The following is a 54,803-nucleotide window of genomic DNA, read 5'->3' as shown; positions in this document are numbered from 1 at the left end:
AGACGGTCACGCTGGACGAGGTGCTGGCCGCGCCCATGATCTTCGATCCCCTGACGCGCCTGCAATGCTGCCCGCCCACTTGCGGTGCGGCCGCCGCCATCCTGTGCTCTGACGAATTCGCGCGCCGCCATGGCCTCTCGCCCGCCGTCAGCATCGTCGCTCAGGCCATGACCACGGATACCCCGTCCACCTTCGGCGCGGGCGACATGCGCAAGGTGGTGGGCTATGACATGACGCGGGCCGCGGCCGACCAGGTCTACGAGGCAGCGGGTATCGGCCCCGACGACGTGGACGTGGTGGAACTGCACGACTGCTTCACGGCCAACGAGCTGATCACCTACGAGGGCCTGCGCCTGACACCGGAAGGCAGTGCCGAGAAGTTCATCCTCGAAGGCGACAACACCTATGGCGGCAAGGTCGTGACCAATCCGTCCGGCGGCCTGCTGTCCAAGGGGCACCCCCTGGGCGCGACCGGCCTGGCCCAATGCACGGAACTGGTATGGCAGCTGCGCGGCCAGGCGGATCTGCGCCAGGTCGAGGGCGCGCGGCTGGCGCTGCAGCACAACCTGGGCCTGGGCGGCGCCTGCGTGGTGACGCTGTACCAGGCGGGCTGAGGAGAGCGCCATGCTGGATACACGCCATATCGGCGCCGCATTGCCGGCGTTCAACACCACGGTGGAAGCGGGCCGCCTGCGCTTTTTCGCCAAGGCCACCGGACAGGTCGATCCGGTCTACACCGACGAGACGGCGGCGCGCGCCGCCGGACACCCCGCGCTGCCGGTGCCGCCGACCTTCCTCTTCTGCCTGGAAATGGACAGCCCGCGGCCCGCGGCCATGCGCGAACTGCTGGGCATCGATATCGCCCGGGTGCTGCACGGCGAGCAGGGCTTCGTCTACCACGCCATGGCGCACGCGGGCGATGAACTGCGCTTCGAGCCGCGCATCGCCGACATCTATGCCAAGAAGGGCGGCGCGCTGGAATTCGTGCTGCGTGTAACCCGGGTGACGGATGCCGCGGGGCGGCTGATCGCCGAACTGCGCGCGACCACCGTCGTGCGCAACGCTTAGGGAGAACCGCATGAGCATGGAAATGCACCGCGATGCCCAGGCCGGAGACGAGTTGCCCGGCTTTGCCGCCGGCCCGGTCAGCCGGCTCGGGCTGGCGCTGTACTGCGGCGCCTCGGGCGATCACAACCCCATACACGTGGACCTGGATTTCGCGCGGGCCGCGGGCATGGACGACGTTTTCGCCCACGGCATGCTGTCGGCCGCCTATCTGGCGCGGCTGCTGACGAACTGGGCGCCGCAATCGGCGCTGCGCGAGTACGCCGTGCGTTTCGTGGCGATCACGCACGTAGGCGACGAGGTCCGCTGTTCCGGCCGCGTGCTGGAACGATTTGAAGCGCAGGGGGAAGCCCGGGCCCGGGTGGAACTGCAGGCGCGCAGCCAGACCGGTGAACTGCGCCTGAGCGGCGTGGCGGTGCTGGCTGTCCGGTAAACCAAGACGAGGAGCAGGCTATGGGTACGTTGGAAGGCAAGGTTGCGCTGGTTTCGGGCGCGGGGCGCGGCATCGGGCAGGAAATCGCGCTGAAGCTGGCGCGCGAAGGCGCCAGCGTGGTGGTGAACGACCTGGACGCGGGGCCGGCGGAGGAAACCGTGGCGCTGATCCGGCAGGCGGGCGGCCAGGCGCAGGCCTGCGCCGGCAGCGTCATCGAATCCGGCTTCGCCGAGCGGTTCGTCGGCGCCGCCGTGGACACGTTCGGCGGCCTGGACATCATCGTCAACAATGCCGGCTACACCTGGGACAACGTCATCCAGAAGATGACGGACGAGCAGTGGGACGCGATCCTGGCCGTGCACCTGTCCGCGCCGTTCCGCATCCTGCGCGCCGCGTCCGGCTTCATCCGCGAGGCGGCCAAGGCCGAAGCGGAACAGGGCAGGGAGGTGTTCCGCAAAGTGGTGAACATCTCGTCCACGTCCGGCGTGATGGGCAATGCGGGCCAGGCCAACTACTCGGCGGCCAAGGCCGGTATCAACGGCCTGACGCGCGCGCTGGCCAAGGAATGGGGCCGCTACAAGGTCAACGTCAACAGCGTGGCCTTCGGCCTGATCAAGACGCGCCTGACCGAAGCACCCGCGGACGGCGGCGCGACGCTGGATATCGAAGGCCGGCAGATCAAGGTCGGCGTCAACCCGCAAGTGCTGAAGAACGCCGAAAGCCTGATTCCCATAGGCCGCGCCGGCACGCCGGCGGAAGCGGCCGGGGCCGTGTATCTGTTCTGCCTGCCCGAATCGAACTACGTCAGCGGCCAGGTCCTGGTCGTGGGCGGCGGCCGTCCTTGAGCGGAGGGAGAGCGCAATGGATACGCCCCGGCAGGGCTGGATGGACGCGGACCTGACGCTGTTCCAGGATTCGACCCGGCGTCTCTTCGAAAAGGAGTTCGCGCCCGACGAAGAGCGCTGGCGCAAGCAGCAGCACGCGGACCGCGAGGTCTGGAACAAGGCGGGCCGCCTGGGCCTGCTGTGCGTGAGCATGCCCGAGGCCTATGGCGGCGGCGGGGGCAGCTTTGCCCACGAGGCCATCGTGGCAGCGGAGCAGGCGCGCGCCATGGTCCATGGCTTCAGCAACAACGTGCACAGCGCCATCCTGGCGCACTACATCCTGAACTACGGCACCAAGACGCAGAAGCAGCGCTGGCTGCCCAAGATGGCCAGCGGCGAACTGGTGGGCGCCATCGCCATGAGCGAGCCGGGCGCGGGATCGGACCTGAAGAGCGTGCGCACCACCGCCTCGAAGGAGGGCGGCGAGTACGTGCTCAACGGCTCCAAGACCTTCATCACCAACGGCCTGCACGCGGACCTGGTCTGCGTGGTGGCCAAGACCGATGCCAAGGCCGGCGCCAGGGGCGTGTCGCTGATCATGGTGGAAACGCGGGACCTGCCGGGCTTCAGGCGCGGACGGCTGCTGGAGAAGCTGGGCCAGAAAAGTCTGGACACGGCGGAACTGTTCTTCGACGGCGCGCGCGTGGGCGAAGACTGCCTGCTGGGCGGAGTCGAAGGCCGCGGCTTCGCCCAGCTGATGCAGCAGTTGCCGCGCGAACGGCTGTTGATCGCCGTGGGCGCCGTGGCCACCATGCGGCGCGCCATCGAAGAGACCGTGGCCTATGCCAGGACGCGCCAGGTCTTCGGACAGGCGCTCATCGATCTGCAGAACACGCGCTTCAAGCTGGCGGAATGCGAGACCGTCGCCACGATCGCGGCGCGCTTCGTGGACGATTGCATAGAACGGCAGCTGGCCGGCACGCTGGACCTGTCCACGGCCGCGATGGCCAAGTGGTGGACCACCCAGATGAATTGCCAGGTGATCGACGAGTGCCTGCAATTGCACGGCGGCTACGGCTACATGCTGGAATATCCGATAGCCAGGATGTACGCGGATGCGCGCGTGGGCAGGATCTATGGCGGTTCCAACGAGATCATGAAGGAAATCATCGCGCGTGCCATGACCGCCTGAGGCGGCACGAAAAAGCCGGAACAAGAACGAGGAGACAAGATGCAGCAAGCGCACTATCGGTATTGGCCCAAGGGGCTGCCCAGGGAGATCAGCCTGCCGCAGTCCAGCCTGTACTTCAACCTGGAGGCGTCCGCCACCCGCTATCCGGGCAAGCCGGCCATCGTGTTCTACGACATGGCGCTGGACTACGCGCGCCTGAAGCGCGAAGTCGATGCGATGGCCGGCTACCTGCAGCATAGCGCCGGCGTGCGGGCGGGCGACCGGGTGCTGCTGCTGAGCCAGAACTGTCCGCAATTCGTCATCGCCTACTACGCCATCCTGCGCGCCGATGCCGTGGTGGTGCCCGTGAACGCCATGAGCACCGTGCAAGAGCTGGCGCACTACCTGGAGGACAGCGGCGCCCGCGTGGCGTTCGCTGCCCAGGAACTGTGCGAGCGCCTGGCCGGCTTCACCGAGGATGGGCGGCTGGAGCGCGTCATCGTCCACACCTATTCGGATTACCTGGATGGCGCCGCCCCGGACGCGCCGGATTGGGTCACCGCGCCCCGGCGCGGGCCCGAGCTGCGCGGCGGCGTGCCCTGGTATGGCGCATTGGCGGTCAATGCGCAGCCGCTGCCGCATCGGGCCGGCGCGAAAGATCTCTGCCTGCTGCCGTACACATCCGGCACCACCGGCAGGCCCAAGGGTTGCCGCCATACCCACGGCACGATGGGCGCGTCGCTGGCCGGCTCGCAGCTGTGGCGCGGTTTGACGTCGGAGGCCGTCATCATGGGCGTGGCGCCCATGTTCCATCTGCTGGGCATGCAGAGCTGCATGAACACGCCCATCCTGCTGGGCGCGACGGTGGTGGTGCTGCCGCGCTGGGACCGTCAGGTGGCGGCCCGGCTGATGGCGCGGCACCGCGTCAGCGTCTGGGCCGCGCCGCCCGCAATGGTCGTGGATTTCTTCGCGCAGCCGGGCATCGAGGACCTGGACCTGTCCAGCCTGGCGCAGCTGTGCGGAGGCGGCGCGCCCATGCCCGAGGCGGTGGCGGCGATGCTGGCGAGCCGCTACGGCATCACCTACAACGAGGCCTACGGCCTGACGGAGACGGCTTCGTTCCTGCACTGCAATCCGCTGGACCGCAACAAGCGCCAGTGCATAGGCGTGCCCACCTTCGGCGTGGACACGCGGATAGTGGACCCGGCCACGCTGGCCGAGCTGCCGCAAGGCGAAACCGGAGAACTGGCGACCCGCGGCGCGCAGGTCATGCTGGGATACTGGAACAACCCCCAGGCCGACGCCGACGCTTTCTTCATGCTGGACGGCCAGCGTTATTTCCGCACCGGCGACCTGGGCCGGGTGGACGAGGACGGCTATTTCTACGTGACCGACCGCTTGAAGCGCATGATCAACGCGTCCGGCTACAAGGTCTGGCCGGCGGAAGTGGAGAACGCGCTGTACGAGCACCCGGCGGTGCACGAGGCCTGCGTGATCGGCGTGCCCGACGCCTGCCGCGGCGAAACCGTGAAGGCCCTGCTGGTGTTGCGTCCGCAGGCGCGCGGCAGCGTGCGCGAAGACGAGGTGATCGCCTGGGCGCGGACCCGCATGGCGGCCTACAAGGCGCCGCGCATCGTCGAGTTCGTGGACGCCCTGCCCAAGTCCAGCACCGGCAAGATCCTGTGGCGGCAATTGCAGGAGGCGGGCAAGGCCTTGGCCTAGCGGTTCTCAGGAGGCGTCTGGACGGGGCCGGGCGCGGGCGGCTCCTGGTCATTTCCCGCCAGCCCCTTGAACAGCCGGCCCAGCTCCACGGGGAAGGGGAAGACGATGGTCGAGCTGTTCTGCGCGCCTATCATGGCCAGCGTGCTCAGGTAGCGCAGCTGCATCGCCTCCGGCTGTCCCGACAGCGTGCGCGCCGCGTTCAGCAGCATCTGCGCGGCCTGCTGTTCGCCTTCGGCATGGATGATCTTGGCGCGCCGTTCGCGTTCGGCCTCGGCTTGGCGGGCGATGACGCGGACCATGCCTTCGTTCAGGTCGATGTGCTTGATCTCCACGTTCGCGACCTTGATGCCCCAGGCGTCGGTCTGCGCGTCCAGGATCTCCTGCACCGCGCTGTTGACCTTGTCGCGCTCCGACAGCAGCTCATCGAGGTCGTGCTTGCCCAGCACCGAGCGCAGCGTGGTCTGCGCCAGTTCGCTCGTCGCCTGGCGGAAGTTCTCGACCTGGATCACGGAACGCTCGGGGTCGATCACACGGAAGTAGATGACGGCATTGACCTTGACGGACACGTTGTCGCGGGAGATCGCGTCCTGGCTGGGCACGTCGAAGACCTCGGTGCGCTGGTCCACCCTTACCATCTGCTGGACCACGGGGATCAGCAGGATCAGGCCGGGGCCCTTGACGCCGGTGAAGCGGCCCAAGGTAAAGATCACGCCGCGCTCGTATTCGCGCAGGATGCGGACCGACAGGGCGAACAGCGCGACGGCCAGCGCCAGGATGGGGGCATAGAAGGCGAGGTTCAGCAACATGGCAGGCTCCGCAGTAAGGGGCGAGGACGCCGGGGGCTGGCGTCCTTATCCGGATGGGGGCGGGCCGGCGTCCGCCCGCACTTGCAAGGTCACGCCGCGGACGGCCGCGATCACCACGGTGTCGCCGGCGGCCAGGCCGGCCGGGCCGGTTGCCCGCCAGCGCTCGCCCGAGGCCGCCACATAGCCTTGTCCGCCGTTCCAGCTCAACACCTTGACGCGCTGGCCGAGCAGCGCCTCGGCGCCGCTGACCACGGGCGCCCGGCGCGAGCGCAGGGCCAGCCGGCCGATCAGGAAGGTCATGCCCAGGCTGGCCGCGGCGACGCCCGCCATCAGCGGAATGGAGACGCCGAAGGCCGGCGTATCGGTGTCGATGAGCAGGATGGCGCCGAGCACGAAGGACACCGCGCCTCCCACGCCCAGCACGCCCAGCGTGGGCGCGAAGATCTCCGCCACCATCAGCGAGGTTCCCAGCACTACCAGCCCGATACCGGCATAGGTCAGCGGCAGCGCCGACAAGGCGTAGAGGCCGACCAGCAGGCAGATGGCGCCGAAGATGCCGGGGAACAGGGCGCCGGGACTCATGAATTCGAAGATCAGCCCATACACGCCGGCCATCAGCAGCAACAGCGCCAGATTGGGATTGGTGATCACGCTGAGCGCCTGGGTGCGCCAGTCGGGATCGCGCGGCAACAGCCGCAGGTCTTTGGTGTGCAGAATGGCGTCGCTGTTGCCGATCCTGACGCTGCGCCCATCCGCCTTGGCCAGCAGGTCCGGCACGTCGTCCGCGACCAGGTCGATCACATTGCGCGCGCGGGCCTCGCCGGCCGTGAGGCTGGCGGCGGCGCGCACCGCCTGTTCCGCCCAGTCGGCATTGCGGCCGCGCAGCGCGGCGAGCGAACGGATGTAGGCCACGGCGTCATTGATCGCCTTGGCTTCGCCCGGATCCTGCGCCGTTGTTCCTGGCTCGTCCTTGCGCTCCGCAGCGGGCTTCTTGCCTGGCGCCTCGGCTGGCCGGGCAGGGCCGCCGCCCAGCGAGATCGGGGTGGCCGCGCCCAGGTTCGTGGCGGGCGCCATGGCCGCGATGTGGCTGGCATAGAGGATGTAGGTGCCGGCGCTGGCGGCGCGCGCGCCGTTGGGCGCCACGTAGGAAATCACCGGTATGGGCGAAGCCAGGATCGCGCGGATGATGTCGCGCATGGAAGTGTCGAGCCCGCCCGGGGTGTCGATCCGCAGGACCACTGCCGCCGCATTCTGTTCGCGCGCCGCGGCCAGGCCGCGCACCACATAGTCCGCCGTGGCGGGGCCGACGATGCCGTCCAGCGACAGCACGACGGCGATTTGCTGCGGGCCGCCGGCAGGCTGCGCGGATGCGCTGCCCGCACTGATCACGGCCGCCGCAAGCAGCGCCGCCACACGGCGCAGCTTGCGGAGCATTGAACAGATTCCGGACATCGGGCTCGGGATCGGGGCGGCCATGGACTGGTTTCCTCCGACGCGCGGCGCAAGGCGGCGAGCCGCCCGCGCTGCTATGTCCAGCGTACTACTTTTGCCTGTTGATTCAGAGATTTGCAGGCGCCGTGCAAGCGCTGGCGCCGGGCGGCTGGCGTCAACAATGTCTTTGAGCAGACTCGAATCTTCTGCAAAATGAGCCGTGACCGTGGACGACGAAATGCGAGGAGTTTGAATGTTTATCCGCCAGCTCTCCTACCTCTTGGCCCTGGATAAATACCGGCATTTCGGACGGGCTGCGGAGAGCTGCCATGTGTCGCAGCCGGCCTTGTCCAACGGGATCCGCGAACTGGAGCGGGAGCTCGGCATCACCATCGTCAAGCGCAACCGGACCTTCGAAGGCATCACGCCCGAAGGCGAGCGGGTGATCCAGTGGGTGCGGCAGGTGGTTGCCTCGCTGGAAGGGCTGCGGCAGGAGGCCGACCTGGTGCGTAGCGTGCCCCAGGGCCATTTGGCGATAGGCGCGATTCCCACCGCCAACCACGCCGCGACGCTGCTCAGCGCCGAGTACCGCGAGATACTTCCCCAGTTGACATTGGAGGTCACCTCCCTCAGCACCCCGGAAATACTGCGCCGGCTGAAGGCCCAGGAGATCCAGTTGGGAATTCTCTATGAACGCTCAGTGCTCAATAGCATGGACTATGACGCGATGTCCCTGTATTCGGAGCGCTACGTGCTGGTGGCGAGCGCGCAGGCTTCCCTGCCGCGCCAGCTGGATTGGTCGGAAGTCGGCGAGCTGCCGTTGTGCCTGCTCAGTCCTGACATGCAGAACCGCCAGACCTTGAACAAATGTTTCGAAGCCGTGGAAGCGAAGCCGCGAGTCGTGCTGCAGAGCAACGACATCCGCGTGCTGCTGGCCGAATGCCAGAGCGGGCGGGCGTTCTCCATCATGCCGCTGAGCGCGCTGCCCGCCCAGTACGAAGGGGCCGGATTGCTGGCTCACCCCATCACTCCAGAGCACGCCGAGGACGTCTGCCTGGTCCGGTTGCGGCGCGACAACCAACCGCCCCTGTCGCATGCCGCCTGGCAGATCGCAGGCCAGATGGACCTGGAAGCCGTCCTCAATCACTCCGTGCCGCCCAACCTTGATAACCATGGATTATCAAAAGGTTCATAAGAAAAACTAGATCAATTTTCCCGGTTGCCGCATTCTGGCGGAACGGATTGCGCGAGAGCTTCCGGCTCAATCTTTTGATTTCCTGCCGGACGGGCGGCCTGTCAGGCCAGGACCCGAGGCGGCGCCGTGCGGCGATGCCGCCAGGAGACCCATCATGCAGCAGACCCCGGACCAGCAGGAGTTCGACTTCTACATCAATCTCGGCAAGCCCACGCTCGGGCTGTATGTCCGCAAGGGAGCGGGCTTGCCCGATCTGGCGCATCCGCAGCAATGGCAGCTTTCCGGACACGTCTGGCAAAGCGAGCTGCCTCCCGGCATTTTCCAGGCGCTGACGGCCAATGGACATGCCTTCCAGGAACTGGGCGCTTGAAGGAGCAACAGCCATGACCAGGACACTCGTGAATCCCGACAGCGTGCTCGATACGGCGCAATACGGCTATAGCCAGGCCTGCATCGCCGCCGGCAGCCGCCGCGTGGTGATCTCCGGCCAGGCCGCCACCGACGTGCATGGCCGCGTGGTCGACATCGGCCTGCAAGGCCAGACCGCGGCGGCGCTGGCCAATGTGGAGCGCGTGCTGGCCGCCGCCGGCGGCAAGATGGAACAGCTCGTCATGTTGCGGGTATACGCCTGCGAAACCGTAAGGGAAGACCTGGGGCAGGTCTCCGAGGAATTGCGCCGGCGCTTTCCGTCTAATCCGCCGCCGTCGTCGTGGATCGTCGTCAACAGCCTGGCGTTGCCGGAGTGGCTGATCCTGATCGAAGCCGAAGCCGTGCTGGACTGAAGAGGTGACACCATGAGCAAACGACGTGAAGTGCCCGGCATCCGGCCCTACGATGGCCCGGCGGGCGGATGGGGGGCGTTGAAGGCGACGGCCCAGGCGGTGCGGCAACAGATGGAAGTCGTGGAGGCGCCCATCGTCCTGCTGCGCACCAACCAGCCCGCGGGCTTCGACTGCCCAGGCTGTGCGTGGCCGGACAAGGAGCATCGCTCCACCTTCCAGTTCTGCGAGAACGGCGCCAAGGCCGTCACCTGGGAAGCGACCAGCAAGCGCGTCACGCCGGAGTTCTTCGCCCAGCGCACCGTCGCTTCATTGCTGGAGCTGTCGGACTACGAACTGGAGGACTTCGGCCGCCTGACGCATCCCATGGCCTACGACGCGGCCACCGACAAGTTCGTTCCGGTGTCGTGGGACACGGCGTTCGAGCGCATCGGCGAGACGCTGCGCAGCCTGGATACGCCTGACCAGGCCGAGTTCTATACCTCGGGCCGGGCATCCAACGAGGCGGCCTATCTGTTCCAGCTGTTTGCGCGCGAGTTCGGCACCAACAACTTCCCGGACTGCTCGAACATGTGCCACGAGGCGACCAGCGTGGGCCTGCCGCAGTCCATCGGCATAGGCAAGGGCACGGTGTCGCTGGAGGACTTCGACCATGCCGAGCTCATTCTTTCGATAGGCCACAATCCCGGCACCAATCATCCGCGCATGATGGGCACGCTGCACGAACTGGCCCGCCGCAAGGTGCCCATCATTGTCTTCAACCCCTTGCGCGAACGCGCGCTGGAGCGTTTCGCCGATCCGCAGAGCATCGTGGAAATGGCGACCTTCAGCTCCACCGACATCGCTTCCACCTATTACCAGGTCAGGGCCGGCGGCGACGCGGCCGCGCTCAAGGGCATCATGAAGGCGGTGCTGGCGCTGGACGCGCAGCGCGGCAATGTCCTGGACCGCGAGTTCATCGCCGAGCACACGCTGGGCTTTGATGCGCTGGCCGCCGACCTGGAAGCGACGTCCTGGGACGACATCGAAACCGAAAGCGGCCTGCTGCGGGCGGAACTGGAGCATGTGGCCGAGGCCTACGCCAAGTCCAAGGCCACCATCGTGACCTACGGCATGGGGATCACCCAGCACAACACGGGCACGGCCAACGTGAAGCTGATCGCCGACCTGCTGCTGATGCGCGGCAATTTCGGCAAGCCGGGCGCCGGCATCTGCCCGCTGCGCGGCCACTCCAACGTGCAGGGCAACCGCACGGTCGGCATCACGGAAAAGCCTTCCCCTGAGTTCCTGGAGCGGCTGGAGGCGGTATTCGGTTTCACGCCGCCGCAGGGGCACGGCCACGACGCGGTGCAGGCCATGCAAGCCATGGTCGACGGCACGGCCAAGGCGCTCATCTGCCTGGGCGGCAACCTCGCCGTGGCCTTGCCCGATCCCGAGCTCTGCTTTGCGGCGATGAAGGAACTGACGCTCAGCGTGCACCTGGGAACCAAGCTCAACCGCTCGCATCTGCTGGTGGCCGGGGAAACCTTCCTGCTGCCCGTGCTGGGACGCACCGAGCTCGACGTCCAGGCGGACGGCCCGCAATCGGTAACCGTGGAGGACTCGATGTCCATGGTCCATGCCTCGGCCGGCAAGCTCAAGCCCGCGTCCGCCGAACTGCGCTCCGAGCCCGCCATCGTCGCCGCCATGGCGCGGGCGACCTTGCCGCACAGCAAGGTGGACTGGCTGGGGCTGGTGCAAAACTATGACCGTATCCGGGATCTGATCGAGCGCACGATTCCCGGCTTCGACGACTACAACGCGCGCATCCGCGTTCCGGGCGGCTTCCGCATGCCTTTGCCGCCGACCGAGCGCAAATGGCACACGCCCACGGGCAAGGCCATGTTTTCCGTGTTCCCCGGCGTGCGCGAGCGTTATGAGCCCTGGCCCGACGAGGTGCTGCGGCTGGTGACCATACGCAGCCATGACCAGTACAACACCACGATCTACGGACTGGACGACCGCTACCGGGGCGTCTTCGGCCGCCGCGACGTGCTGTTCATGAACCCGGAGGACCTGGCCGAGCAGGGCCTGGAGCATGGCGATCTGGTGGACATCGAAACCGTGTCGCCGTCGCGCACGCTGCGCTTGAATGGCATTACCGCCATCGAATACAGCATCGCGCGCGGCTCCGTCGCCGCCTACTATCCCGAGGCCAACGTCCTGGTTCCGCTGGACTACATCGACAAGGAGTGCGGCACGCCTTCCTACAAATCGATTCCGGTGCGCATCAGGAAGGCCGCGCTGGGAGGCGTTCAGGCGTAATTCGTCATGATCGTCCGTCCTCCCTCGCGCTCGCCCTGGCTGCTGCTTTTCACCTTGAAGGGCTCCATCGTTTCCGTCATCTGGAAACGCGTGGTGGCAATGATGCTGCTGGCGGCGGCCGTCGTGCTGGCGGAGCACCGCCTGCCACTGAGCGGAGTCGGGCTGGGCGCCGTTCCCTTGACCCTGGTGGGCCTGACCCTGGCCATCTTTCTGGGGTTTCGCAACAGCGTTGCCTACGAGCGCTGGTGGGAGGCGCGCAAGCTTTGGGGCGAGTTGCTCATCGTCATCCGCAACCTGACGCGGCAGACGCTGAGCTTTCCCGACGGCCTGCCGGCCGCGCGCCAGCGCGAACTGGCGCATGCCCTGGTGGCCTATGCTCACGCGCTGCGGCACATGCTGCGCAAGAGCGATCCCAAGGAAGACCTGGAACGATGGCTGCCCGCGGATATGGCAGCCCGTCTCATGCGGGCGGCGAATCCGCCCAGCGTCCTGCTGGGCGATCTGAGCCAGGCCTATGCCCAGCTCAGGCGCGTCGGGCAGCTGGACAGCATTCTCCTGGCGGACATCGACGGCCAGATCTCGCGGCTTTCATACATAGGCGGAGGCTGCGAGCGTATACGCAGCACGCCGATACCGTTTGCCTACATCCTGCTGCTGCACCGGACCGTCTACGCCTATTGCTTCCTGCTGCCGTTCTGCCTGGTCGGCAGCATAGGCTGGGTGACGCCCTTCATGGTGGGCGTGCTGTCCTACACCTTCTTCGGCCTGGACGCCCTGGGCGAGCAGATCGAGGAACCCTTCGACCGCCTGCCCAATAACCTGCCCCTGGATGCGCTTTGCCGCAGCATCGAGATCAACGTGGGCGAACTGCTGGGCGATGAAAGCCTGCCGCCGCCTTTATCGCCCGAGGACGGGGTGCTGTTGTAGGCGGGAGTCCGCCGTCCTCGGCGCAGTTTTCAGCGCAGTTCTCAGTTGAACCGGCCGTAGATATGGGTGCAGTGCGTAAACGGATCGTTAGGCGTGCGCCGGTCCTTGGTGAAATAGTCGACGATCATGCCGCCCTGCAGTTCGAAGCTGACGGTGCACTCATAGGTGTACTGGTAGCTTTGGCCTGAGCTGCCGGAAGGGGCGCAGCGCGGAGGGGAGTTGGGGCCGTGCGTCAGCTGCATGGACTGTCCTGGCGGGCAGCCGCCGGAGCCGGAAGCCTGGGTCGAACGCGCTTCCTGGCGGTAGTACTGCAGCATGCGGTTGCCGTCCTGGTCGCCGGTGGCGGTGGGCGGGCCCCAGACGCGCAGCAATTCCGCCTCGGGCTGGCCGATCCAGGCGTCCATCGTGCGCCGCACTTCGGTTCTTTCGCGCTTGCGGCGCGCGTCGGCTCGCGCCTGCGGTTCCTGCGCCTTGGCGGTCTGGCGGCTCGACGCCTTGTCCTGCTGGACCGTCTTGCCGGCAAGGGCGTCGGCCTCCGCCAGCGCCTTCTTGCGGCGCGCGTCCAGATCCTTCATCTCGCGGTCCAGCTCGGCGTCCGAGCGCGGCTTGCTGGCGGGCCGGGCGCCGTCGGTCCACATGGTGTTCCAGGCCAGGTCGCCGATCGCCCCGGTGTCCAGCGGCCCGAGGTACAGCCAGCCGCGAGCCCGGTTGTCGGCCTTGCGCGCCGCGGTCCGCTGGGCGCTGCTCTTGGGGCCCATGTCGCAGGCGAAGTCGATCAAGGCCTGGCCGACCGCGTTCTTGGGCGGACGCGCCGGCTGGTCGGGGGCGGTCGCCAGCTTGCCGCCGCGCGGCGACAGCTGGATCAGTTTTTCCTCCAGCGTCTGCCGCGCGCAATCGATGATCATGTTGGAGGACACCCAGTCCGGCGCCTTGGCGTTCTCCAGGATCGTCAGTGTTTCGAGCTTGTAGGTCTTCTCCGCCATGGGCACGGCGTCGAGATAGGTTTCGTCGACGGTGACGACGATGCGGCTGGGCTTTTCGCCGCCGGCATAGACCATCCAGCGTTCTCCCGCTAGGGCGGGCGAGGCAACGACCGTGGCGGCGAGGCCGGCGATGATGAGTAGTCGGGTCAAGAGCGGCTCCTGTCCAGGCGGGCGTGAGAGTCGGTCATATTAATGGAAGCTGAATGCGTAGCGCAGTTCCATGTCCCTGCGCGTCCAATCCTGGATGCGCCAGGTGTTATCCAGTGTCGTCATGCTACTTGAATCGATACGCATGGCGCCACGCGCCGAGGTTGACAAAGATCATCGTTGAACTGGCGCAGCCGCGCAAGATTGGATGGAAGCGCTCTTTCCCGGAACGCGCGCCGGCGTGGGCTTGAGATCCGGCGCGTCGCGTGCGGGGTTTTGTTGCTCAACATCCAAGTCTCGGGAGAAGCCATGTACTCACGAATCATTGTCGCGGTCGACGGCAGCCATGCATCCAACAGGGCGCTGGAAGAAGCCATCAAGCTTGCCAAGGCGTTCAATGCGACGTTGCGCATTATTCATGTGCTGGATGACCTGTCGGTGTCGATGACCGCCAATCCGTATGCGGGCTACTACACGGGCCAGCTGATCGAAAGCCTGAGACAGGGCGGCGCTGCCATCCTGGAACAGGCGCTTGCACACGCGGCAGCGGCCGGCGTATCGGCTGAAACGGTTCTATATGACGACTTGGGATTGCCAGTGGAAGAGCGGATCGTCGGTGTGGCGCAGGAATGGCCAGCCGACCTGATCGTGATGGGCACGCACGGACGGCGCGGTATCAAGCGCACCATGCTAGGCAGCAGCGCCGAAGCGGTGCTGCGCACCTCCAAGCTGCCTGTTTTGATGGTCCGCACGCCATGACAGTGCGGGCGGGGCCGACCTTTGCCGGTTGCCCGCCGCCTCGGCCGCGGAAAGCCGCGCGATCTAGGAAGTTTATTCAGGCGCCCGCACGAGCAGAACAGGCACGGTTGCGCCGCGCATGATTCCTTCCGCGCTGCTTCCCAGAAGCAGGCGGTTTGCGCCGCGGCGTCCATGCGTGCCGATCACGATCAAGTCCGCCTTCCACGACAGGGATTCGTCCAACACGCGCTGCTTCACGGTCTTATCGAGGTTCTCGTAGAGCACAGTATCCGCCTCCACATCCGCGGCCTTGACCTTTTCCAGCGCGGTCAAGAGCAGCTTTTCTGCGTCTTTGCGGAGCAGGTCCAATAGCTCGCCTGCCTGGTAGCGGTAGGCGCTGACCGTGAAGGCGAAGGATAGCTCGTCGACGACATGGATCAGGCGTAGACGAGCGTGCACGGCTTTCGCAATTCGTATTGCCTCATTCAATCCCTGCTCAGAAGCTGCGCTACCGTCGATAGGAACGAGGATTCTCTGATACATGGCGGGGCTCCGCGTAGTGGAAGGCTGATACCCAGTATCGGTTTGCGCGGGCCGGCAATGTTGATCGTTGTCAAGAACGTCGCGGAATCCGGGATTTTCATCGGTGCGCCCCAGCCGCTGTCTCCTGAGAGTTTCCGACCTCCAGGCAGGGCAAGCGCCAGGTCCTATCCGGCCCTGAAAATATCATGACAAAAATCAACGAGCAGTCTCGGGCGCGGCTCAAGATGGTCAACAGTTCCAGGCCGGCCGGTGTATGTACCAGGCGGTCGCGAGTCCAACCGACCGCCATTGAATGGACTCCTTTCAATGGCGCGCAATGAGGAGAGAATCATGAGCGATGCCGATCTGCGGGAAAGAGTGCAGAGAGCGCTGACGTTCGAGCCTAGTGTCGATGAACTGCACATAGGCGTGGTGGCGGAGAACGGCATAGTGACCTTGACTGGCCACGTGAGTTCTTACGCGCAGAAGCTGGCTGCCGAGGAAACGGTTCAGCGTGTAAGGGGCGTCCGCGGCATCGCCCAGGAGATCGAAGTACGCATGGCCGCGGACAAACAGCAGGCGGACGATCAAATCGCGGCGCGCGCGCTTAGCATCATTTCCTGGGATTCGACGATTCCTGATGGCAAGGTCCAGGTGGCCGTGCATAAAGGCTGGGTGACCTTGAATGGCAAGGTTGACTGGTTCTATCAGCGGGAAGCGGCGGCAGCCGCCGTACACAAGCTTTCCGGCGTGACCGGCATTTCCAATCTGATCGAGGTGACGCCGGCCATACACGCGGGCGATATCAAGCAAAAGATCGAAGAGGCCCTGCTGCGCAGTGCGCTGATCGAGGCCAACCGCGTGGAGGTCAGCGTGCATGGCCATAAGGTCGTGCTGAGCGGCCGGGTCAATAGCTGGATCGAGCGCGGCGCCGCCGAGCGGGCCGCGTGGGCGGTTCCCGGAGTTGTCGAAGTGCAGGACAAGCTGGCAGTCGGATAACCGGACCGCGTGCGGACGGCCTGAAGGAGGCGCCATGAAGAGCATGTCGCAACGGGCCGCTGGCGAGCCCCTCGTCCTGGAACATCGCCCCACGCCCGAGCCGGGGGCCGGCGAGGTACGGGTGCGCGTCGAGGCTTGCGCGGTCTGCCGCACGGATCTGCATGTCGTGGATGGTGAACTGCCAGGCCTGCGCTATCCCATTACGCCCGGGCACGAGGTGATCGGCGTCATAGAAAAAACAGGCGCCGGCGTCGATCCAGGCATGACGGGAGCGCGCGTGGGCGCGGCGTGGCTGGCCAAGACCTGCGGCCTGTGCCGCTATTGCCTGTCGGGACGCGAGAATCTCTGCGATTACGCGGAGTTCACGGGTTACACGCGCGACGGCGGCTTTGCCTCGCATTTGATCGCCGATGCGCGCTATCTGTACCCTGTGCCGATGACGCGCAGCGCTGAAACCATGGCGCCCTGGATGTGCGCGGGCCTGATCGGCTGGCGTGCGCTCAGGGCCACCGGGCAGGCGGAATCGCTGGGTATATACGGATTCGGGTCGGCTGGGCAAGTGCTCGCAAGGGTTTGCGCCTGGCAGCGCCGGCGCGTCTACGCCTTTACCCGCGCGGGCGATACCGCGGCCCAGCAGCATGCCCGCGCGCTCGGAGCTGCATGGGCGGGAGACAGCGATACCGGCCCGCCGCAGCCGCTGGACGCCGCCATCATCTTTGCTCCGGTGGGCGATCTGGTCCCCTTGGCGCTGAAAGCGGTGCGCAAGGGCGGTTGCGTGGTCTGCGGCGGCATACACATGTCGGATATCCCCGCGTTTCCCTACCGCTTGCTATGGGGAGAGCGGCGGCTTGAATCCGTTGCCAACCTGACCCGTGCCGATGGCCGGGAATTCATGGACGCCGCCGTCGCCGCCAATGTGCAGTGCGATGTGCGGACGTATCCGCTCGAACGGGCGAACGAGGCCTTGGATGACCTGCGCCAGGGCCGGATCCAGGCGACCGCAGTCTTGATTCCCTGACACGGGCCCGAGGCAGGCGTGCGCCTTCGCTCCGCCGGCAGCCTGCCGCGCCTGGGCAGGTGCAGCAGGCCAGGGAGTTGCAATCAGCCGATCTCGAGCTTGTCCTCGACGCCGATCACGCTGGGCGCGCTCCATGCCGCCTGCTCCGCGGCGTGCCGTTCCGACCAGCTCCTTACCTTTCCTGTCAAGGTGACTTTCCTGCCGTGCACCGATACCTGGATGTCGTGCGCTTCCAGTTCGGCGCTGCGCTTCAAGGCGTTCTGGATCCGTTCCTTGACGTCGCCGATCTGCACGCCGGCATCCAACTTGATCAGGTTGGCGACCCCTTTGACTCCGGACAGCCGCCGGACGGCGCTTTCGGCGGCGGCGCGCTGGAAGTTCCAGCTGACTTCTCCGCTTAATGTTACCCAGCCCTGTTGCACTTTGACCTGCACCTTGTCGCCGGGAATGGAAACGTTCCAGCCTATGCTGTTGAGCGCGCGCTTGGCCAGCTCATCGTCCGAATTGCCCTGCTCGTAGCCGGTGCGGACTTCGATCTCCTGCGCAATCCCCTTGACGCCCTTGACGTGCGCCGCAATTTTCTCGGCGTCGTACTTTTCGCTGTATGTGCTGACATGCCCGGTCAGCGTGATAACGCCATCCGATGCGGCCACGCCGATGCCCGTGGCGTCGATGCGCGGATCGAACTCCAGCGCGTCCAGGACGTTGCGGCGTAGTTCTTCGTCTTTCATGATTGCTCTCCAAACGGAAGAAATGATGTGATGAAAAGTGCGCGTGTTCCGCATCGCGCATCCTGTGCCCGGCGGCTCCGCATATAAAGTTTCCGTGGATATGGCATTTCAATATTGACAATCGTCAATCGAAAAATCGGGTCTGTTCGCCACGGTTTTCTTCTGGAAAACCGCCTGTGGATACCATCCGGGCGCTTGTCCTTTCCAAGCCCGGTCCGAGAACCTGGCTTGCAGGTCAACGCCGGGTTCGTGACTTTGGTCAACAAAGGCCTGCGAGGCGGGTTCAAGATAAGACACGCCGACGTGCCGATCGGCCAACTCTTCGGAGGTCAACATGCAACCACCTGCCAAAACCCCCCCTGTCACCTCAAAAAAGGCGCGCGACCATCAAAAGGAGGACGCGGTGCAACAGCAGAGAAAAGCCGAAACGGCCGAGTTGCTGGGCAGACATAAGAACACCGGTCAGAAGGACCACAAGGGCGCGCGTTGAAATCCTTGCGGATGAACGTGGCTGAAGACGGCGTCTGATTCAGGAGAATGCTCATGGCGCGCAATACCCGGCAGGATCCGGCCGAGGCGCAGGCTGGCGCGGGAGGGGCCCCGCCCGCGTCGCGGACGAAGGCGCCCGCGGAAAGCGCTACCGGCGCCTTGCAGCGGCTGTCCTTGCAAACAGGATTGCATGCGATTGCGGACGCCTGGGCTCGCGAAGTCAGAAGGCGCGTCCGGCAGTTGGCGAAAGGCGACCAGGCGGGCGAGGCCGGCGCACCCGCCCTGATCCATGATTTGCGGGTCTATGTGAGGCGGTTCTGCGCGCTCTCGGACCTGCTGCCGCGGCGGGCGCGAGAGCGCTCGGCCAGACGGGCGCTGCGCAAGGAGGTGGCTTGGGCGATGCAGCCCTTGTCGCGTGCGCATGACTGGGATGTTCTTGCCGGAGAGCTCCTGCCGCGGCTATACGAGGCGGAACCGGATCTGGACCGGGAGGCGACTGGCCAACGGGCCGCTGCCCGTTCCGCTGTCGCGCGGGGCGAAATGTATATCCATTTGCGATCTGAACGCTTTCAAAGTCTGCTCCAGCAGTTCCAGGAGCGAGATGGAGATATGCACGCGGTAGTGGCGGATCGTTCTTCCAAGGCGCTGTACGCGCGGATTCGCCGCAAGCTGGAGAGGTGGGACGAAAAGGCGAGAGATCGCCTGGCGGGCAAGTCCGTGATGCGCGATGCGAGCGTTCAGCAGCAAGCGCGGACCCAGGTCGAGCGCTTGCGCTATGCCAGCGAGGGGCTGATGCAAGCGTGTTCCTTCCGCAAGCTGGAGCGCTACGTCCGGTCGCTGGAAAAGCTGCAAGCAGCGCTCGGGGATGTGCAGGATCTGAGAATGGCCGCGCGGCTGGGGCCAGTCGTGTGCGTCAGCCTGTCGAGCGGCAAGCTGGCGGACACCGCGTCCAGGAAGGCTTGCCGCCGGATGCTGCGCAAGGCCGAAGCGACGCTGCGAGCCGCGCGCAGGCGTTTCATGCGGCAGCCGTCGTTCTGGACGGACGCAGGATGGGAGAAATTCTCCCGCCGGCTGGCGCAGGCAACACCTGGCGGCCAGGCTCCCAGGAAATAGGTGGCATGGAAGCGAGCGCCGTGACGGGCGGCAAGGCCGCCAGCCCGCGTTCTGCAAAACCGCGGAGGCGTTATGAAGAAATGCGTTGTTGCCCTGTTGCTTCACCTGATTCTGGCGGGGGGGCCTATTGGGGCCGCGTTAGGACAGCCAGCGGAGTCGTTGATGTCGGTTTCGCCCGCCATACTGAATCGCGTCGATCAGGAGGCCGAGGCGACGCTGCTGCGCCTCTATCGCCAGTCGCCCAAAGCCAAGGCATTGATTGCCCGTTCCTTCGGCGTGCTGGTCGTGCCCGCGCTCCATGCCGATGGCGGCATCCTGGGAGTGGCCTACGGCCGCGGCGTGCTGATCGACGCCGTGGAGGATCGCAGCTATTACAACGTCATTGCCAGCCCCCCGGGTTCGGTGCTGGGGCTGAATGACAAGGCGCTGATCCTGTTCTTCTCGACATATGAAGCCTTGCGGGCGTTTCAGGCCCGGCCCGGGTGGGTGGAAGGCGCGAGCGGCACTATCCAGATCCTGGACGAGACCTCCATGGCAGGGCGCGATCCGGCCATCGAGCCGATCGCAGGTTTCATTCTTGCGGAAGCCGAACTGGTTCGGGGGCTGTCGATCAAGGGCATGCTGTTCATCAGGGTACCGATTTATCTTTGCGCGGGCGAGGGCGAGGCCTGCCGGGAGAAAACCGGCAAACCTTGATTGCGCCGGCTGCGGGTGATCCGGGGCGCGGTTCAATCCTGGAGCACAAAGCGGCCGGGGGCAGGCGGCAGGGCGGTCCGGTCAGCGCCGGCTTCACCCAGTGACCGCAGGGCGGGCAGCGGCGGACCGGAGTGTGCATCGAGCCAGGCTTGCCAGTCCGGCCACCACGAACCGGCATGCAGCCTGCTGCCGGCCATCCATTCGTCCGCGCCGACGCGCAATCCGTCCGGCGCGCTTGCGCCCGCGCGATGCCAGCGTCCCGGATGCCCGGGTTCGCTCACGATGCCTGCGTTGTGGCCGCCGCTGGCCAGGACGAAGCGGATATCGGCGTCGGTCTGGTAATGGATCTTGTACACAGACCGCCAAGGGGCGATGCGGTCGCTCTCGGCGCCTAGCGCATAGATGGGAACGCGTATGTTGCGCAGGGCGATCATGCGCCCGTCCACCTGGTAGCGGCCGGCCGCCAGCTCGTTGTTCAGGAAGAGCTTGCGCAGATACTCGGCGTGCATCCGGTAAGGCATGCGCGTCGAATCCGCGTTCCATGCCATCAGGTCATTGGGGGCCGCATGCTCGCCAAGCAGATACCTGCGCACGGCGCGCGCAGCGGTGTCGCTGACCGGCCGCAGCGATTGGAACGCGGCAGACATCTGGGCCGCCGAAAGGTAGCCCTGCGCCCACATCAGGCTTTCCAGGAAATAGACCTCGCTCGCGTCTATGTACAGTCCCAGGCCGCCAGGTTCGGTGAAATCGGTCTGCGCCGCCAGCAGCGTGAGCGTGGCCAGGCGCGTATCCTTCCGTCCCGCCATGGCTGCGGCGGCGATGGAAAGCAGGGTGCCGCCCAGGCAGTAGCCGACGGCGTGCACGCGGCGGCCAGGCACGATGCGGCTGACGGCATCCAGCGCCGCCATGAAGCCCAGGCGGCGGTAATCATCCAGTGACAGGTTCCGGTCCGCTGATCCCACATTGCGCCATGATATGCAGAAGACCGTATAGCCTTGAGCGACCAGGTACCGGATCAAGGAGTTTTCAGGCGACAGATCCAGGATGTAGTACTTCATGATCCAGGCCGGTGTGATGAGTATCGGTTCCGGGCGCACCGTGGCGCTTGCGGGCGCATACTGGATCAGTTCGATGAGATGATTCCGGAACACCACGGCCCCGGGTGTCACCGCGACGGTCTTTCCGACCTGGAAGCGCTCCATCCCTTCCTCGGGAGCCTGTACCAGCTGGCGGCGAATGTCGTTGAACAGGTTGAGCAGGCCAGCGGAAAGATTGCGGCCGCCTTCGGCCAGGCAGCGTTCCTGCACGACGGGATTCGACCAGGGAAAGTTCGCGGGCGAGAGGGTATCGCACCATTGGCTGGCGCAGAAAGACACCAGGTCCGCATGGTGGGGGGCGACGCCGGGCACCTGGCTCGTGGCGTCGATCCACCAGTGGCGGGCCGTCAGGAATGCATGCCACCACAGGCTGAAAGGCTCTTGCTGCCAGGCTGGCTGTGCTTGTCCGTCGTTGCCAGGCGGAACCGAAGCGTCACGCTGCGGGCGGCTCCAAGGCTGGGCGGCATGCTGGTAAAGCGCGGCGATTGCCTCGCCATACTTGACCCCGAGTTCCAGCTGCTTGCCGGGGGCGGTGCAAAGATGTATCCACCAGTCGGCGAGCGCGAGCGTCAACGCTGCCGGCGAACTCCCGCCCGTGGCTTGGGCGATCAATGCCTCCTTCCAGTAGTTCAGCGCCTGGAACGGATCTTCCTCCATTCTCCGGTCCGCGACGCTATGCATGCTTGTCGCCGGCAGCGCCGCTGGCATTGCCATTCGATAGAAACTGGCCGACACCCAGGGCAATCTCCGACACCCGTTCCTGCCAGGGATTCTTGCTTTCCTTCAATGTGGCGGATGCGGAGGCAGAAGCGGCGCGCGCGATTTTCTCCACTTCGCGCAGATAATCCATCTCGCGTCCGAACAGGTCGGCAGCCAGCTTCTGTTGAAAGGCGCATACGGCGCTGACCGTGGACATGGATTCCATTTCGGCGCTGGCCTGCTGCGCGAACGCCAGCATTTCCTTGTCCGTCTTCAGTTGCAGGGCGCGCAGCTGCCGCGCGCTGTCGAAGTAATTCTCGGCCATGGCCAGCGCGGTGTTGAGGCCATACTTGTACAGGGCCACGTAGGGTTCGTAGTCGACTTGCATGACGAATTCCTCCTTTATCGGTGAGGCAGTGGGAAGCGCCACGCCAGGAATCCGTCGGGCGCTACCAGCCCAGAGTAGGCGTTCCTGCCCAGCCGGGCTTGACGAAACTCAATCCCTGTCCATCCTGTTTGCTAGGCAGTTCGACGCCTCCGCGTTCTGACGATAGTCCCGTCGGGCAGTTGGTAAGTGCCGGACCCTATCTGGTCGACGACCTGGCCGTCGGGGAGGCAGCAGTAGAAGTACATGTCGGGAGCCGCCTGATCCGGACGAAACTGGCTGCGCCGTTCTATCCTGTAGGTGCTGCCGTCCGGGGCGACGGCGATGACGGCGATAGGTTGTCTAAGGTTGGATTGATCGCTCACGGGATTTTCCTCAGGAAGTCGGGGGCTTCCCATCGCTGAAGCCCACCGTTTGGGCAAATGTCACGAAGTCGGTATCGGGCAATTGAAGCGCGCGGGCGAGCCGGCCTTTGTCCAAGGCGCCCCGAAATACCGTGGCCAAGCCCGCTGCCGCGCAAAAAAGATAGACGTTTTGGCCGATGAACGCGGCGTCAACCGACGCGTAGAGTTGGCGTTCGACGGCGGTGATGTCGGCCATCTTTTCGCCGCGAGCCACATAGACGAGTTCCAGCGGAGCGCGGCCGACGAAATCCTGCTGCCCGGCCAGGACTCGAAAATCGCCCTTCATATAGGGCGTCAATGCATGCGTGGGCGGGTCGTAGATGGATACGCCATTGGCCTGCAATACAAACAGATCCAGCACGATGCGATGCCGCCAGTATGGCGCGGTGCGTTCGCCGCTCTCGCGATTCACGCCGCAGGCGGCCCAGAGGAGATCGGATAGTTGCTGTAACGGCAAGGGCGTTTCCGCGTAGCCCCGGATCGAGCGGCGCAACGTCAAAGCCTCAAGCAAGGTCATGCCGCCTTCGGTTCGCGGCTCGGGCAGCAGAAATGGCGCTGGATCGCGGCCGGCGTCGCCGGGCGCCTTCGCTGTGCTTTCTGCGCCAGGGAATATGGCTGTCATGATGCTGATCCCTGATTCCGTGGTGGGGAATCAGTGTGCGCCGACGGGATCCCCCCAGTTTGATGGAAGTCAATGTCCGTCTTGGTTTGCGCGCCGCCGTCCCTGAGTGGAAGGCCGGGAAGCAGCGCCTGTTCATCGACATTGACCTTGGTCAATGTTGCGGCGCCTTCTCGTCTTAAGCTGAAAACGCCACGCTTGCTTGAGACCGGCGCAGGCCGGTGCGCAAGCCTTCAGGCGTGCCTTCATTCTTGATCATCGAGCCCATGTATAAACGGATTCTCATACCTATCGACGGCAGTTCGACCTCCGAATCGGGGTTGGATGAGGCGATACGCCTGGCCTTTCTCCATGATGCGGTCATCCGGCTGATCTGTATCGTCGAAGCATTGCCATCGTCTTTGGGAATAGGCACCAATTGCCACTCCCCGGCGGAAATCCGGAGGCTGTCGCGTGGGCATGCCGCCGAAATGCTGCGGAATGCGGCAAAAAGGGTGCGCGCGAGTTGCATTCCGGTGGACAGCGCTCTCTTCGAGGCTGGCGAGAGAGCGTTCGAGGAATGCCTGGTGGGCGAGGCGCGAGCCTGGGGGGCGGATCTGATCGTGATCGGGGCGCACCGGTCCCGCGACATTCGCCTCATGCCTGTGGACCATCGCGCTCAGAAGATATCGCGCGGCGTGGCCGTTCCGTTGTTGCTCGTGCGCGCGTCGGGGCCGAGAGCCGGCCAAGCATCAGTCGAAAGCTGGAGATAAGGCATGAACACCATGATGAAAGCAGTGGTTTTCGCCGGTCCGGGCCGCATCGAGATACGGGAAAAGCGCATTCCAGACGTAGGCCCGAACGACGCATTGATCAGGATCACCACCACGACCATTTGCGGCACGGATATCCATATCCTCAAGGGGGAGTATCCCGTGGAGCCGGGCCTGACGATAGGCCATGAACCTGTCGGCATCATCGAAAAGCTGGGAAGCGCCGTGACGGGCTACCAGGAGGGCCAGCGCGTAATCGCTGGCGCGATCTGCCCGAACTTCAATTCATACGCCGCTCAAGACGGCGCGCCTTCCCAGGATGGCAGTTACCTGGTCGCCAGCGGAGTGTGTGGATGCCATGGATACCGGGCCACTGCGGGATGGCGTTTCGGCAACATGATTGATGGCGCCCAGGCGGAGTATCTGCTGGTCCCCGATGCCCAGGCCAATCTTGCGCCGGTGCCGGATGGATTGACCGACGAACAGGTGCTGATGTGCCCGGACATCATGTCCACCGGATTCAAAGGCGCGGAGAACGCCAACATCCGTATTGGCGACACTGTCGCGGTCTTTGCGCAAGGACCGATAGGACTGTGCGCGGCGGCGGGCGCCCGGCTGCTGGGTGCAACCACCGTCATAGGAGTGGACGGCAATGCGCAGCGCTTGGCAATGTCGCGCTCTTGGGGGACGGACGTCGTGCTGAACTTTCACGACTGCGATGTCGTCGACGAAATCATGCGGCTGACTGGCGGCCGCGGTGTGGATTCCGCCATCGAAGCCCTGGGGCAGCAGAACACGTTTGAATCCGCCCTGCGCGTGCTCAAGCCCGGCGGGACGCTGTCCAGCCTGGGCGTCTATTCCAGCGATCTGAAGATTCCCATTTCCGCCTTCGCGGCGGGGCTCGGAGATCACAGGATAAACACTGCGCTTTGTCCTGGCGGAAAAGAGCGTATGCGGCGCCTCATGCGCGTCCTGGAGTCGGGTCGGCTGGACCTCGGAAAAATGGTCACGCACCGTTTTACCCTCGATCAGATCACGGACGCCTACGATTTATTCGCCAATCAGCGGGACAACGTCTTGAAGGTCGCCATCCGGCCGGCTGCTTGAATTGTCCTTTGCTGGCGCGTTCGGTTGAAAAAAAAGCCGAGCAACTGCGGTGTGCAGGCTCGGCGCTCCAACGCAGGTGCATCGATGAACATTCGCTTCAAGAATCGGCAAGAGGCTGGAATGTTGCTTGCTCGGCAGCTGATGAGATATGCGGGCCGTCCAGATGTGATCGTGCTGGCGTTGCCGCGTGGCGGCGTGCCGGTAGGGTTTCAGGTCGCGGCCGCGTTGAGTGCGCCGCTTGACGTGGTCCTGGCGCGCAAGATTGGAATGCCGGGCTATCCCGAGTACGCCATAGGCGCGATCAGCCACGATGAATCCGTGTTTCAGGACGAGGCTATCGAGGCATATGGAATATCGCCAAGAGTCATAGAGCCGATCGTAGCGCGTGAGCGCAAGGAATTGGAACGCCGCGAATTGCTGTATCGGGCGGGGCGTCCGCCGCTGCAGTTGGGGGGAAAGGTTGTCATCCTGGTCGATGATGGCCTGGCGACCGGATCGACCATGCGCGTGGCTCTGCAGTCCTTGCGCAAGCAGAAGCCGGCAAGGATCGTGGCCGCGGTGCCGGTGGCCGCGGCCGAGACCAGGCAAGAGCTTGCGGGTGTAGCGGATGAAGTGGTTTGCATCAGCACGCCCATGCCTTTTTATGGCGTGGGGCAATGGTATGTGGATTTCGAGCAGACGGAAGACGGGGAGGTCATTCGTCTGTTGCAAGAGGCAGAACGCAACCATCCGCTGGCCGCATGGATGGCAGTGCCTGCACCGTATGGCGACTGATGCCCCGTACCGGGGCCAAGGCAGAGGTCATGGAAACGAAAACCGATGCGCATGCCTCTCCGCTTTCCTGGGTCATGGCAGCGGCGCGGCCGCTTACGGGAAGCATCGAGGACTATGACGTCCTTCTCGAAAGGATCGGAGCCGCGCGCTTCGTGCTGATCGGGGAAGCGAGCCACGGTACCCACGAGTTCTACGAAGAACGCGCCCGCATTACTCAACGCCTGATCGCCGAGAAGGGATTTTCCGCCGTCGCGGTCGAGGCCGATTGGCCCGATGCCTATCGTGTCAACCGGTACCTGCGCGGCCAGGGTGAAGACAAGTCCGGCGAACAGGCCTTGGCGGGCTTCAAGCGCTTCCCGACCTGGATGTGGCGAAACACCGAAGTCGTCCGGTTCATCGAGTGGCTGCGGCGCTACAACGAATCCCTGCCCTCCCGCTTGCCACCCGTCGGTTTCTATGGGCTGGATCTGTATAGCCTGTTTACGTCGATCTCGGAGGTGCTGCGGTACCTTGATAAAGTCGATCCGCAAGCCGCGCGCCAGGCCCGCGCGCGCTATGCCTGTTTCGACCATTTCGGCAGAAGCAGCGAGCGCTATGGATACTCGACAAGCTATGGCTTGTCGGCCTCATGCCAGGATGCCGTTATCGCGCAAATGCACGAACTCAACGCGCGCGCCGCCGAGTATGTGAAACGCGACGGCCGCGCGGCGAGCGATGAGCTGTTTTATGCGCAGCAGAATGCGCGCCTTGTCACGAACGCCGAGCAGTACTACCGCACCATGTTCGACCGGCGCGTATCTTCCTGGAACTTGCGGGACCGGCACATGATGGAAACCCTGGACGCGCTCGCCCGGCACTTGCCTCGGACGGAGGACGGCATGCCGGCCAAGATCGTCGTCTGGGAACACAATTCCCATGTGGGCGATGCCCGCGCGACGGATGTCGGGTTGGCGGGCGAGTTGACGGTGGGACAGTTGGCGCGGGAGTCCTATGGCGATCAGGCATTTCTGGTGGGAATGACGACCTATCAGGGAAGCGTGACGGCCGCGAGCGACTGGGACGCGCCGGCCGAGCGAAAGCGCGTGCTGCCGGCGCTTCCTGGCAGCCATGAAACCCTCTTTCACCAAACGGGCATCGGACGCTTCATGTTGGCCTTCAAGGGAGACAGGGACCTGGCGCAGGCGCTGTCCAGGCGCCGGCTGGAACGCGCCATCGGCGTCATCTACCGGCCGGAAACCGAGCGGAGCAGCCATTACTTTTATGCTTGCCTGCCGCAGCAGTTTGACTGCGTGCTGCATTTTGACCAGACGCGGGCGGTAGAACCGCTCGAATGGGGCGATATCTGGAATCTGGATGAAGCTCCGGAAACTTTCCCTGCCGGGCTATAGCGATGTCGACCCGCGAAGCGAAGCGGAGTTGCCGTCGGGCGGCGAGACCGTTGCTACGGGGGGCTGACATAGGAGCGCGTCGAGTTGAACGCTGAAAGCCAGGCCGCCACGCTGGATTTCTTGACAAGTCCGCATGTTCACGGCGTGTCGGCGGGCGATATCGTCACGATACATACCCACATCTCCATCATTGTGCTTGCCGGAGCACGCGCCTACAAGCTGAAGAGGGCAGTGCGGTTTCCGTACATTGACCTGTCCACCGCAGCGCGGCGTTTGGCGGCATGCCTGCGGGAACTGGAGCTGAACCGGCGCACCGCACCTGAGTTGTATCTGGCGGTACGGCGCATCATGCGGGATGGTGACGGGAATCTGGCCTTCGACGGCTGCGGAGAAATGATCGATGCCGTGGTGGAGATGCGGCGGTTTCCGGACGACGCCCTGCTGGAGAGCGTGGTGCAGCGCGGAATGCTGACAGCAGCGCTGGCTGAACGCGCCGCAGGCGTGATTGCCGGATTCCACGACCGTGCGCGAATAGTGCGCGGCGTGGATACGCCTTCGGCGCTGGCCGAGGTTCTGGCCGTGACCCAGAAGCTTCTCATCGGGGCAGGCGCATTGCCTGGCGGGAAGATCGAGGCGCTTTGCGCAGGGCTACGCAGCGAATTGAAGAAGCAGGCGCCGCTGCTGGCGAGGCGCGCGGCTGCTGGAAAAGTGCGGCATTGCCACGGGGATCTGCATTTGCGCAACATCTGCGTGATCGACGGGGCGCCGGTCTTGTTTGACTGTCTCGAGTTTGATGATGCGCTGGCCACTATCGATGTGCTTTATGACCTGGCCTTCCTGATCATGGATCTCTGGTCGCGGGGATTCCCGGGGTATGCCAACCTGGCGCTGAACCGTTATCTGGATGTGAGCGATGACGAAGGCGGAATGGTCCTGATGCCGTTGTTCATGGCCTTGAGGGCCGCCATCCGCGCCCACGTTCTGGCCGCTCAGGCTGCGGAGTCCGCCGGAGGGACGCGAGAGTCTCTGTCGGCTGAGGCCCTGGGGTATCTCGATACGGGGCTTTCATGCCTGGAGCGACGCCGAGGGAGGCTGGTCGCCATCGGCGGGCTCAGCGGATCGGGAAAATCGTCGTTGGCAGCGGCTATCGCGCACGCGCTTGGTCCCGCGCCGGGCGCCCGCGTATTGTCCAGCGACCGCATCCGCAAGCGCCTGTGCGGCGTGCCGGCGGAGTCGAAGCTGCCGGAGGGGGCTTATCGGCCTGATCTGTCCGAGCAGGTTTATGCGGAGCAGGCTGCGCGCGCGGAGCATTTGGCGCGAGACGGGTGCGCGGTGATCGCCGACGCCGTATTCGAGCGGGAGGATTGCCGTGAGCGCATTGAACAATGCGCGGCCCGCGCGATGGTTCCCTTTAGCGGCTTTTGGCTTGAAGCCCCGTCTGCCCAATTGTTCGCCCGGGTCAGCCAGCGCACGAATGACCCTTCGGATGCCAATGAGCGCATTGTGCGTACACAATTGGACAGGCAACGCGATGTGAAGCGCTGGACGCACATTGATGCTGGCGGTCCCGCCGAAGACACCGCGGCATCCGTGCTCCATCTTCTTGGCGGGTGAAGTCAGGCGCTGCGCCTCATGATGGCTGCCAGCAAGGGGCGCAGTTCGTCGAGCGTTCGGGTATTCAAGATATCTGTTGCGCCCAGCCAGCCGATGCCAACGCGTACACTCCGCCAGTGTCCCGCCTTTTTCCGGGCTGGCGGCGCGCTTATGGGTGAAATCACCCATTAAGAATCTCCCGTTGGATGCCGTATCGGCAGGAGCTCACGTCTACTCATAGGGGATTTTTCATGGTCATCGGGAATGGCTTGCGCAAGCGGTGGTTAAAGTCGGCTGTCTTCGTTCTTTATGCGGCGAACTTCGCCAATTCCGCTCAGGCCCAATCGGTCTCCGGTTCTGGCCAGATTCTGCCTGGGCCGGTCCAGACGCCCAATTGGACGGTCGGCGGCGATCTGACCGTTGGAGATTCCCTGCCCGGCGCTCTGGTCATCAGCGCCGGCGGCTCGGTGGTCAATGACTGGGCGTACATAGGCAGCGGCAATGGCTCCGTTGGCGCCCTGACGGTGAGGGGCCGCGACGGCAGCGGTACCGCGTCCAGCTGGACCAGCCTTGGCCCGGTGCTGATCGGGGCCGATTCAGGCAGCAAGGGCACGCTTTCGATCCTGGACGCAGGCGTGGCGCATAGCGACTCGGCCAGAATTGGCGTCGACACTGGCAGCGTCGGGGAGGTTTTCGTTACCGGGGCGGGGTCAACCTGGAATATCAACACGATCGGCGCGTTTGAGATCGGCACGGGCGGCAAGGCCACGCTGACGATCGACAACGGCGTCGTGCATAGCGGCCAGGCGATCATCGGCTGGAACGTCGGCGGCGAGGGCAGCGTCACGGTAACGGGCCGGCAGGCGGTCTGGGATCCGTTGAACAATATATACGTGGGCTTTGAAGGAACCGGCGACTTGAGCGTCCTGGATGGCGCCAGCGTCAGCACCGTCGCATCGACCGGACCAGGAGCGGCGGCAGCGGTTTACATCGGGAAGAGCGTGGGCAGCGTCGGCACGGTGACCGTATCGAGCGCGACGGCCGACATTTCGACGCTCGCGGCAAGCGACCGCATCGAAATCGGTTCGGAGGGCACGGGAACGCTGACCATAGCCAAGGGCGGGGTTGCGGTCGCCACCCGCGACACATGGCTCGCCCCTGCCGGTACCTCCACCGGCACGCTGAACCTGACCGGCGATGCCAGCGGCCGCGGCGTGCTGGAGACCGGCTCGATCATCAAGGGCGCCGGCGACGCCACCTTCAACCTGGATGGGGGCGTCCTGCGCGCCAATCGCGATGAAGGCGATTTCCTGAACGGCTTCGCCACGCAGGCCGTGGGCAGCGGCGGCGCCTGGTTCGATACGAACGGCCACGACGTGGGCGTGTCCACCGCGTTCTCCGGGACTTCCGGCTTCAACAAGCTGGGCGCCGGCATTCTGACCTTGTCGGGCGACAGCGCCGCGTTCACGGGAAATACCGGGATTCGGGCCGGAACGCTGCAGGTGGATGGCGTACTCGGCGGGCCGGTGAACGTGCTTGCGGCGGCACGGCTGACCGGCACGGGACGCGTCGGCGCGACGGTCAACCAGGGCACCATCGCGCCGGGGCCGCGCAGCGGCTTCGGCACCCTGACGATCGCCGGCGACTATGCGGCGCAGGGTGGCAACCTGGAAATCCGCACGCAGCTGGGCGCCGACAATTCGCCGACCGACAAGCTGGTGATCACGGGCAGCAGCGCCGGCACCACGCCGGTCACGGTGAAGAACATGGGCGGCGCCGGCGCGTTGACGCAACGGGGCATACAAGTCGTGCAGGTCAATGGCGTCTCGGCCGGGCAATTCGACCTGGCCAACGGCGACTACGTCATGGGAGGCCGTCCGGCCTTGGTGGCCGGCGCCTATGGCTATGTGCTGCAAAAGGATGCGGCCGACGGCGGCTGGTATTTGCGGTCGTCCCTGACCAATCCAGGCACCACTCCAACCGACCCAGGCACCACGCCGACGGATCCGGGCACTCCGACCAATCCGGGCACTCCGACCGATCCGGGCACCACTCCGACCAATCCAGGCACCACTCCAACCGATCCAGGCACACCCTCGCCCGGCGGCGAACCTCCCTTGCTCTATCAGCCCGGCGTGCCGGTCTATGAGGCCTATGCCAATACGCTGCTTCAGCTGAGCCAGCTGCCCACCCTGCGCCAGCGGGTCGGCAATCGCCTCTATGATCCGGCGGATGCGGGCCGCAACGGCGTATGGAGCCGTTTCGAGGGCACGACGGGCCGGTTGGAACCCGCAGCGTCCACCACGGGCGTGCGCCAGGACATCGATAGCTGGAAGGCGCAATTCGGGGTTGACCGTGTCCTGGCCGGTGCAGAGGAAGGTTCCCGTCTGGTGGGCGGCCTGGCCTTTCATTACGGCAAGGCCGACACGCGCGTGTCGTCGGTGTATGGCAACGGCAAGATCGACACCACCTCCTATGGCCTGACGCCGACGCTGACCTGGTACGGCAAGAATGGCGTCTACGTCGATGCGCAGGCTCAGGCGACCTGGTTCGACAGCGATCTGAATTCACGGCTGGCTGGCAAATTGAAGGGCGGCCAGAAGGCCCAGAGCTATGGGCTGGGCATCGAGGCGGGCAAGGCGTTCGGGGTGGCGGAGGGATTCGCCCTGATCCCCCAGGCGCAGCTGACCTACGTATCGACCCGATTCGACAGCTTCAACGACAGATTCGGCGCGCGCGTCGAAAGCGACAAGGGCGACAGCCTGCTGGGCCGCATCGGTATCGCGCTGGACTACAAGAGCAATTGGCAGACGGCCGGCGTGAGCCGGGAGTCGAGCGTCTATGGCGTCGTCAACGTGAAACACGAATTCCTGGACGGCACGCGCGTGCGCGTGGCCGGCACGCAGGTGGACAGCCGCAAGTCGCGAACCTGGGGCAGCGTGGGCGCGGGCGTGAACTATGGCTGGGGAGGTCGCTACGCGATCTACGGCCAGGTCGACGCCGATGCGGACTTTTCAGGCAGCCATATCGTCACCGCTACCGCGGGGTTCAGGATGTCTTTCTAAAGTGGACGCGGGCAACAGGCAGTACCTCCCGTTGCCCGCGCCGGGTTTGCCACGGGGATACGCGGTCAACAGCAATCGCAAAGCAAGACATCGTTGACCACGTTGCGCGGCCGCGATCCCATGCGGCCGAATCCGAATGCCGCCATCACGTCGTGACAGATCTCCATCGCCTCGCGCTCGTCTTCGGCGCCGGCGACCTGTGGCCAGGTCACCAGCACGCGCTTGGCCTTCATCTGTTCCACGAACTGCGGCGGCACCGCATCGCTGCCCACCACGGTTACTGACTGAATCCGTGCCGGCAGGCCCGTCTGCAGCGATGACAGGCTTTCACCGCCGACGATCAGCGCCGCCGTGTCGGCGGGGAGCTCGTCGGCGCGGGTGCAATACTCGACCGAAAAGAAGTCATCCAGCCGCTGGTGGGCGGTGTGCGCCAGCGGCAGCAGGCTGACGCAGCGATGACGCTGCAATGAGAGTCGCATCAGCGGGCCTCCTGCAGTATCCAGTCCGAGGCGCGCTCCGCGAGCATGAGCACCGGCGCGTTGATGTTGCCCGAGGTCAGGTCTGGCATGACCGAGGCATCGACGATACGCAAGCCTGGAACGCCGATGCAGCGCATCCGGCTGTCGACGACTGCCATCGGGTCGTTTTCGCTTCCCATTCTGCAAGTGCCGCCGGGATGGTGAACCGTGATGGCAGTCTTGCGGACGAATGCATCGATCGCCGTGTCATCAATCACGCCGCCGCCCGGCGCAAGCTCGGTGGCTACGTAATCGCCAAGCGCAGGCTGTTCCAGCAAGGTCCGCGCGATACGCACCGACTCGCGTACCCGGGTTCGGTCTGCGTCGCACGCCAGGAAGTTCTGGTTGATCCGGGGCGGCGCCAACGGGTCCGCGCTGGCTACGGTGATTTGGCCGCGGCTGTGGGGGTGCAGCAGGACCGTCCGGACGGCGAAGCCGTCGGCGAAAGGCTTGCGCACCGGATTGAGCCAGGGATGGGCGTTGAAGGGAGCCGCCGTCAGGAGGAATTGCAGATCCGGCGTATCCGCGCCGTCTGGCTGCACGAACCCCACTATGCCGCCTGGAACGTCGCCGGCAAAGCCCTCGCCGCCGAGATAGGCGCGCGCCATGGAAACCCCGATGCGGTCCAGGCGCATGCCGCGCACGAACGGGCCCGGTTCGCGGCGGCGGGCGGTGACGATGACGGAGATATGGTCCTGCAGGTTTTCACCCACTCCTGCGCGCTCCAGCCTGACGCGTATGCCGGCGTCGCGCAATGCCTCGGCGGGGCCGATGCCCGAGTGCATCAGGATCGCGGGCGTGTTGATGGCTCCCGCGGCAAGAATCACCTCATGGCGGGCCCTGACTGCCGTGGTGCGCCCCTGCCTGGCAAAGCGCAAGCCGACCGCGCGGTCGCCTTCGAAGTCCACGCCAAGAACGTGCGCCAGCGTGACCACGGTCAGGTTGGGACGCCGCAGCGCGGGGCGCAAGTAGGCCGTGGCGGCGCTGCATCGACGCCCGCGCCGGATAGACATCTGCAGGCGCGAGAAGCCGCCTGCCGGCGAGGCGTTGTAATCGTCGAGCCATGGGTGGCCTGCCTGGCGGGCGGCCGTGGAGAATGCGTCGAGTAACGGATCCTGATAGCGGCAGCGCTGCACCCGCAGGGGCCCGCCAGCCCCCCGGTCGTCCGTGTGGCCGCCTTCCCAGTCTTCCAGGCGGCGGAAATAGGGCAGGACGTCCTCGAAGCGCCACTCGGGCAGGCCGTAGTGCCGCGCCCAGCGCGCGTAGTCCTCGGGATGGCCGCGCACGAACGCCATCGCATTGGTCGACGAACTTCCACCCACAACCTTGCCGCGCGCGCATTCGATGGCCCGGCCATCGGCGTGCGGGGCCGGCTCGGCGTCGTAACCCCAGTCATGCAAACGTTGCTGCAGGATCTTGCCCCATCCCAGCGGAATGTGGATGAGCGGGTCCCGGTCCCAGGGACCCGCCTCGATGACCAGCACCGAGACTGCGGGGTCCTTGCTCAGGCGATTGGCCAGCACGCAGCCCGCGGAACCAGCGCCGACGATGATGTAGTCGTATTCCGGCTTCATGTGGGGCTCACCGGCCTGAAGTTGATGTGGACATTCTTTTCCCGCGTGAATGAGATCATCTCGCCGATGCATTCGTCGCGGCCGATGCCTGATTGCTTGACCCCGCCATACGGGGCGCCCAGAAAATGCTTGCCGACCTCGTTGACCCAGACGAATCCCGCATCGATTTCGCGGGCCAGCCGGTGGGCGCGCGCCAGGTCCGCGGTCCAGATCGCGGCGGTCAGGCCGACGTCCAGGCTGTGCACCGCTGAAAGCATCTCCTGCTCGTCGTCCCAGGGAATGAGCGCCAGCACGGGACCGAAGAATTCCTCGGTGGCCAGTGGCGAGGCGGCCGACACGTCCGCAAAGACGGTCGGTTCCAGGTAGAAACCGCCAGCGGGGACGCCCTCCCGGGGCACGCCTCCGCCCGCGATCAGGCGGGCGCCTTGCGCCACGGCGGTATCGATCGCCTGCTTGACGCGGTCGCGGTGCTCGAGGCTGATCATCGCGCCCATGGTGGTGGCGGGGTCGGTCGGATCGCCCGGCACGAACGCGGCGCAAGCCTGGACCACTTGGGCGCAGACTTCTTCATAGATGGACCGGTGAACGAAGGCCCGGCTGGTCGAGCCGCAGGACTGCCCGCACCACGTGAAGTTCATGCCGTCGACGATTGCGCGCGCAGCCAGCGAGGGGGCGACATCCGGGCAGGCGATGAACGCGTTCTTGCCGCCCAATTCCAGCGCGACGGGCTTGAGCCGCGCTGCCGCGGCCTGCATGACCCGGCGTCCGGTGGGGATGCTGCCCACCAGGCCAATCATGTCCACGTCCGGACTCGCGGCCAGCGCGGCTCCGGCGTCGGCGCCGCCGGGGACGAGCGAAAAGACGCCGGGAGGCAAGAGGTCTCCGATGAGCTCCGCGCAACGCAGGGCCGACAGCGGTGCCTGCACCGGCGGTTTGATGATCACGGCATTGCCCGCGGCCAGCGGGGCGGCCAGCTTGCCCATGGCAAACAGCAGCGGATGGTTGTACGCGACGATGCGCGCCACGACACCCACGGGCTCGCGTTCGGTGTAGTCCAGCGCGTCGTGGCCCATCGGGATGGTGTCGCCCTTGAGCTCCGTCACGAGGCCTGCGAAGAAATCCAGCAGTGCCGCGGCAACCATGACGTCGGAACCCATCTCGGATACAGGATTGCCGCAGTCCAGCGCGTCCAAAAGCGCCAGCTCCCGGGCGTTCTCGCGCAAGCGCTGGGCCATTTTGCGCAAGGTGGCGGCCCGGGCCAGCGGAGCGGTACGGCGCCATGCACGGGCTCCGTTGCGCGCTGCACTGGCCGCGCGCGCCACGTCTTCGGCGCCCGCATCGGCCACGGCCATCAGCCGTTCGCCCGTTCCTGGCGCCGCGACGTCGGTCCAGCGTTCGCTGACGGGAGCGTGCCAGCCGCCGTCATAGTAGACGCCGTTGTTGGCGGGCAGCTGGACGTCGCCCGAGGCGGTCTTATGAGTTTTTCCTGCCATGATCTCGCCTCACCGCTTCAGAGGTTGCGCTTTTTCGAGGAAGCGCGTGTCGAAGCCCTGGGTATCGTCGAAGGAGGGCGACAGCGCGCCTTGCTCCTTGAAGAGCGTCGCCGATGAGCGCCACAGGGCCGGGTCGATCCAGCCGATGCCGTGCGTCCGGGTGTGGTCGCTGAAGAACGTGAAGTCCAGGTCCGCGCGCAACTGCGCCACCAGCATTTCTTTCTTGCCCTTGTACTCGGGGTTGTTCTTGATCAGCGTGTCGGCGGCCGCTTCCGGGTCCTGGATCACGTCGGCGAAGGCCTTGGCGTAGGCCGTCACGAACCTTTGGACGAGATCCGGGCGTTGGGCAATGTTCTTGTCCGACGTGAATACGCCCGAACCGTAGCTCTGGATGCCCAGGTCCTCGCCGTGCAGGATGGACAGGGAGCCCGGTCCTCCGGCCTTGTGCTCGAGTTCGGGAACCTCGGCGTCGATATAGCCTGGCACCACGTTCACGCGGTTCAGCAGCAACAGGTTTTCGTAGGGCGGCGATACGGTGGACTGCTTGATGTCCGCCAGCGCCAGGCCGTTCTTGGCCAGCGCGGCCTTCAGGAAGATGTAGGTCGAACCGCTGGGATGCACGCCGATGTTGGCGTCCTTTAGTTGTTTCGGGTTCTGCAGGTCGAAGTTCTTCTTCAGCGAAATGATCGCCAGCGGCGTCTTCTGGTTCACGGCCAGCAGCGCCGAATTGGCCACTCCCTGAGATCTGCCGACCATCAGGGTCGGCAGATCCGAAAAGCCGAAGTCAGCGTTCCCGTTGGCCACCAGCCGCAAGGCGTCGGTCGATCCCGTTCCCTTGCGGATCGCCGTCACATCGATGCCCTGGTCCGCGAAGTAGCCCTTCTCCTTGGCGACAAAAAAGGGCGCGTGATTGCCGCGCACGACCCAGTCCAGTTGCACGGTGACTGCGTCCTTGGCGTGGACTGCGCCGCTGAACAATGCCAGCACGCCGAAGAGCGCGCCGAATCTCCAACTCGATCTCATGTTTTTCCCCTTGTTGATTCGATTTAGTGAGTGGCCCAACCCAGAAACCTGTGTTCGATGAATTCGATGACGTAGTAGAAAAAGACGCCGAGCACGGAGATCTGGACCAGGGCGGCGAATACCAACGCTGTTTCCATTTGGCTCGATGCGAACTGGATCATGTATCCCAGCCCTGCCGAAGCGCCTACGAACTCGCCCACGATCGCTCCGATGACGCTCAGGGTGATGGCCACCTTCATCCCCGCCATCAGGGCGGGAAGCGAGGCGGGGATCTTCACCTGGCGCAGTATCTGGTTCGGCGTCGCGCCGATGGACCTGAGCAGCGCGACCAGGTTGGCGTCCGCCGACCGCAGGCCGACCAGCATGTTGAGCGTGACCGGGAAGAAGGCCATGATCACGATCAGGGCGATCTTCGGGAGCAGGTCATACCCGAACCACAGAATCAGCAGCGGCGCCAGGGCGATCTTCGGCACGTTCTGGAACAGCACGATCAGCGGATAGCTTGCGCGGCCGAACCAGGCATAGCGGTCGACCAGGAGCGCAATCGCGATGCCCACGACGCACGAATACAGGAAGCCGTACAGGATTTCCGCGCCCGTGACGAGCGAGGCCTGGAAGAGCTCCGCCTGTCTTTCCACCAGGACGGCCGCGATGTCCGTGGGCGCGGGCACGACGAACGCGGGCACCTGCAGAATGCGGACACAGGCCTCCCAGGCCGCCAGGATGATCAGCACGAGCACGATGCTGGGCGTGGCCGAGCCGAGCGCGTGACGGATCTTTCCCGGCATCCGTGGAACGGCGGGGACTTGCGGCTGTGCTTTGGCTTTCATGGTGGTACCCGCCGTCATGATGCGCTCCCCTGGGCGTGGCCCGTCTTGAGCAGCTGGCGCAGCTGATAGGACTTTTCATGGAATTCGGGCTTGGCGAACGTGGCCTCGCTGCGCGGGCCCGGCAGCGCGACCGGCAGGCAGTCGACGATGCGAGCGGGGTTGGTGGCCATGACGTAGACCCGGTCCGAGAGGTAAACGGCCTCGTCGATGGAATGGGTGACGAAGACGATGGTCTTGCCGGTGCGTTGCCAGATTTCCAGCAGGAAGTCGCTCATGGTTTCGCGGGTGATGGCGTCCAGGGCGCCGAACGGCTCATCCATCATCAGCACCTCGGGATCCAGGGCCAAGGCCCGGGCGATGGAAACCCGCTGGCGCATGCCGCCGGACAACTGCTTGGGATAGCGGTCGGCGGCGTACTCCAACCCGACGAGCCGCAGCATCTCCCGGCCGCGCTGGAGAATCTCCTGCCTGGGCCGGGCGTGCACCAGGTGCATCAGCGAGCAGACGTTCTCGAGCGCGGTGCGCCAGGGCATGAGCGCCGCTTCCTGGAAGACCATGCCCACGCGGCGCTGGCGCACCGCTTCCGTGGGCGGGACGCCAGCCACGCGGACATCGCCGCCGGTGGGCGGCACCAATCCGGCGAAGACCTTGAGCAGGGTGCTCTTTCCGCAGCCCGACGGGCCGATGATGGAGGTGAAGGATCCCTTCGCGATGTCGACGTCAATGTCGTTGAGCACCCGCACGCGTCCGGCGCGGGTGTCGAAGTCGACAGTCAGTCCGCGCGCGCGGATCTGAGAGTCGTCTGGCGGTTTGTGCATGCCGGTCTCCATGGCCGACCTCAACCGGCCGCGACGGCCGTGGCAAAGGCCGGCCTGTCCTCGACCCGTTTCATCCATGCCTTCAGGCTGGGCAGTTCGGGTTTGGCGTGCGGAAACTTCAGGCAGCGCCGGACCAGCGGGGCCAGGCAGATATCGGCCAGGGAGATCGCGTCGCCCGCCATCCAGGTCTTGCCCTTCAGATGGCCATCCAGCAGGGACAGTTCCGCGCTCAGCAGTTTTACCGCGGCCTCGGTCAGTTCCTCGGGAGGCAACTTGGCCTCCTTGAAACCCGCCAGGTACGCGACGTTCAGCGAAGCGAGGGTCCAGTCCATCCAGCGCTCGACCTGGCTGCGCGCCGCCGGGTCGGCCGGATACAGGGATGCGCCCTCGCGCGTGTTGGCGATGTAGCGCAGGATCGTGTGCGACTCCCAGATGTGGAGCTCGCCGTCGCGTAGCGTCGGTACTTTCTGCGTGGGGTTGATGGCCTTGTATTCCCCTGTGAGCGTCGTTCCTTCGAACGTCTTGCCATAGTCCTTGCGCAGGTAGGGAACCTTCAGTTCCTCGAGCAGGAACAGCACTTTCTGAACATTGCCGGACGTGGCGCGGCCAAGAACTTCCAACATGATGCAACTCCCTTGAATGTGTTTGTGTGTGCTTGCGGTCAAAGCGGCTTGTAGGCCATGCATTCGATCTCGATCTTGGTGTCGATGACGGCGCGCGCTTCCACCGTGGTGCGCGCCAGCATGCCATCCGGGAAGTACTCCTTGAAGACGCCGTTGTAGCGGCCGAAGTCACGCGCATCTTCCAGGTAGGTCGTGACCTTGACGACGTCCGCCAGGTCGCAGCCGGCGCTCTGCAAGGCGCGGCGCATCGCTTCGATGGTGCTGCGCGTCAATTGCTCGATGGTCCCTTCCTGCATCACGCCGTTTTCGTCCTTGGCGACCTGGCCGGATACGAAGACGAAATCGCCCGCGCGCACGGCAGGATGGAAGGGGAGATTGGGATTTTTCTTGCCGAAGGCTTGCTGTAGATATGCCATTTCAGTTTCCGTAGACGGAGCTTTCGATGATGTCCAGCCCGCGCTGCCTGTCCAGCAGATACAGCAGGCCGCGCGTATCGGTCGTGACGTCGTTCGACGAGACCCGCTCGAACCCGGAGGGCGTGTCGGGCTCGTAGTAGCCGACCTCCCTGGGCCTGAAGGGGTCGCTGATGTCGACCAGACGCAAGCCGCGCGCAAACCAGGCAAAGGGCAGGACGCTGCCGGTGAATCGCTCGGCGGGCTGGTGACAGCCCGACATGGGCTCCTTGGGTGTGCCGTCCGGGTCGACGCCATCGACCTGGAATGTCGAGACGGGAATCGGCTGGCGCTCATCGGTAATGTCGAACAGCCAGGTAAAGGCCGGTGGAGACGGGCGCAGCTTGGCGACGTCTTCATCGGCGACAACCAGGATCTGCCGGCCTTTCAGCAGCATCGGAATCGGCAGGGCCGTGTGTGTCGGATGGGGATGAGCCGGCCCCGTGTTGAATTGCGATACCAGCTTGGGGCGCGACAGGTCCTCGATATCCAGGATGAACATGCCATGGTGCCAATAGGACACGTACAGCCGGTTCCCCATGCGCAGCGGATGATGGCAGCGAGGCGGCACGTAGTTGTCCCACGGGTAATCTTCGCCGGCCTGCATGTTCTGGCCAGGGATCCACCAGCTTCCCACTTCTTCGGGACGCGACGGTTCCTGCAGGTCCAGGATCTTCACGATGTTGCCGACGAAGCCGGGAGCCGTGGGCGAAATGTAGGCGTAGCGGCCGTCGAAGTCGTAGCGATGCACGCCTCCGCCCTCAGTTCCCGTCTTCCAGTGCTTGATGAGGCGGGGCCGGTCCGGACGGCTGACGTCGTAGATGCCCAGGCCGCCGCCGAAGTCGTCCGCGCCGGTACGGAACTTCTCGTAGTTGACGATCATCAGGCCGTCCTTGGCCCGCACCTTGTGCGAATGCCACCCTATCGGCACCTCGAGCGAGGCCAAGAGCCGGGGCCGCCGGGGATCCTCTACGTCGTAGATCGAAGTGCCATAGGGTGGCCGCATATGGGACACGAACATCGTGTGCCCTTCCACCCAGACCTGTCCGCCACCCTCGCAGTCCACATGGGCCACCAACGAGGTATTCCAAGCTTTAGCCAAGACCGGTCTCCTCAGACCAACTCAATGAGGTCGCCCTGCGCGGTGCGGCCCCACTGATGGAAAAGCCCCATTGCGCGCAGCGCCGGCTCGTCGCTGGCGATGAAGAGGATCAGCGGTTCGGCGTGGTCGTTGCGGTATTGGACCCAGGTGTCGCTGGGCACGGCCACGGTATCGAAGGGCTCGAGCGGGAAGCTCTCTTCGCCTATCGTCATCGCGCCTTGTCCGGCAAACGGAGCGACCAGGAGATTGGCGGTCTGCTTCAGCGGCAGGGTCTTCTCTCCGGGCCGGATCATCTGCATGAAGAAGGTCATCGTCCGGTACACCGGGCCGCCCCGCAAGGGATGCGTGTATTCAATGAGCAAGCCTTCGTGCGGCGATTCGTCCCAATCGCGGAAGCGGTAAAGCAGCTCGCGCATGGCGTCGTAGCGATAAACGAACATGGGCGACGAGTCGCCGCCGCCGCGCCGATGGTCGACAAAGCGCGGCGTCAGGCCTCCCACGCCGTAGACCGTGCGCGAATACTCGGTCTGGAAGCGGGCGCTTTGCTTGCGCACGACTTCGCCGTTCTCCTGGTAGTCGTGTTTGAAGCTCAGCGCGTTGAGATTTTCGACCAGCGGGTAGTCGAGCACCGACAGGTTGATGGCGGGCTCGTTGCCAAGATTGCCATGGTTGTGCCACGTGTCGCGCGGCGTGAGCACCATGTCGCCAGGCAGGAAAGTGATGTCTTCACCCTCGACGCCAGTAAAGTTCTGCTGGCCGGTTAGCCCAAAACGGATGGCGCTCGCGGTGTGCGAGTGCGGGGGCATGATTTCGTTCGGATCGTTCTGCCGGTATGCCGTGTAGAGGGTGGACACAGTCGCGCGGCGCGGGGCCAGGCCCGGGTTGACCAGTATCAGCGAGCGCCGATCAGTGTTTTCGGTCGAGATCAGCCGCGCTGATTCGGCAAGTAGGGGCTGGATGTCCTCTTTGTACGACCATCGGAAAGGCACGGCCTTGGGGCCGCTGACGAGCTGTTTGATGTCGTCGTGCGCCTCGTTATCGCGCGCCCAGAACGGAAACATGGATTTCCGCTCGATCTGCTCATACATGGACAACAAATCCGCTTCGCGAGTGCCGCTGACGGTACGGGTTCCGTGCATACATGTTCCCCTTGAAAGTTATTGATGAACAACATGGCGGAACAAATCTAATAACAACCAATGGTTGTGTAAACGGTATTTTTGGTTCGATATGGAAAACCCCTAAATCCTTTGGCCTGCTCGCATTGATATTATAAAAATCTCATTAAAAACAATGAGTTGAATAAATAATTTGCCTTATCTAAATTCACAACCGGTTGTTTATTTTTATTGCGGTTTAACCGTTTTGGAATCTAAGATGGTCGCGAAAATATGACGCGAGGGAACAATGGCACGCACCCGGCAACCCGAGGTTTCCAATGACATACGCAGGCTGATTACGCAGATCCGAGCGCTGTTGGGCAAAGGAGAAGAACTGCCGTCCGAGCGGGTCCTCGCCGGGCAACTGGACGTCAACCGTCATCGTTTGCGCCTTGCGCTGGACAAGATGCGCGAGGCGTCAGAACTGCCGCGGCCCGCCATTCGCCGCAACGATCCGCCCATCCTCAAAGGGGATGTCGTGGTTCAGGAGACGAACGCGCTCGAGGTGATCGAGCTGCGGATGGTGCTGGAGCCGGCGATCGCGCGATTGGCTGCGATCCGGGCCTCACCGGTGCAGATCGCGAAAATCCTGGAAGCCGCCACTACGCCAACGGGGGTCGCCCGCTCGACCGGAGACATTGCGTTCCACAAATTGCTGGCGGACAGCTCCGGGAACCAATTGGCGGCAAGCCTCTATGCGTTCTTGCGGCATGTCGGCGCGGACCAGCGTCTGCACATTCCCGCCACAACACAGACCACGCGAGAGCGCATACAGATGCGTGACCAGGAACACCGCGCAATTGCGGAAGCCATTGCGCGCCGATCGCCAGATGCGGCCGAGCAGAGCATGCGCGTGCATCTGTGGCGAGTACAGCGAGAGATCGCCGATCGTTTGAATCCGGTCGGAACGGGTGTACAGCCCCAGGCGGCGCCGAGCTCCTAGCCCGGATCCGTCTGCCGCAAGGTCTCCAGGAAGCGCAGCGCCGCCGCCGACAGGGACCGTTGGTTCTTGAGCAATATGCCGATGTTGCGCGAAGCGGTCGGCGAGTGCAGCGCCACGCTGCACAGGCGCGTGGTGTCCATCAGGCGCAGGGCCAGTTGCGGCACCGCCGCTATGCCCACGCCGGCAGCCACCATGGCGCCCACCACCGAAATATTGTCGGATACGTAATTCATCTCCGGCAGCCGTCCGGAGGCGGCCAGGATCTGGTCGGTGACCTGGCGGATGCTGCTGGCGGGGCCGCTGGCGACATAGGGCCGGTCCGCGAAAACGCTCCAATCCACGCGCTTGCGTCGCGCCAATGGATCGCCGATAGGGCAGATCAGCACGAAGTTCTCTTTCAGCAGCGGCGTGAATTGCACGCTGGCCGGCTGGTCGGGAACCTCGATGGATATGCCGATATCGGCATTGCCTTCCGAAACGGCCTGCGTGATCTGGCGCGCGGAGACCGCATGGATGTTCAGGCGCACCTGGGGGTGCGACTTCTGGAACGTGCGCGTCGCCGCGGGCAGCAAGGCGGAGGCGACGGAGGGGAGGGCCCAGACGTTGATGCTGCCCCGGCGGCCCGCGATGAATTCGGACAGATCGCTGAGCGAATCGCGGAACTCCGACAGCATCCGCATTGCAATCGGCACCAGCTCCGCGCCGGCGGAGGTAAGCGCCACGCCATGCTTGTCGCGGTCGAACAGCCTGGCGCCCAGCTTCTGTTCCGCCGCCTGCACGCGCCGGCTGAGCGCCGGCTGCGAGATAGGCACGCGTTCGGCGGCCATGCGGAAGTTGAGCGTTTCCGCCACCAACAGCACCGCCTCCAATTCGGAAATGGTCAGGGTCATCGCCGTCGTGATGCGTCTAAGTTATTACGAAGATATAAATATATCAATTTTCAGATCAGCAAAGCCGCACCATACTAGGCCGCAAAGTAGCAATACGGATGGAGACAGACATGAAGGAATCGCGCAAGCGGCTGCGCATCGGCGTGGGCGCCGGCATGGCGGACGACCGCATCGGTCCGGCCATGCCGCTGCTGGAAGGCTGCGATATCGACTACCTGGTGTGCGAATGCCTGGCCGAACGGACCATTGCGCGCGAAACGCTGTCGCGCAAGCATGACGGCGCCCATGGCTACAACCCGATGCTGGAGGAGCGCATGCGCGCCTTTCTGCCGGCGTGCCGGGAGAAAGGCGTACGGCTGGTGTCCAATATGGGCGCTGCCAATCCGGCTGGCGCCGCGCAGGCCGCGCTGGACGTAGGCCGCGCCTTGGGCTGGCGGGAGCTCAAGTGCGCCGCCGTGGTCGGCGACGACGTGGCCGACCGCGTACGCCTGCATCCCGAACTGCGTCTGCTGGATCGCGACTTGCCGCTGGAGGCGATCCTGCCGCAACTGGCCTCGGCAAATGCCTACCTGGGCGCCGACGTGGTCCGCGACGCGCTGGCCACCGGGGCACACGTGGTGCTAACGGGCCGGGTCGCCGATCCGTCGCTGTTCCTGGGCGTGGCCCTGCATCATCACGGCTGGAGCTACGACGACCTGCCCAAGTTGGCGGCGGGCACCATCATGGGCCACCTGCTGGAATGCTCCGCGCAGATCACCGGCGGCTATTTCGCCGACCCGGGCAAGAAAGACGTGCCCCGTCTGGCCGAACTGGCCTATCCCTATGCCGATCTTTACAGCGACGGCGAACTGTACATAGGCAAGCCCGCCGGCTCGGGCGGCCGCCTCGACCGCATGACCTGCACCGAGCAGGCGCTGTACGAAATCCATGATCCCGCCGCCTACGTGACGCCGGATTGCGTGCTGAGCCTGGAAGGCCTGCATTTCGAGGAGCAGCACGCGGACCGGGTGGCCGTGCGCGGCATGCGCGCCGCGCCGCGCACCGATAGCTACAAGGTCGTGGTCGGCTACTTCGATGGCTGGATAGGCACGGGCGAGGTCGCCTATGCGGGCGTGAATGCGATCGCGCGGGCGCGCCTGGCGGCCGACACGGTGAAAGAGCGGTTCCGGCTCGATGGCGGCTCGGCCAGCGAGATCCAGGTGGACCTGATCGGCATCAGCAGCCTGCATGGCGATCTCCCGGAGGCCGCCGCCGCCCATCCCTACGAAGTCCGGTTGCGCGTCGCGGCCCGCTGCCCCGACAGGAAGAGCGCCCACTTGCTGGGAGACCACGTGCGGCAGCTGAACATGCAGGGGCCTTACGGCGCGGGCGGTCCGGTCAACCTGGGCGCCAAGGAGGTGATTGCCGTGGATGCCCTGTTGATTCCGCGCGGCTGGGTCAAGCCCGAAGTCATCACCTTGGGAACCTGACATGAGCATTCTGGTTTACGACCTGGCGCATGCGCGCGCCGGCGACAAGGGAAATACATCGAGCATTGCTGTCATCGCTTACGACGAGGACGGCTGGCGCCTGCTGCGCCAGGCGCTTACCGCCGAGCGTGTCGAGCAGGCCTTTGCCCATCTGGGAGCAGGGAAGGTGAGGCGCTACGAGGTCGAAAGCCTGAGGGCGCTGAACTTCGTCATTCCGAACGTGCTGTCCGGCGGCGTCACGCGCTCGCTGCGCCTGGACCCCCATGGCAAGTCGCTCAGCTCGCTGATGCTGGGAATCGAACTTCCCGCCAGCCAACCGCAATCCTGAAAGGAACCGCCATGTATCCTCCCGCTGAACCCATGGGCACCGAGGTGTATGCCCGGTTGCCCGAATCCCTGCACCTGACCGAGCAGCCCTCGACCTGGCTGGCCGCGCGCCACGTGAAGATGCACTCCTTCCTGGAGGGGCCGTCGTTCGACCGCGAAGGCAATCTCTGGTGCGTCGATCTGGCGCATGGACGCATCCTGCGCGTGGATCCGGCGGGCAAGTTCGAGGTCATGGTCAGCTACGAAGGCGAACCCAACGGCCTGAAAATCCACCGCGACGGCCGCATCTTCGTCGCCGACCATCTGCATGGCCTGATGCTTCTGGATCCCGAGGCCCGCAGCATCCGGCCGTACCTGCAGAACGTGCGGCGCGAAGGCCTGAAGGGCCTGAACGATCTGTTCTTCGCCTCCAACGGCGACCTCTACTTCACCGACCAGGGCGAAAGCGCCTTGGAAGACCCCACCGGCCGCGTGTTCCGCCTGCGCGCCGACGGCAGGACGGTGGACCTCATCATGGACGGCCTGGCAGGCCCCAACGGCCTGGTCATGAACAAGGCCGAGAACGTGCTTTACGTGGCCATCACGCACGACAACGCCATCTACGCGCTGCGGCTGGAACCGGATGGCCAGATGAAGAAGGCCAGCCGTTTCATCCAGCTATCCGGCAGCACCGCCGGGCCGGACGGCATGGCCCTGGACGAGGCCGGCAACCTGGCTGTCGTCCACGCGCAGGCCGGCACCGTATGGCTGTTCAGCCCGCTGGGCGAACCCCTTTACCGCATCCGTTCCTGCGCGGGCATGCGCACCACCAACGTCGCCTTCGGCGGCGAGGACGGGCGCTCCCTGTTCATTACCGAGGCGGAGCAGGGCGTCATCCTGCGCGCCCGGCTGCCGTATCCCGGCAAGCCGATGTACTCGCACCGGGACTGAGCCGCGCAACACGAACACGATCCGCATAAAAAACACCATCCACGGGAGACAACATCATGATTCCTTTCCGATTGATCGCCGGCCTGGCCCTGAGCCTGGCCGCCGTCACGGGCGCGCAGGCCGCCGATACCTATCCTGCGCGCCCCATACGCCTGATCGCCACCTTCGGTCCCGGCAGCTCCATCGACATCATTGCGCGCCTGGTGGCCAAGCCCCTGGCCGAGCAGCTGGGCCAGCCGGTGATCGTCGAGAACAAGCCCGGCGCCGGCGGCGACCTGGGCACCGACATCGTCGCCAAGTCCGGCAAGGACGGCTACACCATCGGCTTCGCCTCCGCCGGGCCGATCACGGTCAACCCCAATGCCCGCAAGAAAATGCCCTATGACCCGCTCAAGGATCTGGCGCCGGTTGCGCTGGTGGCGACGGGACCGAACGTCATCCTGGTCAATCCGTCCATCCCGGTGACGAACCTGAAGGAGCTGATCGCCTACATCAAGGCCAATCCGAACAAGGTCAACTACGCCTCGGCAGGCGTGGGCACCAGCGGCCATATCGCCGGCGAGCTGTTCCAGCATCTGTCCAAGACCGAGATCCTGCACGTGCCCTACAAGGGCAACAGCGATGCGATCACCGACACCCTGGGCGGGCGCACCCAGATGGTCATCAGCGGCGTGCCGCCCATTCTGTCGTTCGTGAAGTCAGGCCAGCTGCGCGCGCTGGCGGTGGCGGACACCAAGCGTTCGCCCCTGCTGCCGGACGTCCCCACTGTCGCCGAAGCCGGCCTGCCTGGCGCGGAAAGCGTCGCCTGGTACGGCATTGTCGCGCCTGCCGGCACGCCGCAGGCGATCCTGGATCGTCTTCACGACGAGATCATCAAGGCCGTGAACAACCCGGAAACCCAGGAGAAATTCGCCGGCCTGGGCATTGTTCCCTCGGCGGACAGCCGGGCGGACTTCGGCAAGCGCATGGCGGACGAGTACGTGCGTTTCAAGGAATTGTTCAAGCAGATCAACCTGGTCATGGATTGAAGGCATCATGTCGCGCACCGTTATCGTCACAGGCGCCAGCGGGCTGGTAGGCTCCGCTGCCGTCGACTCATTCCTGAACGCAGGCTGGGAAGTCATCGCGGTTTCCCGCCGCCGTCCGGAGATCATCAGCCAGCGGCCGTTTACCCATCTGCCGGTCGATCTGCAGGACGCCGAGGCGTGCCGCCGCGCCTTTGGGGCCCTGCCTGAAGCCACGCACGTGTTCTATGCGGCCGTCTACGAAAAGCCTGGCCTCATCGCCGGCTGGCGGGATCCCGAGCAGATGGCCACCAACCTGAGCATGATCAGGAACGTCATCGAGCCGCTGGCCGCCAGCGGCAGGCTGCGGCATGTCAGCGTGCTACAGGGCACCAAGGCCTATGGCGTGCACCTGCATCCCATCCGCACGCCGGCGCGTGAACGTCAGCCGCGGGACGATCACCCGAACTCATACTGGTTCCAGGAAGACTACATCCGGGAGAAGGCCGCGCAGTCCGGCTTCGGCTGGACCATATTCCGTCCCACCATCGTGCTGGGCCCCAATGTGGGCGTGGCAATGAATACCGTGCCCGTCATTGGCGTCTACGCGGCGGTGTGCCGCGCCGAGGGAAAGCCGTTCTGTTATCCGGGCCACATTTCCTATCCGCGCGAAGCCGTGGATGCGCGCCTGATCGGCGATGCGGGCGTCTGGGCGGCGGAGACTCCGGGGTCCTGGAACGAACACTTCAACCTTACCAACGGCGAAGTGTTCAGCTGGCACGACCTGTGGCCGTCCCTGGCTGAATTCCTGGGCGTCGAGGCCGGCCCGGACCAGCCGCTACGCCTGGCCGAATACCTGCCCAGCCGGGCGGGGTTGTGGGACGAAATCGTCAAGCAACATGGCCTGCGGCCCCTGTCCATGGCCCAGATCCTTGGAGAATCCCATTACTCCGCCGACGCCCGCTTCGGCTATGGCCTGAAGACTCCGCCCGCGCCCGCCTTTGTCAGCACGGTCAAGATCAAGCAGGCGGGCTTCACGCAAACCTACGACACCGAGGCATGCGTGAAGCACTGGCTGGAGGTGCTGATGGAGCGCAGGATCATCCCGCGCGCCCAGGGTTGAACGCCGCTCAGGCCGGATAGTAGCCCTGGCGGCGGTCATACTCCACCGCCTGGGGCGACCGCCGCGCGGGGTCGCCATAGCCTCCGCCGCCGGGGGTATATACCTCGATCACGTCGCCGGCCTGCATGACGATTCCCTGGTCTTTGGACACATGCGCGGGCACATATGCTACGCCGTCGCGGTAGATCGTGACGCGGGTGCGGCCGCCTTCCTGGCCTCCCGCGGCGCCCGGCGGGCCGAATTTGCCGTGGTCCATGACCATGGAGGCCCGCGCCGCACCCGCTCGCAAGCGGATGCGGTAATGGATGCCCATGCCGCCTCGGAACTCGCCGAGCCCGCCGGAGCCTTCGTGGATGGCGTAGCGCTCGAAGAGGACCGGGTATAGCTGTTCCTGTACTTCGACAGGCGCCGCCTTGGAGATGCCGATGGTGGAGCAGCCGTTGGTGAGGCCATCGCCCGCGGGATGGCCGCCGTAGCCGCCGCCCGAGATGACGTACATGACGTAGGAGCGCCCATGCATGGGGTCATCGCCGCCAATGGCGAGGTTGGCAGTGGTACCGGCCGGCGCTGCGAACAGGCGCTGGGGGATCGCCTTCTGCAGGGCGTCGAACACGGCTTCGGCGATGCGCTGGCTGACTTCCGCGGCGCAGCCCGACACCGGCCGGGGGTACTTCGCATAGAGAAACGTGCCTTCGGGATCCTCGATTCGCAGCGGCTCGAACAGTCCGGCATTGATGGGCAGCTCAGGGAATACGTGCTTGATCGCCAGATAGATCGAGGAACGCGTCGTGGCGATGACGCTGTTCATCGGACCGGCGCAGGGCGGGCTGGATTCGCTGAGATCGAAGTGCATCAGTTCGCCTTCCTTGCGGATGCGCACGGACACTTTCAGCGGCTGGTCCTGCACGCCGTCGGAATCCAGGAATGCCTGGCCGAGGTATTCGCCGTCGGGAATGGCGGCGATGACGGCGCGCGTCTGGATCGAGGCCTGGCGCTTGAGTTCTTCGACGGCGGCGTCGACCGTGTCCTGGCCATAGCGGTCCAGCAACTGGGTAAGCCGGCGCTCGCCGATGGCCAGGGCGGCGGCCTGGGCCTTGATGTCGCCGATGCGCTGCTCGGAAATACGGATATTCGACATCAGGATGGACAGGATCTCCTGATCCAGCTCCCCTTTCTTGTAGAGCTTGACCGGGGGCAGGCGCAGCCCTTCCTGCTCGATCTCGGTGGCATGAGCGGAGAATCCGCCGGGAACCATGCCGCCCATGTCGGGCCAATGGCCGGTATTGGCGAGCCAGGCGTAGAGCTTGCCGCGATAGAAGTACGGTTTGACGAAGCGGACGTCCATCAGGTGGGTTCCGCCCAGGTAAGGGTCGTTGACCATGAAGATGTCGCCGGGGGCGATATCCGTGGCCCGCGCGATCACGGCCTGGGTGGAAAACTGCATGGTTCCCACGAAGATGGGCAGGCCCAGTTCTCCCTGGGCGATCAGTTCGCCGCTGTTGCGGTGATAGATGCCGTTGGAGCGGTCCTGGGATTCCGAAATGATGGGCGAGAACGCCGCGCGGCAGTGCGCCAGGTCCATTTCATTGCATACCTGGTGCAGCCCGCTCTGGATGACGGTCAGCGTGACGGGGTCGATGTGGGTCATGGGAATGCATCTGCCCTAGAGAGTGATGATGAGGTTGCCGTAGCCATCGCCGCGTGCATGCGCGCCGGGGTCGATGACGGTGGTGGCGTCCAGTTGTTCGATGATCGCAGGCCCGCTCAGGCCTTCGGCGGGGATGTGCTCCCGTGCATAGATGGGCGTGTCCGTCCAGCCGGTCTCCGCGAACCACACTTGACGACGCCGTGGCGCGGCGGCCGCCGCGCCCGCGCTGCGCAGCGAGTCCAGCGATATGGCGTGGCGCTTGCCGACGAGGCTGGTGTCCAGCGTCACCAGCACGGGGCGCAACTCGGAAAGTTCAACCTGGAATCGCTGCCAGTAGGCGCGGGCGAAGGCCTCCTGCAACTGCGTGACCGTCGCGGCGCCGGCTTCGACGGCCACCGTCAACAGATGGCTTTGGCCCTGGAATTGCATCTGCGCGTGATGGAAGATCTCGATGCCGGAGACCGCGATGCCATCGCGTTCGATGGCGGCATGCCCCAGGGCGATCTGGTCGCGCAGGCAGGCTTGCAGATCGGCGTCGGTCAGATCCTTGAGCGGCCGGTTGAACGACTTGACGAAGTCATGCCGCACATCGGCCACCAGGCACCCCAGGGCGTTGGTCAGGCCCGGCCGCACGGGGATGAGCACGGTAGGGATGGCAAGCTCGCGCGCCAGCGCCACGGCGTGCAGCGGCCCCGCGCCGCCGAAGGCGAAGAGTGCGAAGTCACGGGGATCGTAGCCGCGCGCGAGGCTGACCAGGCGCACGGCGCCGGCCATGTTGTTGTTGCCGATCTGCAGGATGGCCGCGGCAGCTTGCACGGCATCCAGTCCCAGGGGGCGGCCGATGCTTTCCTCGATGCGCGCGGCCACTTCGTCCACCGTAACTGCGCGGTCCACGGCCAGCAGCCGGTCGGGGTCCAGGCGTCCAAGCACCAGATTGGCGTCGGTCAGTGTCGGCAGTTCGCCGCCGCGTCCATAGCAGATGGGGCCTGGGCGGGCGCCCGCGCTATCGGGGCCGACGCGCAGCAGGCCGCCGGCCTGCACCCGGGCAATGGAGCCGCCGCCCGCGCCGACGGTGTGGACATCGACCATGGGCACGTGCAGGGGCATGCCGTACTCGAGCTCCAGCTCGCTCGATACCTTGGGCACGCTGTTCTCGATGAGCGCGACGTCCGAAGACGTGCCGCCCATGTCATAGGTGATCAGGTTCGGGTAGCCGGACATCCGGCCGGAGTACGCCGCGGCCATGACGCCCGAGGCCGGTCCGGACATGACGGTATTGATGGCCGCGCGCGAGATGGTGCGCGCCGAGACGGTCCCGCCATTGCCCTGCATTACCAGAAGGTCGTTGCGAAAGCCCGCCGCAGTCAAGCTGCTCTGCAAGCGGTCGATGTAGCGGTCCAGGATAGGCTGGACCGAGGCGTTGACCGCGGCGGCGGTGCCGCGCTCGAACTCGCGGAACTCGGAAATGATGGCGTGGCCCGCGGTGATGTAGTCGTTCGGCCAATGCTGGCGCGCCAGTTCCAGGGCGCGCAACTCATGCGCAGGATTGGCATAGCTGTGCAGGAAATGTACGACCAGGGCCTCCGCGCCGCTCTGTGCCAGTTCCCGTACCCGGGCCACGAAGGCCTCTTCGTCCAGCGGGGTCAGCACATTGCCCTGGGCGTCCATGCGCTCGGCGACTTCGCGCCGCAGTTCGCGCGGAATGATGGGCACGAAACTGCCCGTCAGCCCATAGGCGTGCGGCCGCGTGCGCCGGCCCAGTTCGAGCACGTCGCGGAATCCATCGGTGGTGATCAGGCCGACTTTGGCGAGCTTGCGCTCCAGCACGGCGTTGGTAGTGGTGGTGGTGCCGTGGACGATACTGTCGACCTTTTCCAGGGGAACGTCGGTGCGGCGCAGCGCCTCGAGCACGCCGAAGGCCTGATTCTCCAGCGTACTGGGAACCTTGGAGATGCGCACCGCGCCGGATTCGTCATCCACCAGGATGAGGTCGGTAAAAGTGCCGCCTACGTCTATGCCTACGGTGACAGTCATGCCAGCACCTCTTCGCGGCGCAAGACATTGAGCGCATCGTGCGCGGTCTCGACGATCTGGGCGATGTCCTGATCTCGCATGGGCGAGGACAGGGCGATCAGGCCATAGCTGGCCATCAGGACGCCGCGGTTCAGCATTTCCCGGTTGAAGCGCGCCATGGCGCGCGCCTGCGCCGGGCTGGGGTAGGCATCCCGGTAGCTGGTCAGCTTGTCTGCCTTCAGATGCAGCTTGATCAGCGATCCCAGTCCGGTTGCCTGGCCGGCGATGCCGGCGTCGGCGAAAGCCTGGTTCAGCCCCTGCCGCAGCATGTCGCCGTGGCGGTCGAGTTGGGCGTAGACCGTATCATCCAGCAATTGCATGGCGGCAAGCCCGCTCACCATGCTGACGGGGTTGGCCGAGAAGGTGCCGCCGTGGGGCACCGCCGGACGGCCGGCGGTGGGATCGAAGACCTCCATCACGTCCGCGCGTCCGCCCACGCCTCCGACGGGAAATCCGCCGCCCATGATCTTGCCGACGGTAGTGAGGTCGGGGGTTACGCCCAGCCGCGATTGCGCGCCGCCGGGCGCCAGGCGCAGCGTGATGACTTCGTCGACGATCAGCAGGATGCCCAGTTCCGCCGTGACCCGGCGCAGCATGCGCAGGTACTCGGCGCTGGCCGGAATCAATCCGACCCGGTTGGGCAGCAGGTCTATCAGTACGCCCGCCAGGCTGGCGGCGTGCGCCCGCAGTAGGGCTTCGGTGGCCGGGCAGTCGTTGAAAGGCAGCACCACGACATCCGCCGTCACGCCCTGCGGCGTTCCCTGCGAGTGCGGGACCGAGGCGGGCGCGGCCGCGTCGCCCCAGTTCGCGGGGCTTGCGTCCAGGCTGGTCTCGGCGTGGTCGTAGGAACCGTGATAGGCCCCCTCCACCTTGGCGATTTTTGGCCGGCCGGTAAAGGCGCGGGCGGCCTTCAGCGCCATCATGACGGCTTCGGTGCCCGAGTTGGTGAAGCGGATGTGTTCGATGCCCGGCACGCGCTCGGCCAGCAGTTCGGCGAGAGCGATCTCGCTTTCGGTCGGCATGCCGAAGGCGGTGCCCAGGTCGATCTGGCGATGCGCCGCCGCGGCCAGCGCCGGGTGGGCATGGCCGTGGATAAGCGCCGTGAAGTTGTTGATGCAATCGATCAGCACATTGCCGTCGACGTCATGGACGCGGCAGCCGGCGCCGTGCGCGGCGTAGACGGGATAGGGCGACAGATAGACGGTCGTGCGGGTGTTGCCGCCGGGAAGGCTGCGTTTGGCGCGCGTGTGCAACGCCTGTGAACGGGAGGAAGGATCGGGGTACATGGTTTCTCTCAAGCAGGAATTAGCGGCCCAGGTAGGCATCCCGGACCCGCGGGTGTAGACGCAACGTCTCGGCGGTGTCGGTCAGCACGATGCTGCCGTTCTCGATGACATAGCCGCGGTTGGCCACGCCGAGCGCGAGCACGGTGTTTTGCTCGACCAGCAGGACGGTCATGCCGCCCTCATTGATGCGCGCGATGCGGGCATAGACTTCTTCGGCCAGCCGCGGCGCCAGGCCGAGCGACGGCTCATCCAGCAGGAGCAGGCGGGGGCGCGCCATCAGGGCGCGGCCGATCGCCAGCATTTGCTGTTCGCCGCCGGACAGGGACCAACCCAGCTGGGCGGCCCGTTCCTTCAGCCGCGGGAACAGGTCGTAGACGCGGTCGAAGTCGTCCCGGGTTCCGCCGCCGCGCACCGAGCCGCCGACTTCCAGGTTCTCCTTCACGGTAAGGCCCGGAAATATCCGCCGGCCTTCCGGGACATGGGCAATGCCCGCCTTTACGCGGCGCTGGATCGGCAAGGCGTCCAGGGAACCGCCGTCGAAATTCAGTTCGCCCGTCGTGGGGAGCAAGCCGGAGATTGCTCGCAAGAGCGTGGTCTTTCCAGCGCCGTTGACGCCGATCAACGCCACGGCTTCGCCGGCGCGAACGTCGAGATCGACGCCGCGCAAAGCCACGATGTCGCCGTAGGCCGCGCCCAGGTTTCTACACTGCAACATGCTGGTAGCCTCCTCCAAGATAGGCTTCGAGCACAGCGGGATCGGACTGCACCTCAGCGGGCGTGCCTTCGGCCAGCTTGGCGCCGAAGTTGAGCACTGCCACGTTCTCGGCCAGCCGCATCACCATGCCCATGTTGTGCTCGATCAGCACGACGGACAGCCGATGCTGTTCGCGCAGGCGCCGCAGCAGGTCCATCAGTTGCTCGACCTCGCCGGAATTGAGGCCCGCCGCCGGTTCGTCCAGCAGCAACAGCCGGGGGCGGGCCACCATGACCCTGGCCATTTCGACCAGGCGGCGGTTGCCATAGGAAAGCGAACCTATGCTGCGGTCGGCAAGCGTGTGCAAGTCGAACTGGCGCAGGGTTTCGTAGGCGGCTTCACGGGCGGCGCGCTCGCGTTCCCGGGTGGACCTGGGCCGCAGCAGCAGCGCGCTCAGCGAGCGCGGGTCCCGCATCGCGGCGCCCAGCATGACGTTTTCGAGGACGCTGAGGCGCGTGAACAGGCGGCCGCTTTGAAATATGCGGCCTATGCCCGCGTGGATGATCGCGTGCGTGGGCAGTCCCGTCAGCACCTTTCCGTCGAAGCTGACCTGGCCGGACGTGGGCGGAACCAGGCCTGTCATCACATTGAGCAAGGTGCTCTTGCCGGCGCCGTTCGGGCCGATGATGGCGTAGAACTGGTTGGCGCCGATCTCCAGGCTGACGTCCGACAGCGCCTGTACGCCGCCATAATGCTTGCTGATGTTCCGTACTTGCATGAGGCTCATGACAGGCTGCCTCCATGGACCACGCCGCGGCGGCTGCCGCGCTTGGCGCGCCGCCGGTAG

55 protein-coding genes (2 of these 55 only partly in view) are annotated in these 54,803 nt (G+C 65.2%); 29 read left to right on the top strand and 26 right to left on the bottom strand.

Annotation, left to right across the window (positions count from 1 at the left end; translation table 11 throughout):
• The 6 genes in view from HWY37_RS29290 to HWY37_RS29265 are tightly spaced (at most 39 nt apart) and all read left to right on the top strand, a layout consistent with a single transcriptional unit that may run on beyond the window.
• Positions 1 to 614, top strand: partial view of a lipid-transfer protein gene (locus tag HWY37_RS29290; RefSeq protein ID WP_176090417.1) — the 3' portion only. Its footprint begins 571 nt before the window's first position; the window shows 614 of its 1,185 coding nt (coding positions 572–1,185); its start codon lies beyond the left edge, outside the window; its stop codon occupies positions 612 to 614.
• 10 nt (positions 615 to 624) lie between these two features.
• On the top strand, positions 625 to 1,068 hold the full coding sequence (locus HWY37_RS29285) for a MaoC family dehydratase N-terminal domain-containing protein (protein WP_176090416.1): 444 nt from the start codon (positions 625 to 627) through the stop codon (positions 1,066 to 1,068).
• Positions 1,069 to 1,078: 10 nt separating this feature from the next.
• Positions 1,079 to 1,498, top strand: a complete 420-nt coding sequence (locus tag HWY37_RS29280) for a MaoC family dehydratase (RefSeq protein WP_176090415.1) — start codon at positions 1,079 to 1,081, stop codon at positions 1,496 to 1,498.
• A gap of 20 nt (positions 1,499 to 1,518) precedes the next feature.
• On the top strand, positions 1,519 to 2,343 hold the full coding sequence (locus tag HWY37_RS29275) for an SDR family NAD(P)-dependent oxidoreductase (RefSeq protein WP_176090414.1): 825 nt from the start codon (positions 1,519 to 1,521) through the stop codon (positions 2,341 to 2,343).
• A gap of 16 nt (positions 2,344 to 2,359) precedes the next feature.
• The gene (locus HWY37_RS29270; RefSeq protein WP_176090413.1) at positions 2,360 to 3,514 is read left to right on the top strand and encodes an acyl-CoA dehydrogenase family protein; all 1,155 of its coding nucleotides are present in this window, start codon (positions 2,360 to 2,362) and stop codon (positions 3,512 to 3,514) included.
• A gap of 39 nt (positions 3,515 to 3,553) precedes the next feature.
• Positions 3,554 to 5,215 carry a long-chain fatty acid--CoA ligase gene (locus HWY37_RS29265; protein WP_176090412.1) on the top strand — a complete coding sequence of 554 codons (1,662 nt, stop codon included), beginning with the start codon at positions 3,554 to 3,556 and terminating at the stop codon, positions 5,213 to 5,215.
• Here HWY37_RS29265 and HWY37_RS29260 read toward each other — a convergent pair.
• A complete protein-coding gene (locus HWY37_RS29260) occupies positions 5,212 to 6,021 on the bottom strand; it encodes a slipin family protein (RefSeq protein ID WP_175206000.1) in 810 nt (269 codons plus the stop codon). The genes HWY37_RS29265 and HWY37_RS29260 overlap by 4 nt on opposite strands.
• A gap of 45 nt (positions 6,022 to 6,066) precedes the next feature.
• A complete protein-coding gene (locus HWY37_RS29255) occupies positions 6,067 to 7,455 on the bottom strand; it encodes an NfeD family protein (protein WP_246302440.1) in 1,389 nt (462 codons plus the stop codon).
• Positions 7,456 to 7,705: 250 nt separating this feature from the next.
• Here HWY37_RS29255 and HWY37_RS29250 point away from each other — a divergent pair, with 250 nt between their 5' ends.
• From HWY37_RS29250 to HWY37_RS29230, 5 genes are all read left to right on the top strand, one after another.
• Positions 7,706 to 8,647: a LysR family transcriptional regulator gene (locus HWY37_RS29250; protein WP_176090410.1), complete on the top strand. Its 942-nt coding sequence runs from the start codon at positions 7,706 to 7,708 to the stop codon at positions 8,645 to 8,647.
• A 154-nt stretch (positions 8,648 to 8,801) separates the two neighbouring features.
• The gene (locus tag HWY37_RS29245; protein ID WP_176090409.1) at positions 8,802 to 9,017 is read left to right on the top strand and encodes a hypothetical protein; all 216 of its coding nucleotides are present in this window, start codon (positions 8,802 to 8,804) and stop codon (positions 9,015 to 9,017) included.
• Positions 9,018 to 9,030: 13 nt separating this feature from the next.
• Positions 9,031 to 9,429 carry a RidA family protein gene (locus HWY37_RS29240; RefSeq protein WP_176090408.1) on the top strand — a complete coding sequence of 133 codons (399 nt, stop codon included), beginning with the start codon at positions 9,031 to 9,033 and terminating at the stop codon, positions 9,427 to 9,429.
• Positions 9,430 to 9,441: 12 nt separating this feature from the next.
• On the top strand, positions 9,442 to 11,730 hold the full coding sequence (locus tag HWY37_RS29235; protein ID WP_176090407.1) for an FdhF/YdeP family oxidoreductase: 2,289 nt from the start codon (positions 9,442 to 9,444) through the stop codon (positions 11,728 to 11,730).
• A gap of 6 nt (positions 11,731 to 11,736) precedes the next feature.
• The gene (locus HWY37_RS29230; RefSeq protein WP_176090406.1) at positions 11,737 to 12,657 is read left to right on the top strand and encodes a bestrophin family protein; all 921 of its coding nucleotides are present in this window, start codon (positions 11,737 to 11,739) and stop codon (positions 12,655 to 12,657) included.
• Between the two features lie 41 nt (positions 12,658 to 12,698).
• On the opposite strand, the gene HWY37_RS29225 is transcribed toward HWY37_RS29230, so the two are convergent.
• Complete coding sequence (locus HWY37_RS29225) at positions 12,699 to 13,790, bottom strand: hypothetical protein (RefSeq protein WP_176090405.1); 1,092 nt, start codon at positions 13,788 to 13,790, stop codon at positions 12,699 to 12,701.
• Positions 13,791 to 14,096: 306 nt separating this feature from the next.
• Between HWY37_RS29225 and HWY37_RS29220 the strand changes: the two genes are divergently transcribed.
• Positions 14,097 to 14,546 carry a universal stress protein gene (locus HWY37_RS29220; protein WP_175206007.1) on the top strand — a complete coding sequence of 150 codons (450 nt, stop codon included), beginning with the start codon at positions 14,097 to 14,099 and terminating at the stop codon, positions 14,544 to 14,546.
• Between the two features lie 72 nt (positions 14,547 to 14,618).
• Here HWY37_RS29220 and HWY37_RS29215 read toward each other — a convergent pair whose 3' ends face one another.
• Positions 14,619 to 15,068, bottom strand: a complete 450-nt coding sequence (locus tag HWY37_RS29215; protein ID WP_176090404.1) for a universal stress protein — start codon at positions 15,066 to 15,068, stop codon at positions 14,619 to 14,621.
• A 330-nt stretch (positions 15,069 to 15,398) separates the two neighbouring features.
• Between HWY37_RS29215 and HWY37_RS29210 the strand changes: the two genes are divergently transcribed.
• Both HWY37_RS29210 and HWY37_RS29205 read left to right on the top strand, forming a co-directional pair.
• Positions 15,399 to 16,046 (top strand): BON domain-containing protein, encoded by a 648-nt coding sequence (locus tag HWY37_RS29210; RefSeq protein ID WP_175206009.1) that lies wholly within the window; start codon positions 15,399 to 15,401, stop codon positions 16,044 to 16,046.
• Between the two features lie 34 nt (positions 16,047 to 16,080).
• Positions 16,081 to 17,064 (top strand): zinc-dependent alcohol dehydrogenase family protein, encoded by a 984-nt coding sequence (locus HWY37_RS29205; RefSeq protein ID WP_175206010.1) that lies wholly within the window; start codon positions 16,081 to 16,083, stop codon positions 17,062 to 17,064.
• An 83-nt stretch (positions 17,065 to 17,147) separates the two neighbouring features.
• Here HWY37_RS29205 and HWY37_RS29200 read toward each other — a convergent pair whose 3' ends face one another.
• Both HWY37_RS29200 and HWY37_RS29195 read right to left on the bottom strand, forming a co-directional pair.
• Positions 17,148 to 17,795 carry a BON domain-containing protein gene (locus HWY37_RS29200; RefSeq protein WP_175206011.1) on the bottom strand — a complete coding sequence of 216 codons (648 nt, stop codon included), beginning with the start codon at positions 17,793 to 17,795 and terminating at the stop codon, positions 17,148 to 17,150.
• Between the two features lie 108 nt (positions 17,796 to 17,903).
• The gene (locus HWY37_RS29195) at positions 17,904 to 18,131 is read right to left on the bottom strand and encodes a hypothetical protein (RefSeq protein ID WP_176090403.1); all 228 of its coding nucleotides are present in this window, start codon (positions 18,129 to 18,131) and stop codon (positions 17,904 to 17,906) included.
• Between HWY37_RS29195 and HWY37_RS29190 the strand changes: the two genes are divergently transcribed.
• The 3 genes from HWY37_RS29190 (at position 18,130) to HWY37_RS29180 (ending at position 20,093) form a co-directional block, all read left to right on the top strand.
• Positions 18,130 to 18,285, top strand: a complete 156-nt coding sequence (locus HWY37_RS29190; RefSeq protein WP_175206013.1) for a hypothetical protein — start codon at positions 18,130 to 18,132, stop codon at positions 18,283 to 18,285. The genes HWY37_RS29195 and HWY37_RS29190 overlap by 2 nt on opposite strands.
• 53 nt (positions 18,286 to 18,338) lie before the next feature.
• A complete protein-coding gene (locus HWY37_RS29185) occupies positions 18,339 to 19,397 on the top strand; it encodes a CHAD domain-containing protein (protein WP_176090402.1) in 1,059 nt (352 codons plus the stop codon).
• A 162-nt stretch (positions 19,398 to 19,559) separates the two neighbouring features.
• A complete protein-coding gene (locus tag HWY37_RS29180; RefSeq protein WP_246302439.1) occupies positions 19,560 to 20,093 on the top strand; it encodes a lipid-binding SYLF domain-containing protein in 534 nt (177 codons plus the stop codon).
• Positions 20,094 to 20,125: 32 nt separating this feature from the next.
• On the opposite strand, the gene HWY37_RS29175 is transcribed toward HWY37_RS29180, so the two are convergent.
• The 3 genes from HWY37_RS29175 to HWY37_RS29165 form a co-directional block, all read right to left on the bottom strand.
• Positions 20,126 to 21,871: a PHA/PHB synthase family protein gene (locus tag HWY37_RS29175; RefSeq protein WP_246302438.1), complete on the bottom strand. Its 1,746-nt coding sequence runs from the start codon at positions 21,869 to 21,871 to the stop codon at positions 20,126 to 20,128.
• Complete coding sequence (locus HWY37_RS29170) at positions 21,864 to 22,277, bottom strand: hypothetical protein (protein WP_175206017.1); 414 nt, start codon at positions 22,275 to 22,277, stop codon at positions 21,864 to 21,866. The genes HWY37_RS29175 and HWY37_RS29170 overlap by 8 nt, the downstream gene beginning before the upstream one ends.
• 372 nt (positions 22,278 to 22,649) lie before the next feature.
• Positions 22,650 to 23,300 (bottom strand): nitroreductase family protein, encoded by a 651-nt coding sequence (locus HWY37_RS29165; RefSeq protein WP_217481277.1) that lies wholly within the window; start codon positions 23,298 to 23,300, stop codon positions 22,650 to 22,652.
• A gap of 248 nt (positions 23,301 to 23,548) precedes the next feature.
• On the opposite strand from HWY37_RS29165, the gene HWY37_RS29160 reads away from it, so the two are divergent.
• From HWY37_RS29160 to HWY37_RS29135, 6 genes are all read left to right on the top strand, one after another.
• Complete coding sequence (locus HWY37_RS29160; protein ID WP_175206018.1) at positions 23,549 to 24,049, top strand: universal stress protein; 501 nt, start codon at positions 23,549 to 23,551, stop codon at positions 24,047 to 24,049.
• 3 nt (positions 24,050 to 24,052) lie between these two features.
• Positions 24,053 to 25,156: an NAD(P)-dependent alcohol dehydrogenase gene (locus HWY37_RS29155; RefSeq protein ID WP_175206019.1), complete on the top strand. Its 1,104-nt coding sequence runs from the start codon at positions 24,053 to 24,055 to the stop codon at positions 25,154 to 25,156.
• Between the two features lie 84 nt (positions 25,157 to 25,240).
• Positions 25,241 to 25,930 (top strand): phosphoribosyltransferase, encoded by a 690-nt coding sequence (locus HWY37_RS29150; protein ID WP_175206020.1) that lies wholly within the window; start codon positions 25,241 to 25,243, stop codon positions 25,928 to 25,930.
• A gap of 29 nt (positions 25,931 to 25,959) precedes the next feature.
• The gene (locus HWY37_RS29145) at positions 25,960 to 27,318 is read left to right on the top strand and encodes an erythromycin esterase family protein (protein ID WP_175206021.1); all 1,359 of its coding nucleotides are present in this window, start codon (positions 25,960 to 25,962) and stop codon (positions 27,316 to 27,318) included.
• Positions 27,319 to 27,402: 84 nt separating this feature from the next.
• Positions 27,403 to 28,932, top strand: a complete 1,530-nt coding sequence (locus HWY37_RS29140; protein WP_217481278.1) for a bifunctional aminoglycoside phosphotransferase/ATP-binding protein — start codon at positions 27,403 to 27,405, stop codon at positions 28,930 to 28,932.
• 230 nt (positions 28,933 to 29,162) lie between these two features.
• Positions 29,163 to 31,976 carry an autotransporter family protein gene (locus tag HWY37_RS29135; protein WP_175206022.1) on the top strand — a complete coding sequence of 938 codons (2,814 nt, stop codon included), beginning with the start codon at positions 29,163 to 29,165 and terminating at the stop codon, positions 31,974 to 31,976.
• 65 nt (positions 31,977 to 32,041) lie between these two features.
• Here HWY37_RS29135 and HWY37_RS29130 read toward each other — a convergent pair whose 3' ends face one another.
• From HWY37_RS29130 to HWY37_RS29085, 10 genes are read right to left on the bottom strand one after another with little or no spacing between them, the layout of a single operon-like run.
• Positions 32,042 to 32,455: a hypothetical protein gene (locus tag HWY37_RS29130; protein ID WP_175206023.1), complete on the bottom strand. Its 414-nt coding sequence runs from the start codon at positions 32,453 to 32,455 to the stop codon at positions 32,042 to 32,044.
• Positions 32,455 to 34,068 carry a GMC family oxidoreductase gene (locus HWY37_RS29125; protein ID WP_176090399.1) on the bottom strand — a complete coding sequence of 538 codons (1,614 nt, stop codon included), beginning with the start codon at positions 34,066 to 34,068 and terminating at the stop codon, positions 32,455 to 32,457. The genes HWY37_RS29130 and HWY37_RS29125 overlap by 1 nt, the downstream gene beginning before the upstream one ends.
• Entirely contained in the window at positions 34,065 to 35,561 is a 1,497-nt protein-coding gene (locus HWY37_RS29120; RefSeq protein ID WP_176090398.1) for an aldehyde dehydrogenase family protein, read from the bottom strand. The genes HWY37_RS29125 and HWY37_RS29120 overlap by 4 nt, the downstream gene beginning before the upstream one ends.
• 9 nt (positions 35,562 to 35,570) lie before the next feature.
• Complete coding sequence (locus HWY37_RS29115; protein WP_175206026.1) at positions 35,571 to 36,584, bottom strand: ABC transporter substrate-binding protein; 1,014 nt, start codon at positions 36,582 to 36,584, stop codon at positions 35,571 to 35,573.
• Between the two features lie 23 nt (positions 36,585 to 36,607).
• A complete protein-coding gene (locus tag HWY37_RS29110; protein WP_176090397.1) occupies positions 36,608 to 37,414 on the bottom strand; it encodes an ABC transporter permease in 807 nt (268 codons plus the stop codon).
• A 14-nt stretch (positions 37,415 to 37,428) separates the two neighbouring features.
• Positions 37,429 to 38,232 carry an ABC transporter ATP-binding protein gene (locus HWY37_RS29105; protein WP_246302437.1) on the bottom strand — a complete coding sequence of 268 codons (804 nt, stop codon included), beginning with the start codon at positions 38,230 to 38,232 and terminating at the stop codon, positions 37,429 to 37,431.
• 20 nt (positions 38,233 to 38,252) lie between these two features.
• On the bottom strand, positions 38,253 to 38,855 hold the full coding sequence (locus HWY37_RS29100) for a glutathione S-transferase family protein (RefSeq protein ID WP_176090396.1): 603 nt from the start codon (positions 38,853 to 38,855) through the stop codon (positions 38,253 to 38,255).
• A 38-nt stretch (positions 38,856 to 38,893) separates the two neighbouring features.
• Entirely contained in the window at positions 38,894 to 39,271 is a 378-nt protein-coding gene (locus HWY37_RS29095; RefSeq protein ID WP_054451245.1) for a RidA family protein, read from the bottom strand.
• Between the two features lies 1 nt (position 39,272).
• Positions 39,273 to 40,409, bottom strand: coding sequence for an LVIVD repeat-containing protein (locus HWY37_RS29090; protein WP_176090395.1), 1,137 nt, complete (start codon positions 40,407 to 40,409; stop codon positions 39,273 to 39,275).
• An 11-nt stretch (positions 40,410 to 40,420) separates the two neighbouring features.
• Positions 40,421 to 41,548 (bottom strand): cupin domain-containing protein, encoded by a 1,128-nt coding sequence (locus HWY37_RS29085; RefSeq protein ID WP_176090394.1) that lies wholly within the window; start codon positions 41,546 to 41,548, stop codon positions 40,421 to 40,423.
• Between the two features lie 268 nt (positions 41,549 to 41,816).
• On the opposite strand from HWY37_RS29085, the gene HWY37_RS29080 reads away from it, so the two are divergent.
• A complete protein-coding gene (locus HWY37_RS29080) occupies positions 41,817 to 42,512 on the top strand; it encodes a FadR/GntR family transcriptional regulator (RefSeq protein WP_175206031.1) in 696 nt (231 codons plus the stop codon).
• Here HWY37_RS29080 and HWY37_RS29075 read toward each other — a convergent pair.
• Positions 42,509 to 43,402 (bottom strand): LysR family transcriptional regulator, encoded by an 894-nt coding sequence (locus HWY37_RS29075; RefSeq protein WP_175206032.1) that lies wholly within the window; start codon positions 43,400 to 43,402, stop codon positions 42,509 to 42,511. The two genes, HWY37_RS29080 and HWY37_RS29075, sit on opposite strands and share 4 nt — an antisense overlap.
• 110 nt (positions 43,403 to 43,512) lie before the next feature.
• On the opposite strand from HWY37_RS29075, the gene HWY37_RS29070 reads away from it, so the two are divergent.
• Genes HWY37_RS29070 through HWY37_RS29050 form a run of 5 tightly spaced genes read left to right on the top strand, consistent with a single transcriptional unit; the run spans position 43,513 to position 48,255 of the window.
• On the top strand, positions 43,513 to 44,871 hold the full coding sequence (locus tag HWY37_RS29070) for an acyclic terpene utilization AtuA family protein (RefSeq protein WP_175206033.1): 1,359 nt from the start codon (positions 43,513 to 43,515) through the stop codon (positions 44,869 to 44,871).
• A gap of 1 nt (position 44,872) precedes the next feature.
• Positions 44,873 to 45,199, top strand: coding sequence for an AtuA-related protein (locus HWY37_RS29065; protein WP_175206034.1), 327 nt, complete (start codon positions 44,873 to 44,875; stop codon positions 45,197 to 45,199).
• A gap of 11 nt (positions 45,200 to 45,210) precedes the next feature.
• Positions 45,211 to 46,128 (top strand): SMP-30/gluconolactonase/LRE family protein, encoded by a 918-nt coding sequence (locus HWY37_RS29060; protein WP_176090393.1) that lies wholly within the window; start codon positions 45,211 to 45,213, stop codon positions 46,126 to 46,128.
• A 56-nt stretch (positions 46,129 to 46,184) separates the two neighbouring features.
• Positions 46,185 to 47,156 (top strand): Bug family tripartite tricarboxylate transporter substrate binding protein, encoded by a 972-nt coding sequence (locus HWY37_RS29055; RefSeq protein WP_176090392.1) that lies wholly within the window; start codon positions 46,185 to 46,187, stop codon positions 47,154 to 47,156.
• A gap of 7 nt (positions 47,157 to 47,163) precedes the next feature.
• Positions 47,164 to 48,255 (top strand): SDR family oxidoreductase, encoded by a 1,092-nt coding sequence (locus HWY37_RS29050; protein ID WP_176090391.1) that lies wholly within the window; start codon positions 47,164 to 47,166, stop codon positions 48,253 to 48,255.
• A gap of 7 nt (positions 48,256 to 48,262) precedes the next feature.
• On the opposite strand, the gene HWY37_RS29045 is transcribed toward HWY37_RS29050, so the two are convergent.
• The 6 genes in view from HWY37_RS29045 to HWY37_RS29020 are tightly spaced (at most 19 nt apart) and all read right to left on the bottom strand, a layout consistent with a single transcriptional unit that may run on beyond the window.
• Positions 48,263 to 49,903: a hydantoinase B/oxoprolinase family protein gene (locus tag HWY37_RS29045; protein WP_175206038.1), complete on the bottom strand. Its 1,641-nt coding sequence runs from the start codon at positions 49,901 to 49,903 to the stop codon at positions 48,263 to 48,265.
• 15 nt (positions 49,904 to 49,918) lie between these two features.
• Complete coding sequence (locus HWY37_RS29040) at positions 49,919 to 51,937, bottom strand: hydantoinase/oxoprolinase family protein (protein ID WP_176090390.1); 2,019 nt, start codon at positions 51,935 to 51,937, stop codon at positions 49,919 to 49,921.
• Positions 51,934 to 53,262: an aspartate aminotransferase family protein gene (locus HWY37_RS29035; protein WP_176090389.1), complete on the bottom strand. Its 1,329-nt coding sequence runs from the start codon at positions 53,260 to 53,262 to the stop codon at positions 51,934 to 51,936. The genes HWY37_RS29040 and HWY37_RS29035 overlap by 4 nt, the downstream gene beginning before the upstream one ends.
• 19 nt (positions 53,263 to 53,281) lie before the next feature.
• A complete protein-coding gene (locus tag HWY37_RS29030; RefSeq protein ID WP_175206041.1) occupies positions 53,282 to 53,977 on the bottom strand; it encodes an ABC transporter ATP-binding protein in 696 nt (231 codons plus the stop codon).
• A complete protein-coding gene (locus tag HWY37_RS29025; RefSeq protein ID WP_175206042.1) occupies positions 53,964 to 54,743 on the bottom strand; it encodes an ABC transporter ATP-binding protein in 780 nt (259 codons plus the stop codon). Before HWY37_RS29025 ends, HWY37_RS29030 begins: the two co-directional genes overlap by 14 nt.
• Positions 54,740 to 54,803, bottom strand: partial view of a branched-chain amino acid ABC transporter permease gene (locus tag HWY37_RS29020; protein WP_176090388.1) — the end only. The gene runs 917 nt beyond the window's last position; the window shows 64 of its 981 coding nt (coding positions 918–981); its start codon lies off the right edge, out of view — the gene reads right to left on this strand; its stop codon occupies positions 54,740 to 54,742. Before HWY37_RS29020 ends, HWY37_RS29025 begins: the two co-directional genes overlap by 4 nt.

It is taken from the genome of Achromobacter anxifer, from assembly GCF_903652925.1.
GTDB classification, from domain to species: Bacteria; Pseudomonadota; Gammaproteobacteria; order Burkholderiales; family Burkholderiaceae_B; genus Achromobacter; species Achromobacter anxifer.
This window is presented reverse-complemented; position numbering and strand designations above follow the sequence as displayed.

Excerpts from the sequence above, each read along its gene's own strand:
- HWY37_RS29285 (WP_176090416.1), top strand. The coding sequence starts at position 625 with ATGCTGGATACACGCCATATCGGCGCCGCATTGCCGGCGTTCAACACC.
- HWY37_RS29280 (WP_176090415.1), top strand. The coding sequence starts at position 1,079 with ATGAGCATGGAAATGCACCGCGATGCCCAGGCCGGAGACGAGTTGCCC.
- HWY37_RS29275 (WP_176090414.1), top strand. The coding sequence starts at position 1,519 with ATGGGTACGTTGGAAGGCAAGGTTGCGCTGGTTTCGGGCGCGGGGCGC.
- HWY37_RS29270 (WP_176090413.1), top strand. The coding sequence starts at position 2,360 with ATGGATACGCCCCGGCAGGGCTGGATGGACGCGGACCTGACGCTGTTC.
- HWY37_RS29265 (WP_176090412.1), top strand. The coding sequence starts at position 3,554 with ATGCAGCAAGCGCACTATCGGTATTGGCCCAAGGGGCTGCCCAGGGAG.
- HWY37_RS29260 (WP_175206000.1), bottom strand. The coding sequence starts at position 6,021 with ATGTTGCTGAACCTCGCCTTCTATGCCCCCATCCTGGCGCTGGCCGTC.
- HWY37_RS29255 (WP_246302440.1), bottom strand. The coding sequence starts at position 7,455 with ATGCTCCGCAAGCTGCGCCGTGTGGCGGCGCTGCTTGCGGCGGCCGTG.
- HWY37_RS29250 (WP_176090410.1), top strand. The coding sequence starts at position 7,706 with ATGTTTATCCGCCAGCTCTCCTACCTCTTGGCCCTGGATAAATACCGG.
- HWY37_RS29245 (WP_176090409.1), top strand. The coding sequence starts at position 8,802 with ATGCAGCAGACCCCGGACCAGCAGGAGTTCGACTTCTACATCAATCTC.
- HWY37_RS29240 (WP_176090408.1), top strand. The coding sequence starts at position 9,031 with ATGACCAGGACACTCGTGAATCCCGACAGCGTGCTCGATACGGCGCAA.
- HWY37_RS29235 (WP_176090407.1), top strand. The coding sequence starts at position 9,442 with ATGAGCAAACGACGTGAAGTGCCCGGCATCCGGCCCTACGATGGCCCG.
- HWY37_RS29230 (WP_176090406.1), top strand. The coding sequence starts at position 11,737 with ATGATCGTCCGTCCTCCCTCGCGCTCGCCCTGGCTGCTGCTTTTCACC.
- HWY37_RS29220 (WP_175206007.1), top strand. The coding sequence starts at position 14,097 with ATGTACTCACGAATCATTGTCGCGGTCGACGGCAGCCATGCATCCAAC.
- HWY37_RS29215 (WP_176090404.1), bottom strand. The coding sequence starts at position 15,068 with ATGTATCAGAGAATCCTCGTTCCTATCGACGGTAGCGCAGCTTCTGAG.
- HWY37_RS29210 (WP_175206009.1), top strand. The coding sequence starts at position 15,399 with ATGAGCGATGCCGATCTGCGGGAAAGAGTGCAGAGAGCGCTGACGTTC.
- HWY37_RS29205 (WP_175206010.1), top strand. The coding sequence starts at position 16,081 with ATGAAGAGCATGTCGCAACGGGCCGCTGGCGAGCCCCTCGTCCTGGAA.
- HWY37_RS29200 (WP_175206011.1), bottom strand. The coding sequence starts at position 17,795 with ATGAAAGACGAAGAACTACGCCGCAACGTCCTGGACGCGCTGGAGTTC.
- HWY37_RS29190 (WP_175206013.1), top strand. The coding sequence starts at position 18,130 with ATGCAACCACCTGCCAAAACCCCCCCTGTCACCTCAAAAAAGGCGCGC.
- HWY37_RS29195 (WP_176090403.1), bottom strand. The coding sequence starts at position 18,131 with ATGTTGACCTCCGAAGAGTTGGCCGATCGGCACGTCGGCGTGTCTTAT.
- HWY37_RS29185 (WP_176090402.1), top strand. The coding sequence starts at position 18,339 with ATGGCGCGCAATACCCGGCAGGATCCGGCCGAGGCGCAGGCTGGCGCG.
- HWY37_RS29180 (WP_246302439.1), top strand. The coding sequence starts at position 19,560 with ATGTCGGTTTCGCCCGCCATACTGAATCGCGTCGATCAGGAGGCCGAG.
- HWY37_RS29175 (WP_246302438.1), bottom strand. The coding sequence starts at position 21,871 with ATGCATAGCGTCGCGGACCGGAGAATGGAGGAAGATCCGTTCCAGGCG.
- HWY37_RS29170 (WP_175206017.1), bottom strand. The coding sequence starts at position 22,277 with ATGCAAGTCGACTACGAACCCTACGTGGCCCTGTACAAGTATGGCCTC.
- HWY37_RS29165 (WP_217481277.1), bottom strand. The coding sequence starts at position 23,300 with ATGACAGCCATATTCCCTGGCGCAGAAAGCACAGCGAAGGCGCCCGGC.
- HWY37_RS29155 (WP_175206019.1), top strand. The coding sequence starts at position 24,053 with ATGAACACCATGATGAAAGCAGTGGTTTTCGCCGGTCCGGGCCGCATC.
- HWY37_RS29150 (WP_175206020.1), top strand. The coding sequence starts at position 25,241 with ATGAACATTCGCTTCAAGAATCGGCAAGAGGCTGGAATGTTGCTTGCT.
- HWY37_RS29145 (WP_175206021.1), top strand. The coding sequence starts at position 25,960 with ATGGAAACGAAAACCGATGCGCATGCCTCTCCGCTTTCCTGGGTCATG.
- HWY37_RS29135 (WP_175206022.1), top strand. The coding sequence starts at position 29,163 with ATGGTCATCGGGAATGGCTTGCGCAAGCGGTGGTTAAAGTCGGCTGTC.
- HWY37_RS29130 (WP_175206023.1), bottom strand. The coding sequence starts at position 32,455 with ATGCGACTCTCATTGCAGCGTCATCGCTGCGTCAGCCTGCTGCCGCTG.
- HWY37_RS29125 (WP_176090399.1), bottom strand. The coding sequence starts at position 34,068 with ATGAAGCCGGAATACGACTACATCATCGTCGGCGCTGGTTCCGCGGGC.
- HWY37_RS29120 (WP_176090398.1), bottom strand. The coding sequence starts at position 35,561 with ATGGCAGGAAAAACTCATAAGACCGCCTCGGGCGACGTCCAGCTGCCC.
- HWY37_RS29115 (WP_175206026.1), bottom strand. The coding sequence starts at position 36,584 with ATGAGATCGAGTTGGAGATTCGGCGCGCTCTTCGGCGTGCTGGCATTG.
- HWY37_RS29110 (WP_176090397.1), bottom strand. The coding sequence starts at position 37,414 with ATGAAAGCCAAAGCACAGCCGCAAGTCCCCGCCGTTCCACGGATGCCG.
- HWY37_RS29105 (WP_246302437.1), bottom strand. The coding sequence starts at position 38,232 with ATGCACAAACCGCCAGACGACTCTCAGATCCGCGCGCGCGGACTGACT.
- HWY37_RS29100 (WP_176090396.1), bottom strand. The coding sequence starts at position 38,855 with ATGTTGGAAGTTCTTGGCCGCGCCACGTCCGGCAATGTTCAGAAAGTG.
- HWY37_RS29095 (WP_054451245.1), bottom strand. The coding sequence starts at position 39,271 with ATGGCATATCTACAGCAAGCCTTCGGCAAGAAAAATCCCAATCTCCCC.
- HWY37_RS29085 (WP_176090394.1), bottom strand. The coding sequence starts at position 41,548 with ATGCACGGAACCCGTACCGTCAGCGGCACTCGCGAAGCGGATTTGTTG.
- HWY37_RS29080 (WP_175206031.1), top strand. The coding sequence starts at position 41,817 with ATGGCACGCACCCGGCAACCCGAGGTTTCCAATGACATACGCAGGCTG.
- HWY37_RS29075 (WP_175206032.1), bottom strand. The coding sequence starts at position 43,402 with ATGACCCTGACCATTTCCGAATTGGAGGCGGTGCTGTTGGTGGCGGAA.
- HWY37_RS29070 (WP_175206033.1), top strand. The coding sequence starts at position 43,513 with ATGAAGGAATCGCGCAAGCGGCTGCGCATCGGCGTGGGCGCCGGCATG.
- HWY37_RS29065 (WP_175206034.1), top strand. The coding sequence starts at position 44,873 with ATGAGCATTCTGGTTTACGACCTGGCGCATGCGCGCGCCGGCGACAAG.
- HWY37_RS29060 (WP_176090393.1), top strand. The coding sequence starts at position 45,211 with ATGTATCCTCCCGCTGAACCCATGGGCACCGAGGTGTATGCCCGGTTG.
- HWY37_RS29055 (WP_176090392.1), top strand. The coding sequence starts at position 46,185 with ATGATTCCTTTCCGATTGATCGCCGGCCTGGCCCTGAGCCTGGCCGCC.
- HWY37_RS29050 (WP_176090391.1), top strand. The coding sequence starts at position 47,164 with ATGTCGCGCACCGTTATCGTCACAGGCGCCAGCGGGCTGGTAGGCTCC.
- HWY37_RS29045 (WP_175206038.1), bottom strand. The coding sequence starts at position 49,903 with ATGACCCACATCGACCCCGTCACGCTGACCGTCATCCAGAGCGGGCTG.
- HWY37_RS29040 (WP_176090390.1), bottom strand. The coding sequence starts at position 51,937 with ATGACTGTCACCGTAGGCATAGACGTAGGCGGCACTTTTACCGACCTC.
- HWY37_RS29035 (WP_176090389.1), bottom strand. The coding sequence starts at position 53,262 with ATGTACCCCGATCCTTCCTCCCGTTCACAGGCGTTGCACACGCGCGCC.
- HWY37_RS29030 (WP_175206041.1), bottom strand. The coding sequence starts at position 53,977 with ATGTTGCAGTGTAGAAACCTGGGCGCGGCCTACGGCGACATCGTGGCT.
- HWY37_RS29025 (WP_175206042.1), bottom strand. The coding sequence starts at position 54,743 with ATGAGCCTCATGCAAGTACGGAACATCAGCAAGCATTATGGCGGCGTA.